Source organism: Pseudoalteromonas issachenkonii (genome assembly GCF_002310795.1).
GTDB lineage: Bacteria > Pseudomonadota > Gammaproteobacteria > Enterobacterales > Alteromonadaceae > Pseudoalteromonas > Pseudoalteromonas tetraodonis.
On the sequence record NZ_CP011030.1, the window covers coordinates 2,076,168 to 2,133,838 of the forward strand.

The following is a 57,671-nucleotide window of genomic DNA, read 5'->3' on the forward strand; positions in this document are numbered from 1 at the left end:
TAATGCGGTTGAGTGTGAACCTTACATCACGGCTGACGATACCTTAATGCGTGAGCACGCCGCTGAAATAGTCAAAGGTATTGAGCTAATGCAGCAGTTACTCAATCCGACGCTGTGTATTATTGGCATTGAAGACAATAAGCCCGAGGCTATCACAGCCATGACAGAAGCGGCGAAGCATAACGAGCATATCTTAATACAAACCGTGCCTACTGTTTACCCTTCTGGCGGTGAAAAACAGCTAATAAAACTGCTCACTAACCGTGAAGTACCAAACGGCGGTATCCCTGCTGATATCGGCATTTTAGTACATAACACCGGCACTTTATTTGCGATTCAGCAAGCTGTATACGAAGGTAAACCTTTAATTGAACGTGTCGTTACCGTTACCGGCAATACTATACATAATCCAGGCAATGTATGGGCGTTATTAGGTACTGAAATTAAGCACTTACTTGATTGCCAAGGTTTTTCACCGGTGCCACAACAACGCGTGGTCATGGGCGGCCCTATGATGGGCTTTACCTTACCCACAGTTCGTATTGGCGTTGTTAAAACAACAAACTGCATACTTGCCCCAGATCATAAAGAATTAGCAGAGCCTGGCCCAGAAAAAGCCTGTATTCGCTGCAGTGCCTGTGCCGATGCCTGCCCTGCCTCGTTATTGCCACAACAATTACAATGGTTTGCTAAATCAAAAGAATACGACAAACTCCAAGAGCATAACTTATTTGACTGTATTGAATGTGGTGCCTGTGCCTATGTATGCCCTAGTGAAATACCACTTGTTCAGTATTACCGCGTTGCAAAAGTTGAAATTAAAGAGCAAATTGCCGAGAAGATAAAATCAGATCGCGCTAAAGAGCGCTTTGATGCACGTAAAGCGCGTTTAGAGCAAGAACAAGCTGAGCGAAAAAATCGCCATAAACGTAAACCTGCCCCTAAATCGACCGAAGAGCAGCAAAAAGTAGCCGATGCCCTTGCCCGCGTTAAAGATAAAACCAGCGATGGTGACAATAAATCAGCTGTAGCAGCGGCAATTGCGCGTGCTAAAGCGAAAAAGCAAGGTGGCGAACTCGAGCCAGATAACAGTGAAGTTGCAAAAGAGCGCGCAGCACGTAAAGAGCAAGCTCGCCTTTATAAAGAGCAAAAAGCACAAAACAATGGTGATGACGAGCCTGTAGATGATAAAAAATCAGCCGTTGCTGCCGCTATTGCCCGTGCTAAAGCCAAAAAAGCAGCACAAGCCAATGAACAAGCGCAAAGTGATGACACAGTAAGTGAATCGCCAGTCGCTGCCGATGATAAAAAAGCCGCGGTAGCTGCTGCTATTGCCCGTGCTAAAGCTAAAAAAGCAGCACAAGCCAATGCACAAACAGCAAGCGATGACACAGAAAGTGAATCGCCAGTCGCTGCCAATGATAAAAAAGCCGCGGTAGCTGCAGCCATTGCCCGTGCTAAAGCCAAAAAAGCAGCACAAGCCAATGAGCAAGCGCAAAGTGATGACACAGTAAGTGAATCACCAGTCGCTGCCGATGATAAAAAAGCCGCCGTGGCTGCTGCTATCGCTCGTGCTAAAGCCAAAAAGGCTGCACAAGCCAATGAGCAAGCGCCAAGTGATGACACAGTAATTGAATCGCCAGCCGCTGCCGATGATAAAAAAGCTGCGGTAGCTGCTGCTATTGCCCGTGCTAAAGCTAAGAAAGCAGCACAAGCTAATGCATTAGCACAACAGAATGAAAACGCTGAGCCACAAGGCAACGATGAATCTTCAGAAAATTCACAGCAAACAGCTCAAGCGAAGAAAAAAGCCGCCGTAGCCGCCGCCATTGCCCGTGCTAAAGCTAAAAAGCAACAAAAAGAAGGAAACGATCAGTCATGAAACTAACCATGGCCAGTTCACCCCACAATCATAGTCACAAGTCTGTGACACGGTTAATGCTAACTGTGATTGCGGCCTGTATTCCTGGTGTTATTGCACAAGTTGTATTTTTTGGCACCGGTGTCCTTATTCAATTATTATTAGCGTTAGTGTGTGTAAGCGCATTTGAAGCAGCCATTATGCTAATGCGTAAGCGCCCTATTTGGCCTTCATTAAGCGATGGCAGCGCATGGCTAACCGGCGTGCTATTAGCGATTAGTGTTCCGCCTTTAGCGCCGTGGTGGGTTATTGTTATAGGGTGTTTGTTTGCCATTGTTATTGTTAAGCAACTTTATGGTGGTTTAGGCTTTAATTTATTTAACCCTGCAATGGCAGCTTATGTACTTTTATTAGTGTCGTTCCCTGTGCAAATGACGGCCTGGTTACCCGTTACAGAGTTACTCAATAAGGGCATTACTTTTAGCCAGCAGCTTAGTCTAATATTTAGTGACTTTACAACGTTAGGATACAGCTTAGATCAGCTCAGAGTGGGTATTGATGGCAGCACGATGGCCACCCCTCTTGATACGTTAAAAACAGATATTGCTCATAGCCTTACCGTCACTGAAAGTATGCAAAAACCGGTATTTAATGAATGGGTTGGCCTAGGTTGGGGTTGGGTTAATTTAGCCTTCTTACTCGGTGGCCTTTATTTATTAAAAACAAAAGTGATTAACTGGCATATACCAATGAGTTTTATTGCCAGTTTAAGCCTATGCGCTGCAATTGGTTATATTGCCTCGCCAGGCACTGAGCCGGGTCTGGTATTTCACTTATTTAGTGGTGCGACTATGCTCGGAGCCTTTTTTATTGCAACCGATCCTGTATCAGCTGCGACCACTAATCGAGGCCGCCTTATTTATGGTGCCGCGATTGGTTTAATTGTGTATTTAATTCGTACATTTGGTGGCTTTCCGGATGCCGTTGCATTTGCCGTATTACTGATCAATATTGCAGTTCCGCTTATTGATTACTACACGCAACCAAGAACCTATGGCCATGGAGCAGTAAAATGATTATTTCTTCAATGGTAAAAAATGGCGCAATATTATGCGGCTTCGCACTCCTTACAACAGGGTTAGTGGCCACCATAAACTCGTTAACGGCCGATAAGATTGCAGAGCAAGAGCAACTGCAATTAACTAATCAGTTACAAGAAGTATTACCGCACAGCAAGTACACTAATGAACTTTCTCAAGATTGTGTGATTATATCAGACCCTTTACTTGGGCCATACGACAACCAAGTAATTTACCGTGCACGTAAAGATGACGAGCCCGTTGCATTAGTCATTCGTCATGTCACTCCTAGCGGCTACAGTGGCGATATAAACTTGCTTAGCGCGGTATATCGCGATGGCAGCGTTGCTGGTGTAAGGGTTACTAAGCATGAAGAAACCCCAGGTTTGGGCGATAAAGTCGAAATTAAAAAATCAGACTGGATCACCTCATTTAATTCAAAAACAGTACAAAGCGAAAGTGACGCGCGTTGGGCCGTTAAAAAAGATGGCGGTCAGTTTGATCAGTTTACTGGCGCAACCATTACGCCTCGCGCTGTAGTTGGCTCAGTTAAAAACGCCGTAGTGTATGCACAAAATAACTTTGATGATCTTTTTGCAGCAGCGAATGCTTGCCCTGAGGTAACACCATGAGTGAATTAAAAACCCTTTACAAAGAAGGCTTATGGGGAAATAACCCCGCCTTAGTACAGTTATTAGGTTTATGCCCTTTACTTGCTGTTACCTCCACAATCACTAATGCGCTAGGTTTAGGCTTAGCAACCTTGTTAGTGTTAGTGGGCTCTAATATTACCGTATCATTTGTGCGCAACTGGGTGCCTAAAGATATCAGAATACCGGTTTTTGTAATGATCATTGCCGGTTTTGTGACGATTGTGCAGCTGTTAATGAACGCCTACACTTTTGGCCTTTATCAATCTCTGGGGATTTTCATTCCGTTGATTGTGACTAACTGCACCATTATTGGTCGTGCTGAAGCATTTGCCTCTAAAAATCCAGTGTATTTATCTGCCTTTGATGGCTTGATGATGGGCTTAGGATTTATGTTGGTGCTGATTGTACTTGGCGCTATGCGAGAGCTGATTGGCCAAGGCACCTTATTCGATGGCGCCGATTTATTACTCGGTCCTTGGGCTTCAGCTTTACGCATCGAAGTATTTAGCTTTGATAGCCAGTTTTTACTGGCCATTTTACCACCAGGCGCATTCTTAGGGCTTGGGCTGCTGATCGCCGCAAAAAACGTCATTGATGCACAAATAAAATCAAAACAAGTAACGCCGCCAGAAGCTGAAAAAGGCCCACGTGCACGTGTTACTAGCTTAACCTAAGGGGAAAACACATTAACTTAATAAAAGCTAATGCGTTTTAAGTGAGATGAATAAAGAAAAACGTTACCAAATACTTACTCGCTTGCGCGATGACAACCCACATCCTGAAACGGAGCTTGAATATTCAAGCCCGTTTGAGTTGCTAGTTGCCGTAACACTCTCAGCACAAGCCACCGATGTAGGGGTAAATAAAGCCACCCGTAAACTCTTTCCGGTTGCTAATACACCGCAAGCTATTTTAGATATTGGCCACGACACACTGCGTGATTACATTAAAACCATCGGTTTGTTTAATTCCAAAGCCGCTAATGTTTACAAAATGTGCCAAATACTGGTTGATCAGCATAACGGTGAAGTGCCTGAGAATCGTGAAGCGCTCGAAGCCCTGCCTGGCGTTGGCCGTAAAACAGCCAATGTGGTACTGAACACCGCTTTTGGCTGGCCGACAATTGCAGTTGATACGCATATATTCCGTGTATCAAACCGTACTAAGCTTGCCATGGGTAAAGACGTGGTAGCCGTTGAACAAAAGCTTGAAAAAGTGATCCCCAAAGAATTTAAAGTAGACGTACATCACTGGCTCATTTTACATGGACGTTATGTTTGTACAGCCCGCAAACCAAAATGCGGCAGTTGTATAATTGAAGACTTGTGTGAGTTTAAAGATAAGACTGAGTAATGTTTAGACTGCTTTGATACGATAACGGACATTAGCATCAATAGTTTTCAGAGATATTTTTAGTATCCATTAAACGTAGAGCTATCATCATCTTGACAGTCAACTAAGCCGCCACATTGATCATATAAACTTTAATTAAAAACACCAGTAGAAACTAAGACTTCACTTTAGAATTCATTACTCTAAGATATATAACCCTAATCATGATGAAATAAGGCAATACGTTTTCTATTATTATGAAAAATCTATTATCCATCCGCTCCTATAACACAAAGCCAGTTCGTCACTCACATCAATTTAATCAGTTGGTTCTACCTTTACGTGGTGTCATAAATATATGTGTTGGTGATTTCAATGGAAAAGTTGCACCAAGTGAATGTGTTGTAGTTAAAGCCAACGAAGAGCACCTGTTCACTGCAAACACTGAAGCTAGGTTTGTAGTCGTAGATATGAAAAATCTTCCGCTAAATATTTCATCTTCACAATGTATTGTTTTTGCAATTAACTCATCTCTTAGAAGTTACTTAACTTTTATCGAAAACCAACTAGAAAACAAAGTTAATGCTCAATTAGAACAGGCGATGTTCGAAATGTTCAGCTTACTGCTGGCAGAGCAAACTTTATTACCAAAGGTAGATAGTCGCATTGGTACAGCAATATCCTTCATAGAGCAAAATATTGCAGAGCAGCTTCAAATTAAATGTTTAGCTGAATCTGCTTTCCTGAGTGAAACACAGTTTAAGAAACTATTTAAAATACAAACAGGTATGACCGTGATGAAGTACGTAACAAAACTTCGAATGGAAAAAGCCCAAGCATTACTTACGCATACAGATTATCCGTTACCAATTATTGGTGAAAAAGTAGGTTATAAAGAACCCTCGGCCTTTAGCCGAAAGTTTTCACAATACTTTGGTCTATCACCAACAAAATTCAAAAAGTAAACTTAGTCGGAATTGTTAACTATTGCGTCTTAATTGTTAAAAACACCCTACATAATTAGCATACTATTTCTATATTGAAGTTATTATAAATAAGTCTCATTGTGGAAAATCATCACGGAAGTTTTAAAGGTGTAATGGCGATTATTGTTGCTAGTTTCTTGTGGGGGACAACTGGTACTGCTGCAAGCTACTCCCCAGATGTAAGCTCTTTGGCTATTGGTGCATTCTCTATGGGGATAGGAGGAGTGTTACTTGTAATCACAGCTCGAAAAAAGCTACTTATAGATTATAAGCTGATGCTCGAACAGCCTAAAATATTTCTCTTAGGTGTCACTTCTGTCGCTATTTACCCATTAGCATTCTATACCTCAATGCGCTTATCAGGTGTTGCCATTGGTACTGTAGTATCTATAGCCACTGCACCTTTTTTTGCTGGAATCCTTGAACGTCTTATTAGCAAAAAGGACATTTCATTGCAATGGATGTTGAGCTTTGTCATTGGTGCTATAGGTATTGCTCTGTTAACTTTAGGTAAAGACCAGAGTAATAATAATGCTTACAGTATCAATCAACAGGGTTTGGGGATTATTTTAGGTTGTATTGCTGGTTTAACTTATGCAGGTTATTCATGGGCGGCAAGGTGTTTAATTGAAAGTGGCGTTCACTCAACATCGTCCATGTCTGGGCTATTCGGTTGTGCTGCACTATTGTTACTTCCTTCATTATGGTTTACGGGTGATAACTTATTTTCAAGTTCATCTAATGCTTTCGTATCTTTATATATGGCAATAATTCCAATGTTTTTAGGATATTTATTATTTGGTTTTGGCTTGAATTATATAGATGCAAGTAAAGCGACATTAATCACCTTAATTGAACCATTAGTTGCAACTGTTTTAGCTATAGTCATTATTGGGGAAAAATTTAAAGTAATAGGTTGGGCAGGCGTAGCTTTAGTATCACTATGCCTATTGATGCAAACAATCAAACCTCAAAAAAACTAAGGTTAGCCGTCAAAACAATGTAGATATATAGCCCTAAATATGCTCCTGAATTTGCTAAGGCTTAATGTCAGCATATGGCTAAAAGCAGTCCATAGGTTTTCCTTTTGCTATCTACCTTAATTATCTTTTGGCTGGCCGACAATTGCTGTAGATACGCGTATATTCCGTGTATCAAACCGTACTAAATTTGCTATGGGTAAGAACGTGGTTGAAGTAGAAAAGAAGCTCGAAAAAGTAGTGCCTAAAGAGTTTAAAGTAGATGTACATCACTGGCTCATTTTACATGGACGTTATACCTGTGTGGCGCGTAAGCCAAAGTGTGGCAGCTGTATAATTGAAGATTTATGTGAGTTTAAAGATAAGACTGAATAGCTCCCACCTGTTAAGATACGAAAGCGGACCTTAGCTTTGGCTTACCCATTGTCATGTTGCGACATCGCTGGCTTAAGTTGTGTCGATTTCCACCCAAAAAAGAACAGATAGGTAGCAAACTGATCTTTTAAATAAATTAACCACAAGATGTGCTTAGTAACTGTCTTCAGTAAATTAATGTTACATCTATATTCTTGAGGGGGTTATGAAGCAACCCCACTCTTGAACGATAAAAAAGCTAAATGTGCTGCCTTACCTGAACTGTAATTATCTAGATGACTCATCTTGTAACCTGCGTACAATAAACCTTCAAAAAAATAAAAACCCCAATCAACACAGAAGTGCTTACTTAATAACCCCTCATCTTTCGCAAGTTTTATCAATTCTCGTATCTCGTTATCTTGCTGTTGTATACGAACTTGAAGCTTTTCACTTTTCTGAAACATCTTCTCGAATTTTTGCAAAAAAGCGAATTCCTCGTATAACGGCAAAGTATTTTCGAATACAAGCCTAATAGCATCCAATGAGTCTTTAGCTTTATTTTCAACGGACATATTTACTTCATCAAAGCGGTCTAAACAATATAACGCAATCTCTTCTTGAAGCGCTTCCTTATGCTTAAATTGGCGGTACACCGTTGCTCTACCAACTTCAGCCCTTTTAGCCACGTCAACTAGCGTTGAGTCCTCATTTTGAATAAACAGTTTTAACCCCGATTGAATAATTTTTTTTCTCGAATTATTTGTTCTTGCATCCATTTTATGAGACAGCCTTGTATCATCTATTAAGTTCCATTATGATACAGCAATGTCTCAAAAGTTAAAAATGAATTCTGTGGAGCAAGAGAGTGAATAGACTAATCGGTATTGACTTTGCAAGAGCGTTAGCGCTCTTTGGTATGGTTATTGTCAACTTTAAGTTAGCCATGAACGCCGATATTGGCACACCACAATTAATAGAGTTTGCGGCTCTATTCGAAGGTCGGGCTTCGGCTTTGTTTGTTATATTAGCGGGTATAGGTATTGCGTTTTTAACTAAAAAATGTGTTACCAGTGAATCACTTGAACACATCAAGCAAGTAAGAACCTCTTTGATAAAAAGGTCTGTTTTACTACTTTTGATTGGCTTGGCTTTTACACCTATTTGGGAAGCCGACATCTTGAAATTCTATGCATTCTATTTTTTGATAGCTGCATTATTATTTACTCTTAGCAGCAAGAAACTGCTCAGTGCATCTATCGGTTTTGTTTTTGCATTTCCATTAATGTGGCTATTCTTTGATTACGAAAAAGGATGGGATTGGCTTGAGCTTAGTTATTCTGGTTTTTGGACAACTGAAGGAGTGATTAGACACCTTTTCTTTAATGGTTATCACCCAGTTTTACCATGGTGTGGTTTCTTGTTATTTGGCATATGGTTGGGTAAACAAGATTTATCCAATGCTAATGTAAGGAAGTCTTTGTTTACATGGTCTTTAAGTATTTTACTTATTGTAGAAGCAAGCTTCTATATGCTGAGAATGTGGGCAGGAGATGACCCGTCTATTGGCATGTCAAAAGATGAAATTGAGTTTTTGTTAACCACGTCAATAATACCGCCGTTGCCACAATATATGTTTTCAGCTGCAAGCTCTGCCGTTCTTGTTTTGCTGGTTTCTCTAAAACTAGCAAGTGTATTTCCTACCAACCGGTTAATTGAGTGGCTAAGCAAAACTGGGCAGTTAACGTTAACTCTGTATGTAGCACATGTCATTATTGGCATGGGAATTCTTGAGGCAACTGGCTTACTCGTTAATCAAACCATAGACTTGTCAATATTTGCGGCATTGGTCTTTTGCATAATTAGCATAATTTTCAGTGTGTTTTGGCTCAAGTATTTTAAACACGGGCCTTTAGAATGGATTTTTAAAAAATGCACTTAGTAGGCCAAAACATTGTTTTAAAAAACTAAAACTATTGAGACTGTTAGCTGTTTAATTAGGGTAAATAATGCTATGTCGATAGTAACAATCAGGAAGTTAATAAAAGCATCCTATAGGTATTACCTTTTGCATCTACTTTTATTATCTTTCGGCTGGCCGACTCAAACCTTGATAAGTTTGCTATGGGTAAGAACGTTGTTGAAGTAGAAAAGAAGCTCGAAAAAGTAGTGCCTAAAGAGTTTAAAGATAAAGCAGAATAGATCCGTAAATAAAAAACGTTCATTTAGCACGATTGTTAATACTAAACCTCAATTATCAGGCTTATAAGAATAAGCTCAATGATTAATTCGTATTCCAGTGTTGCTTTTTTGTTTATTCAAAGTAGGTGTCTAACTTTGGCACCTTTCATTTTTCATACCTTGTAAATCAATTCAAATAAAATCTGTTTATTCGTGATTTGCCGTAATTATTGGAACATTTTCAAAGTATTAATTTCACAAGCGTCAATCCTTTAGTTATGCTGTTGAGCATTATGAAATTTTATTACGAGAATTCCTATGCTACCAATACTTCGTATCTTGTTAATTGAGCAAGATCCAGTCACCTTACAAGAGCTTTCAACGAATCTGTCGAAGACCATTGTCAATTTTGAGCGAGATGATATTCATATCGATATTATTGAGCGTCTTGAGCTAAAACAAGCGTTGGACATTGTAGAGGAAGATGGTGATATTCAGGCTGTAGTGCTTAGCTGGGATTTGCAAAATAAGGTTGGCGAACGCACTTATAGTCGCTTTATCGAGCAGTTAAAAGGGATCCGCCTTGAGCTGCCTGTTTATGTTATTGGCGATGATACGAAGGGGCTTGAAATCGTTAATGAGTCGGAGGAGATTGAGTCTTTCTTTTTTAAAGATGAGGTAATTTCTGATCCTGAAGCAATTTTAGGCTATATGATCAACGATTTCGATGACCGCTCAGAGACCCCATTTTGGACTGCGTACCGCCGCTATGTTGGCGAAGCAAACGATTCTTGGCATACACCGGGTCATAGTGGGGGTTCTAGCTTTAGAAACTCACCTTACATCAAAGATTTTTATCAGTTTTACGGCCGCAATGTATTTGTTGGCGACCTGTCGGTTTCGGTAGACTCGCTAGGTTCATTGTCAGACAGCACTAATACCATTGGTCGCGCTCAAGAATCAGCGGCGGCGACGTTTGAAGTTAAGCACACCTACTTTGTTACAAATGGTTCATCTACCTCAAATAAAATCATTTTGCAGACACTCCTGCGCAAGGGAGATAAAGTAATTGTCGACCGTAATTGCCATAAATCAGTACACTATGGCATCTTGCAATCAGCTAGCTACCCCATTTATTTGGCGAGTATCTTAAATCCAAAATATGGCATTTTCGCGCCACCATCGTTGGCCGACATCAAGTTAGCAATTGAAAACAATACTGATGCTAAATTACTAGTGCTTACCGGTTGTACTTACGATGGCCTGCTTAGCGACCTGAAACAAGTCGTGGATTATGCTCATCAATATGGTATTAAGGTATTTATAGATGAAGCCTGGTTTGCATACTCTTTGTTTCATCCTAGCTTTCGTCATTATTCTGCGATACATGCAGGGGCTGACTACATTACGCATTCGGCGCATAAAGTAGTATCGGCGTTTTCTCAAGCGTCTTATATTCATATTAACGATCCCGATTTTGATGCCGATTTCTTTCGAGAGATTTATAGTATCTACGCTAGTACATCGCCTAAATATCAGCTTATTGCATCGCTTGACGTATGCCAAAAGCAATTAGAGATGGAAGGCTATAAGCTGCTCAATGCGCTGCTAAATCATGTTGAGGAGTTTAAACAACAGATGGCCTCGCTTAAGCAAATTAAAGTATTAGCTAAGCAAGACTTTATGGAAATATTCCCGCATTTTAGTGGTGATAATATGGGTCACGATCCATTAAAGATCCTTATTGATATTAGTGAGCTACCTTACTCATTAAAAGATATTCATAAATATCTACTGGATGAAATTGGGCTAGAGATAGAAAAATACACACACAGCACCATTTTGGTTTTACTGACGCTTGGCGGCACACGCTCAAAAATAATTCGTTTGTACAATGCATTAAAAAAGCTAGATAGCGGTAAAGTAAAACTATCGAAATCGACGCGTAGAGCTCGCTTACCTGAAAATTTACCAGCCATAGACTTGGCGTGTATTCCAAGCGATGCTTTTTATGGCGACCGCGAATCTGTGCCTATTAGCAAAAGTAACAACCGCATTTGTGCAGGTTTAGTTACTCCATACCCACCGGGCATTCCGCTTTTAGTCCCAGGTCAGCATATCACTGATGATCATGTTGAATATTTGCAAGAGTTGGCAAGCCAAGGACTGACGATACAAGGCAATTTCGATGGTGAAATTTATGTTCTTAAGGGTAAGGTTAAGAAGTAACGGTATAGGTTTAATACTATCTCGATAATAATACCAATCTGCTTATATACGGGGTCTATTTAACGTTAAGAAAATTACGCTAGAACTAGGCAAAAATTTTTGTATCTAGTTGTTCTAAATAAAAAATTTTTAACGACGTTATAGTGCAATTTAATTCGTTAAATTGATCAAAGATTTATGCAGGTTGGTATAATTACTGGTGGTAGTGTCGCAAGACATTGCCGCTGTAACGGTATTGATAAGTAAAATACAAAGTGGAATAAATCATTTTTGTAAATGTTAACTAATTATAGTTAAAAAAAAGCAAGCCAGGTGGCTTGCTTTTAGCGTCTTTAAATACACACACTTATAGACTCGATTTAACTATAACCTTTAAAATCTATAGCTTGCGCCAAATGTAATACGGCGGTCTGTAATACCTTGGAAACAAAGTAAAGCACCTTCGTTTACACAAGACTGGCTAACTTCTGACTCAGTTAAGTTAACGGCTTCAATACCGATATTTAGCTGATCGTTCACATCATAACTTATGCTGGCATTAAGCTGCCCTCTGTCTTCTTGTACAACAGGGAAACCCCATGGGAAGCTTGAAGTGCTACCAAAGTCAGTTGAACGGTACCCTTCGCGCCACGTGTAACGCGCTCGAGCAGATAGACCGTATTTCTCATAGTAAAATGTGATGTTATATGCGTTTTCTGACAGATCAATGAGTGATTGCTTAGCACTGATGTCTGCATCCGGGTTACCGGTTGTTAATGCAAAAACAGCATTTGCACGACTCGTTGCGGTGTCAAATGATTCACCACCAGAAAATTCTTGATAGGTGTAGTTAGCAACAACACCAAAACCTGATGCCCAGCCTAGCTCTTTTTCAAAATTTGATAAGTCGTATTGAGCTGCAAGCTCGATGCCTTGCTGTGTTGTTTCGCCAGAATCATTAATAGTAGTTTGTGTTGGTACACATAACCCTACACCAGCATCTGGGCCAAATACGTTTATGTCAGCAATTGGGTTAAATATGCCGCCGCCTTCACATTCTGGACCATTTGTATCGCGAAAGCCTGTGTTTGGGTCTTCAAATGGGTCAACTTGCTGTGTAACGTGCAAATCGCTACGTGTTTTATGAAAGTACCCCACACTTAATAAAGCAGCGGGTGCAAAATACCAATCAGTGGATATATCGAAAGAGGTTACTTCTTCTGGTTCTAAGCCTGAGTTACCTATTGAAACTGCACTATTAGGGCTGGTGCCAAACGTAACGGATGTAGATAGGTCATCAAAATCTGGGCGTCTGATATCTTTTGACCAACCTAGACGAACAATCACATCTTCACTTACATTCGCGGCTAAATTAAATCGTGGTAAAAAGAAATCGTAATCACCTTTTGACGTTACTTGAGTCACCAGTTCGTTGCCACTTCCATCTTGAGTAACAGAGTTACCTAGCGATGTAACTTCAGTCTCTAAATAACGTAAGCCAAAGTTACCGCGAAACATGCCATACTCAAAATTAGCTTGTGCATATAAGGCATGTGTTTCTTCTTCAATATCAAAAAACGCATTTACTTGAGACGTTGGTGAACTTATTGGACCACGATCAGAACCTGTTATTGCATTATTAGCTTCAATCGCTTGGTTAAGTGCTGCTAATACAGCTTGTGGATCAGAGGATGCAAGCTCTGGGTTTATAAGTAAGAAATCACGAATATAAAGTGCTCGCCCATCACCATCATTAAAGTTATCTGGGCCCGCTGTTAATAATTGTGCAAATAAATCACCCGTTGGGCTATCAGCCATATTTCTTAAACCAACGTTAGAGCGAACTTGATCCGACATACTGCTCGTTTTACTGTAGCGGTAACCAAAATCGACTGACGTTATTACATCATCTAAGTAATATGTAAAATCTGTACGAAACGCATCTTCTGTATTTTCTGACTCATCTTGCCCTTGGTTTACGTCACGTAGAACAACATTTGCAGGGTCGAGTAATTGAGCCATTGTTGGTGCGTTTGCCTCCCCCGTTGCAATACCAAATGTAAGTGCATCACCTGTAAGATCATACTCAAAAGGAGTACCGTTTTCATTTGACGAATTAGTAGCGACATTTGGATTTATAAAATTAAGCGTTGTATTAAAGCTTGGTGTAGTTGAATCAGAACGAGAGGTTGAGGCTTCAACACTTGCAAATAATCTATCGCCTTGCCATTCGCCCCCTATTCTAAATATTTTGCTTTTTGTTATGCGTGAATTAGTATCACTAGAAAAACGTAAATTAGGATCGCCACCACCGTCTTCAACCGGAATAACGCCTCTTACGGCCGCTTGTATGCTGCCTAGGTTTTGTCCGTCAAGTGAACCAAAATTAACTGTTTCAAATTCACTCGGTATTGATACATTTCTAAGATCACTTAGGCCAGATGCTTGTACTCTTGAGCTTTCTTGGCGGCGCTCTTGATCGTTAACAACTGCATCAAAAAAGAATTTCATATTATCGTTTGGTGCATATTCAAATGTACCTGCGAAGTTTTTTGTCTCGTATTCGTAATTATCGTAATCTTGAATTAAAAATTGTACTGGTAGAAAATCAAACGATTGTGCACTTGCAGCACCACTATCAGCGGCTACCGAATTATCTCTATCAGCACGAGGACGAAATGCGGTTACGTCTTGCTCACTGTAACTACCACTAAATACAACACCAAACTTACCGCCAGAATCAAGCTCCCAGTTATCACCCCAAGCACCCGATACCCTAGGAGTAACACCATCTGTTGATAAGCTACTATCTTCACCTTGTACTCTAATTGAGCCTAGAGTTTCATTTAACTGTAACGGGCGAATTGTTTTAAGGTTTATTGTTGCGCCCACAGAGCCTTCGATTGTTTTTGCTTCAGGTGACTTAATTACTTCTACACCGGAGATGATTGCAGCTGATACATCTTCAAAACTAATGCCACTTCGCCCAGACCCAGAGCCAACTGTTGATACGCCGTTCACTTCTGTACGATTAGCATTGGTACCACGAATTTGAACGCCCGTACCTACCCCTGCTTCACGGGTAATTTGAATCCCCGTTACATTTTCAAGTACTTCTGCGAGGTTTTGATCTGGTAGCTTACCAATATCGACAGCCTCAATAATCTCAACAAGGCTATCTGCTGAACGCTTTTGTGCAAGCGCATTTGTAAGCGATTGTCGAATGCCTGAAACCTCAATAACCTCAAGATCGTCTGCAGCTTTTTTTGGAGCTTCTTGCGCCTGTGTAGACAAAGACATACCAAGTGCTGTTGCCGATATAACTGCCAGTGTAATTTTAGATAACTTGTGACTCATAGTTTTTTTCCTGTGTGTGTGAAATGCTATGTTTAACCAGCTACTTTATTGTTTTTATTAAAAGCCCTTAATTATTACAAACCCTTAACTTTATATTTACACCCAACCATAAAAAGGTCAACCTTTTGGTAATAAATTTAGATCAAATATTATGCAATATGTTATTACCAAAATAGAAAACTTAACTAACCTATAATTTAAAATCATAAAGTAGATTTTAAGTTCTTGTTATTTATTGATTTTAAATTTAATTAGAAATTGAGCTGTTAATTACAAGGGTTAAAAGAGTTAGTGTTTTAAAAATGAAATAATTTAGGAAGGAGAAACCGATGATGTTGGGCGTGCTGAATAAATGGCATTATTGGTTAACCAATTTAGTTTTGAGTCAAGAAGCGTTTATTAGAAAGCGAGCTGTGTTGAGTACTATTTATTAGCGCTATTGAAAATATAAAATTGAAGAATTTAGGGATCAAAAAAAGGCGGTAAAACCGCCTTTGTAATGTGATTTAATGTTTAACTATTATTACAGCTTGTAGCTTAAACCTAAGAATAAACGTGGGCCGTAGTCATTCACTTCACCTAAGTTTCCTTCAACAAAGAAATCTTGTGATTTAGGTGCGCTGAACAAGTTAATTGCTTCTGCTTTAACTCTAAAGTGCTCATCAATTTTGTATGATGCGCGCATTTCCCATACGCCTACAGAATCAACATAACGAAGTCGAGTACCATTTGTAGTATATGGTTGGAAATACTCACTACGATATTTGTAAATAACGGCAGTATCAAACCCACCAATTTGGTAGTACAGCTGGCTGCTAAATACATGCTTTGAGAAGCCAGGTACTGAAGCCGACTCAACAATACCGTCAGTTAATTGTGTAGTATTACCGTCTACATCAGTAACAAACGTATCGCCGTATAAGCTATCTTGGAACTCAAAGTCAGTGTCTGCATAGTTGTAACCAAATTTCATACCGATGCCATTATCCCAGCGGTAAGAAAATGAAGCTTCAAGACCTAATATTTCACTGTCCTCGTCTGATGTAACAGAGTTAGTAATTGGTAATGAAACTGTTTCACCGGCAACAGTAAAATCTTCAATTACGGTTTGTTGTTGAAAACCGCCATTGAACTGTTTGTAGTATAAGCTTAACGCTAAGATTGAATCTTCGTTAGGGTACCATTCAAACGCAGCGTCGTAGTTCCAAGACATAAGTGGTTGAGTGTCTGGATTACCAGAACCATTTACACCCACTAATAAATCGCTGATTGATGTTGCTGTACCTTCTGTATCTTCTTGGAATGTACGGCTATAACCTAAATTAGATGGATTTGCGCGTGACATACCACGGTATATACCTGCTCGGAATAAAATATCTTCGCTGTAATCAATAACTAGGTTAAAGCTTGGTAAATACTTAGTGTAATCGCCACCACTTTTTATTTTATCCAGTGAACCGTTATCAGACTCAACTAGAGACAGTACACCGGTATCACTTGTTACAACATCAAAGCTATTTCTAAAACCAATCGAAGTTACATCTGTGTCTACAATACGAAGACCAAAGTTACCGCGAATGAATTTGCCAAACATTTCAGTATCGTAGTTAGCCATTAAGTACACTGATGTTGTTTTTTCTGTTACATCAATTGTACCTGCATTTTCATATTCCACTTCTGGGTAAGCAAACACACCATCAGCGTTAGAACCAGCTACAGCTTGTGAGAAACATACGTTGTCGTATGTAGCCCATGATGAACCTGTACCGCTAGCTACAACGTTACCGTCGCTATCAATATTTGTTACGATATCACCATCAGATACACTCGATAAAAAGCCTGATTCAGGGAAATCGATTTGACAACCTTGTAATACGTCAAGCGCTTCAGTACCAGAGTCTAGTGTAAATTCGTTTCTTGAACCGTTACCTTGGCTACCACCATACTGTAGGAAGGTCATTTCAGATGTTCTAATACCACCTTGAATACTTGTAAAAACGTTGCCATCTAGCGCATAGTCAAAATCTAGTCGCGCTGAGATAACTTCGTTTTCACGAACATTTTCACGGTCAAGTCGTGTTCTTAGGCTATCTGTAAAGTTTGAAATATCTGTTACGTCAAAATCTGTCAGTGTGAAATGAGGAATTTCATCGCCCATATCCCAAGAAAAGAAATTGCGACCTGATGTTCTACCACGGTTAGATATTTGAAGTTCTTCACGTTCAGTTTTTGAATACGCTAAATCTAAGTCAACAGTTAATCTATCGGTAACTGTATGTTCTATATTTATGCCGTAACCTTGGTAGTTTTCTTCACGAGAAAATTGCTCACCCGCTGATTCAATACGCTCTTCACCTTCCCAATGTAAAATACCGCCTACATCGTTAGTTACAAGTGTTGGACCGGTTACACCTGGTGTTGCACGTTTTTGTAAAAAGATTAAATCGTGGCGTGCTTCTTGTTGTGTTCTATCTGAAATCTGTGCATCAAAGTTAACATCCCAATCAGCTGACGGTTGGTATTGCAGTGCAAAAAATACTGCATCACGTTCATCAGATGTCTCGTTTTGGCGAAAGCTTCGGCTACTGCCAGTCCAAGCATAAGGAGTCCCATCACTTACTGCTTTACCTGTTTCTGGATCAATTTCTGTATCGTAACCTTGGTTACTACTGCCATTAACTTGGTCTTCACAGTCGCCTGCGCTGCTGCGATAAAAACCTTCATTGGTATTAGTCGGATCGTTTAAACACGCCCACAATGAAGAACCTGATGGGCTAGAACTTCTGTATTCAGCCTCTGGTTGACTAATTTCTTGGCGCTGCACACCAAAAGACACACCAACGGCTTGGCCGTTATCAAATTCAAACTGATCAACATAACTAAACGTGCCACGGTAACCCGCGTCACTTTGCAGCGAGTTATCTACATTACCTTCGTCTGGGTTGTAATTTAATTTAACCTCAGCTGATACACGTTGTTTGCCAAAATCAAGTGGAGTTATAGTTTCAAGTGCAATAACACCTGCAACACCACCTTCAATCATTGACGCATCTTGCGTTTTATATATCGCTACTTTTTTTACAAGTTCAGAAGGGAACTGCGAAAAGTTAACTGAGCGGTCACCACTACCATTAGTCGCTTCACGACCATTAATGTGTGTTGCACTTAAAAATGGACCAAGACCACGGATAGTGATTTCTGTAGCACCACCGTTTTCACGGTGAGATGCAGCACCTGTAATTGATTCTAGTGCTTCACCGATAGACAGTGCTGGTAAATCACCAATATCTTCAGATGACAGGCCATCAACTACCGTTGTTGCTTCACGTTTAATTGCTATTTGATCTTGTATCGTTCTACGTGTACCTGTAACACTAATTATTTCAACGTCTTCTTCAACTTCTGTCGCTTTTCCCTGATCTTCCTGTGCGCTTGCTGTAAATACGCAAGAACTTGCCATACCTGCGATGACCGCTGTTCTTACCCATTTTGCAACTGGGCGCATTGCAAACTGCCCTGTTGTAGAATTATTGTTATCTCGTGACTTCAACGACATTTGAATTCTCCGCTGGTTGTTGTTGTGTGATTTTAGTGTGTTAGCTTGTTATGCTGATGTATATTTTATGTGACCTTTGACATTAATATACTTAAACCCAGCACGATGATCAACCAATTTGACGTTTTAATATTACCATAAGGTATACCAATTTTAACTTAACGGCATTACCAGTAGGTCAGGCAGGTTTTTTACTAGAATATATATAGATCTAAACTAGTCGATAAATGGGTAATGTAGGTTGAGAAAAGTGTGGTGATTATTAATAAATAATAAAAAAGCCCCAAATTTGGGGCTTTTAAAAGTTAACTGATTAATTGGTTACTTAATCGTTTTGTATTTTCCATGTAGATCCAACACCTACTTCAGATGATTGAATATAATGAAGACCTTTAGCACCTGCCTCTGCCTGAAGGCCTGCAGGGTCAGTTTCTAATAACGTACTTGCTGCTGTAACGTACTCAAGCACTTCTTTACCGTTAGTTGCTGGGTCTTGGTCAATTGCACCATCAGTATCGAATGCGCCATTACCATTTAGTTTTCTGATTTCAACCCAGTCACCGCTTGCATCGCCTGATACTCGACTATCCATATAACCAAAGTTGTTACTTAGCACCGAACTATCATGATTAATTAAGTCACAGTCATATTCAAAAGCATGGTCACTATCAAGTGTATTTGGGTAAAATAGGCCTTGAGTTGTAGCACTGCTGCTTATTGTATCTGCGTCTGTTTGATCACCTAAACCGTTTGCAATTAAATTTCCATTAAAGTTTATAACAAACGCATTTTTGGTCAGCCCATAGAGTACCGGCGCATTCGCTGCGGTTAACTCATCACAATCACTTGTTGGTGCTTTAGGGCCTATTTCCGTACTAAATACAATAGGTTGCTGTGAATTCAAAACCGTATTGTTTGTTACATTTAGTGTAAAGTCGCCAGCCGCATCAAGTACAGCTTGGTTACCCGAGTTTGGCACACCGCCGTCAGCTTGCGAAAATGGATTTGCCGTAAATACAATACCGCCCGCTTCTTTATTGCCAGAACGAATACCTGCAATGTAGTTGTTACTCACAGTGTGACCAAGTGGTGTGATTAATATACCCGCTGGGCGATCATCAGAGCTTGCAATATCGGTAGTTCGAATAATAATGTTATCTGTAACACTGTTGAAGCCACCATCTTCTAGTGAAATACCACCATTAGGATTCACGATTGTATTGCCTTTGATGGTTGCACCAGAAGTTTGTACACGCATTAAACGACGACCTGTTACAAAGTTTTCTACGCGGTTATACTGAATAGTAAAGTTTGCGTTATCAGCTGCACCGCTACCCGTTGTGCTACCTGCATTGATTAAATATAAACTTGATTGACCAAAGTTTGGATTATCACTGTCACTAAATAAATTATATTGAATAACGTGATCAGAGCTTGATGATGATATTTTTATCACAGACCCTTTTTCTGCTACATTTCGATTAGAGAATGTATTTCGCTCAACCAACGCACCTTGACCTTTTATCATCAGCCAATGGTATTCAGAGTTATTGAGTGTCGCTTCTTCTCCATCCATCGTGTTTTGCGAAAAAGTAAAGTTATCCCCTTCTGAGTAAATAACAGCACCTTCTTCGGTTTGAATCGCCCCGAGTTCATCGGAGACCAGTTTGTTTAAGTCAGGCCACTTTACCTGACTCGTTTAAATTATCATAGTAGTCTGTTTCATATTGAGCTGGTGAAATATACCCAATTGAAGATAATAAGCGTTGATTATTAAACCAATTGACCCACTCTAACGTTGCGTATTCAACAGCATCAACATTCTTCCACGGGCCATTTCTGCGAATAATCTCTGTTTTAAATAATCCATTTATTGTTTCAGCCAATGCATTGTCATAAGAGTCACCCACACTGCCTACAGACGCTTGAATTCCAGCTTCAGCAAGTCGCTCAGTGTATCGTATAGACAAATATTGGCTGCCTCTGTCGCTGTGGTGAATTAACCCTTCGGGGTTGCCACGATGCCAAATAGCTTGCTCTAACGCATCAAGAATAAGCTCTGTGTGCATTGTCGTTGATACACGCCAACCTACAATGTATCGTGAAAAAACATCTATCACGAAAGCGACATAAACAAACCCACTCCATGTGGCAACATAGGTGATGTCAGCTACCCAAAGTTGATTTGGCTGCTCAGCAGTAAATTGACGATTAACTAAATCAAGTGGCTTATCTTGTTGCTCGTCAGGTATCGTTGTCTTATGTGCTTTACCCCGACGAACACCTTGAATTCCCATAACTCGCATCAATCGTTCGACTGTACAGCGGGCGACTTGATGGTCGTCAAGCTGTAGCTGCTTCCATATTTTTCTTGCACCATAAACTGACATATTATCCTCCCACACTTCGCGAATGAGTATTATCAGCTCAGCATCACGCTTTTTGCGGTTAGACAGTCGCTCAGGCTCTCTTTGTATCTGTTTATGAGAATAATACGTTGATGGTGCAATCGGCAATTCCTTGCAAATTGACTCGACACCGTAATGCTCTCTGCAAGCATCAATAAAATCCACTATTACTTCTGTTTGCGGTCGAGCTCCGCTTGGGCGAAAAAAGCGGCAGCTTGCCTCAGGATATCATTCGTTCGCTTGAGCTCTTTATTCTCGCGCTCTAAGACGGCAAGGCGTTCTTCAGTTGATTGCGTATTAGAAGAGGGTTTAGACGGTTGAGCTTGAGATTTCTTGACCCATGCTCTAAGTGTTTCTGGGGTACATCCCAGTTTATCTGAAATCGATACTAGCGCAGCCCAAAGAGAAGGGTATTCATGCTGTTGTGTGGTAACAAGCCTAATTGCACGTTCACGAAATTCTGATGTATAGCGATTTGATTTTTTCATAGTTCCAGTTTCTCAAGTTATTGAGTCTCTGGCAAACACGGGGCGATTCAGTTTCACAAAATGCACCCGCTTTAGTATCTATATTCTTAAAGGTAAGCCCTGTTAACCCAGCGCCATCTACTCCAGCAGCTACATGCACACATACTTCACCACTAAGTACAGGAGTTTGACCTTCTACAGCGCGAAGCGTTACTGCACTGGTTAATAAAATTGCGTCCATATCAGCATAAACACCCGTGTTTAAGCCAATAACATCACCGTCAGCTAAACCGCCACTTATAGCACCAAGAAGTGCTTCAGGGTTACTAACTAATTGTGTGTAAACCAGTGTATCAAGTGAGTTTGTAACCTCACTCGCAAAGCCATCATTATCTGTATACGTGGCTTTTACTGACATTATTGAGCCAGCGTAATCAGAAGGCGTAAATGTTTTACTATTGCTCCCAGCTATTTCAACGCCATCAGCAGACCAAGTATAAGTAACGTTAGCCTCTTCAACGCCGTTGTTATCAGTTACCTCAGCGGTTAACTCGCCATTTGTTAAATAAGGCACTACACCCATAATGGCTACGCTACCGGCTTCGTCAACCGCAACAGCAGAAACAGCAATTGTTTCCTCTGATGTATTATCCTCGATAAACCCATTATCATCTGTATAAGCAACCTGAACACTTACCTTTTGACCTAAAAGTGATGCATCAACTGTAAAGGTGCTCTCTATTGCGCCATCTATCTCTTGTGCGTCAGCAAGCCATTGATAAGTGATATCTCCTGTCGCCCCATCGGTATCATTAACTTCAGCTGTTAATGTTTGTCCGCTTGTAACAGTTCCACTAAGAGCAATAGAGCCCAAGTTGTTGTCATTGTTGTTTGAGTTTGTGTCACAACCAACGATTGCTGCTGCAATAGCGCATAGCGCAAAATGTTTGAATTTCATGGTGGCTCTATTCTCCAAATTTATAGTTTTAATATTTGGCTATCTATTGTGTGTGTTACCAAATAAATCATGTGTTTATTACCAAATTCATTTAAATTGCAAATAAATTGTTAACCAACTTGGTAATATAACCACAATAAAATAAGTTTTTCCACTATCGCCACCTAATTAAATAACAATAAACAAACACCAAGTTAACCTTGGGCTTTTGTTATTGGTTAAAAATTGAATTCAATTGTGAAAAATAACGTTGAAGATACATAGCGTTATAGTAAAAACTTAGTTTTATATAGGGTTTAGTAAGTAATATTATTTAATATATGTGAAGTATTCTTATTTGAAGACAATAAGAAAAGAAGTGAGTTTGTCTAAAGAGGATGATTTACAAAGAGAATTAAAATTAAGGGTAAAAAAAGGGGCAATTTTCTTACCCCTTTTTTTTGAGTACTGTTTTATAACATGGCGTTATTATAAAACTCTACAGGCTCATTTGAGCCCATAGCAACAGGCACACGCTGGTGCAAGCTAGTGGGCGCAATATCTAAAATTCGCGCTCCTCTAGAGGTTGCTTTACCACCTGCGTTTTCAACTAAAAGTGCTAACGGGTTTGCTTCATAAAGCAGTCTTATTTTTCCGTTATCGTTACCACTGCGTTTATCTTGTGGATACAAAAATAACCCGCCTCGGCATAAAATACGATGAACGTCACCTACCATCGCTGCATTCCAACGCATTGAGCTTTTTTCAAAGCTTTCACAGGTGTATAGCAATTTATCAAAATACACTTGTGTTGGTTCGTCCCAGTAACGGTAGTTAGCCATATTTACGGCAAATTCGCGACTTTGTTCTGGCACACTTAACTGCTTGTTTGTCAGTAAGTAACCGCCATGTGTTGAGTCTAACGTATAACAACGCGTAGGACCGCCAGTACTCATTACAAGTAATGATGAAGGGCCGTATAACACATAGCCTGCACACACTTGATTTACACCGGGCTGACTAAATTGCTCGTCGCTATCAAAAGGAACATCATCACGGGCTAAGTAAATAGTAAATATAGTGCCTATTTGCCCATTAACATCAATATTAGAAGAGCCATCTAACGGGTCAAAAGCAACAATAAACTTACCTTCAGGGTGGCCGCCTACCGCATGATCTTCTTCCTCTGATGCAACAGAACGTACGCTGCTATCATCAAGTAGGATGTCTTTAAGTAGTTGGTTTGCGATTACATCCAACTTTTTTTGAACTTCGCCCTGAACGTTTTCATTCAAAGTTGAGCCTAAAACACCGGCTAATTCACCTTGGCTTACTCGAAAAGCAATTTCTTTACTGGTCGCTAAAATTGTGCGAATAAGTAAAATAAGATCGGTATCTACACCGTCTTCTTTCAATACTGTATTTAATCTTTTCATGCGCTATACCTGTTTACACAATTTAGATCGTCAAAGCATTGCTCTAGCCTTGCAACCATACTTTGCTCTGAATGACGCAACCATACACGAGGGTCATAGTATTTCTTGTTTGGCTTATCATCCCCGTCAGGGTTACCAATTTGCCCTTGTAGGTATGCTTGCTTGTCTTTGTAGTAATCTAAAATACCTGTCCAACACGCCCACTGCGTATCGGTATCAATATTCATCTTCACTACACCATACGTTAAAGACTCTGCAATTTTACTGTACTCAGAACCACTACCACCATGAAAAACAAAGTTAATTGAGTTACTTGGTAGATTAAATTTTTCTGATACGTAAGCTTGTGAATCTTTTAAAATAGTTGGCGTAAGAACAACGTTACCCGGTTTATATACTCCATGAACATTGCCAAAAGAGGCTGCAATTATAAAGTTAGGGCTAATACGACTTAAGCGTTCGTAAGCAAATGCAACATCTTCAGGTTGAGTATATAAAGCAGAACTATCTAAGTGTGAGTTATCAACACCGTCTTCTTCGCCACCCGTGCAACCAAGCTCAATTTCAAGCGTCATACCTATTTTTGCCATACGCGTTAAGTAACGTTCACAAATTTCGATATTTTCTTCTAAAGGCTCTTCTGACAGATCAATCATATGTGAGCTAAACAATGGTTTGCCAGTCAGTTCAAAGTGTCTTTCACCTTCATCAAGCAAACCATCAATCCAAGGTAGTAGCTTTTTAGCTGCGTGATCAGTGTGAAGCATCACTGCTACTTCATAATGTGCTGCCACTGAATGTACATATCTTGCAGCACTTACCGCCCCAAGCACAGCTGATTGTTGCTCTGGTAAAGATAAGCTTTTACCACAAAAAAATTGTGCTCCACCATTAGAAAGCTGAATAATAACGGGCGAGTTTTTCTTTTTAGCAGCTTCTAGCGTCGCATTAATAGATGTTGTGCTAACAACATTTACCGCTGGCAACGCATATTGATTAGTACGTGCATGCTCGTACACAGCACTTACTTCGTCGCCAACGATTACGCCTGGTAGTATTGTTGGGGCTAAATAATTCATTTATGAAATCCTTTCTATTTTAAAGCCTGGATACAAGAATCAGTAATTGCTTGCCAATTTTCTTGTTCAACCCATTCTTTCTTCGCTATCCAAGTACCGCCAACGGCGAATACATTATTTAAAGAAAGATAGTCCATTTTGTTACTTTCGCTAACGCCACCTGTAGGACAAAAGCTGACTGCTCTAAATACTGACGACACAGCTGACACAAAAGGAGCGCCACCGGCAAGCGATGCTGGGAATAATTTTTGCTCTTCAAAGCCATATTCAAGCGCCATTAAAATATCACCGGTGTTTGATACACCAGGAAGTACCGGCACATTACATTTAGCAAGTGCTTCAAGTAACGTAGGAGACACCGCTGGGGTTACAATAAAATCAGAACCCGCTTCAAGTGCTTGCTCCAAAATATCAGTATTGATGACTGTTCCCGCACCTACTTTTAGCTCAGGCACCTGTGCTTTAATAGCTTTTAATGCCTCTATTGATGCCTCTGTTCTTAGCACTACTTCAACTAAAGTAAGCCCAGCATTGGCCATAGCTTTCGCTATTTGAACACCTTGCTCTGGAGTATCTGCTTGAATTATAGGTAGCAGTGTTTGTCCTGCCATAAGTTCAGAAAAGCGAGTCATAACGTTGTTCCTTTATAAAAAGTAATGCGGCCGAGGTATGGCGGCCTTTAATGTTTAATTATTTTGTTATACCAATTGCATTAAATTAATGAGCTATTATAGCGACAAGAAAATAGCTCAATAACAAGGCTAAAATTATGATACATAGTTGCTCTATATAAATAATTTTTAACGTAGTTAGTGAATTATTTAATACGCTAAGGTGATCATGTTTTTAATAAAATTGGTATCAGATCCCAGCTTCAGCCATTGCTAGCTGAAATATATCTTTTGGAGCAATAGCACCTGGTTGCTGTATAACAGTCCCTGCCGCTTTTGCAGCAAGTTGTACAGCACTTGAAATTGATTTGTCAGATAAACGTGCACCTAAGTAAACACCGTTAAAGGCATCGCCTGCGGATGTCGTATCTACAACATTTGTTACCGGTATTATGGTGTGGCTTTGAAGCGTATAGCCCTCTTTTGTCACTACCGATTCAGGGCCATTTTTAACAACAATTTCTTCAATTTGGTAAGGCTTTAAATATTCAACTACTGCTTCTACGCTATGAACGTCATAAAGTGTTGTTAAATCTTCAACGCCTGGTAGGGTAATATCTGCAAACGTAAAGGCTAAATGATACTGCTCTTTTGTTTCCTCTACACTATTCCACAAACGTGCTCTGTAATTAGGATCAAAAACGATTTTAACCCCAGCATCTTTAAGCTGCTTTACAACTTTCCAAAAGTCTTCACGTGCACTTTCTTCAATTATTGCTAATGAAATCCCTGAAAAGAAAAACATATCACCTTGGCTAAGCTGCTCGAGTGCATCAGCATCTAAAAAATCAACAACCTTTTTAGCTGCAGAATCATTGCGCCAATAAATAAAGCTACGCTCACCATGCTCATCAGTTTCTATGTAGTACATACCAGGTACTTTGGTGTCGTGAGCAAATACAAGTTGCGTATTTATTTGTTCACTTTCAAAGCGTTCTAGCATTTTTTTACTTAAATTATCTTGACCTAAAGCCGTAACAACCGAAGTAGTAACCTGCGGGAAGCAACGTTTTAAATACACTGCAGAATTATAAACATCGCCTGCAAATGATTGGTGCAGTGTTGCCGCGCTCATAGCTCTAAGCTCGACCATGCATTCACCGATAAAGTAAATATTTTTCATCTTGGAAGTTACCCTATGTAGTTAACTGCTATGCACTTATACAAAATATGTTGGCATAGCAGTTATTATCTAGATTATTGAGGCTTTTTAAGAGGTTCTATTTTTGGAATTAAAATCCAAACAGCTGCCATTGCTATGATGGCTAAAGAAGCACCAATTACAAATGCTGGTGTGTAGTTACCATCAGCAGTAAGAAAAGGTACTAGCGATGTAAGACCTACAGCACCAAGCTTTGCCGCCATACCAGAAAAACCTGATAATGTACCCACTGCTTTTTTACCTAACAAATCACTTGGTAGTGTTTGCACGTTACCAATTGCAGTTTGAAAACCAAATAAGATAACAGCCATAATTAGTACCGCTGTTGTTGGTCCGCCTGGATTTGCCATTGCAAGTAGCGCTGGTAACATAATTAAACAACCCAGCGTAATAGTAAGCTTACGTGTTTTATCTGTATTCCAACCTGCTTTGAGTCGGTTTTGAGCCAATAAGCCACCAAACCAAGCACCAAACATAGCGCCAACATAAGGTACCCAACCGTATATACCAATAGATTTAACATCCATACCGTATACTTCATTTAGGTAAATAGGGATCCAAAAAACAAATAACCACCAAATTGGGTCAATTGCGGCAGAGGCAATGATTACACCCCAGCTTTGCTTACGAGAAAGTAACTCAGCAGTTGTAGGGTTATATTCCTCTTCGTCTTCACCAGTTACATCACCGTTGTCATCAACACGTCTTTGACCCGTTAAGATATATTCACGTTCTTCGGCAGTCAGCCAAGGATGTGAGCTAGGCGGTGCTTTAACTAAAATTAACCATGGAACTAACCAAAGGAAACCTAATGCACCAACAAAAACAAACACCATTTGCCAGCTAAAGTAGATAGTTAAATAAGCAATTAAAGGAATAGCAATAATGCCACCAATTGCGGCGCCAGAGTTAAAAATACCCTGTGCTAAAGCACGTTCTTTAGTAGGGAACCATTCTGCGTTACCTTTAGCTGCACCAGGCCAGTTACCGGCTTCTGCTACACCTAAGATTGCGCGAAAAATACTAAGACTAAGTACACCTTGTGCAAATGCATGCGCAACGGTTGCAATAGACCAAACACCTATTGATAGTACAAAACCGAAGCGTGTGCCCACCCAGTCAAATATTTTACCAAAGATTGCCTGACCAAATGCATAAGCAAATACAAACACAATAGAAATATTAGCGTATATTTGTTTGCGTTCTAGCGCTGATTCATCAGGAAATAAATCTTCAACAATGTCCGGCCAAAGCACACTAAGTGCTTGGCGGTCAATATAGTTAATAATGGTAGCTAGCGCAATTAGCGCTATAACCCACCAACGTAAGCCTTTAAGTTGCATAATTAATCCTCAAGAAAGTCTTCACGCGCTGGGCTAAAAGTATCAATCAGGATTCCGCCTGTTGGGCAGGTAGCTCCATGATCAGCAAATGGTGGGATTAAGCAGCTATCACCCGGTTTTAAGATTTTAGTTACGCCATCAATGTTAAAGTGAAACTCACCTTCAACAACATACGTTACTTGAGAATGTCTGTGAGCATGGTTATAACCAATAGCCCCTTTCTCAAACCAAATTTTAACAGCCATTAGCTCTTCGTTATAACCTAGCATTTGACGTTTTAGACCATTTCCTAAGTCTTCTATTTCGGTCTCGTTACCAAATGAAAAGTTTGCGCTTTGCTTTTGCATCCTATTTACTCCTGATTATTGTTCATCATATAAACGCCTAATCGGCCATTTAAAGTGAACTCTTTATTTTGATAATTGAATGTGTTTTTAGCTGATGTTTGTGCTTTATTAATTGCCACTAAATATGAGTTGCCTTTAATATCAAGTTCAACAAGTGTTAAATCGCCCTGCTGACTATATTCAAGCTTTGTAACTCGACTAACAGCTTCTAGGGTATATTCTTTACTTGGGTTGTACTCACCATGTGGCTCTAATACAGATATAAACTTATGTTGCTTTTGCCCCTCAACACGACGAATAAAACCATTTTCGTTGCGTAAATTAAAGTGAGGGTCATTTGCGCCTATTTGAGTAAACAAGAAAGACTCATCACCTTTAACCAAGCTCGTTTGCGTATAAAAACGACCATTTTCGTTTAGCCACGTTACTTTAGCTAAACCACTTTGAGGTTGCGCTTGAGCTTTAAGCCATAAATGTTGGTAGCCATTTTTAGTACCTAGCGCAGACAGCTGTGCTGCATTTGCTTTTAACTCAAAGCTGGTATCGATAAGCTGACCTTTATAATGCAAAGGCAGGTCAAGCTGATGCGCTTTATTTGCAACAACATCAAATATATCAAGTGCAACTGTGCTTTGTAGTTCAGGTAAGTTAATAAGTGCAAGCGTACGCTCAAGATCAACGCCTTTATAAGCTGTGCTTATTTCGCCGCTTGAAACCGTGCCGTATTCATTTGTTTCGAAAAAGTTAAGTGCAGGGTAATTACTATTTCCTACTTCAACATTTGCATTAAAATGCGTTGTTTCGTCAACCACTACCGTATTGTGCGCAACAGTGTGTTTAGCGTAAGTTTCGTTTTCAGGTAAATAACGACCGCCGTATTTAGCTTCTACATTTAAAAAACGTGCTGCACCATAATCAGATACAATTTCATTTCCGTGGTCGTAAAACTGCCATGTTAATTTATCAAAATGACCGTGGCCCAAACCTTGTGCAGCAGGTTTAAACAGTAGCGCTTGATCGCCACCTACCTGCGTTCTCATTACAACTAGAGCACCTTGTTTACCGTCATTACCATCACCGAAGGCAACGGATTTAAACGAATAAGGTTTTGCCATGTTGTTATCAAGTGCTTGAGCTACTTTTAGCCCATCACCAGAGAGAATTATTTGGTCTTGTTGCTTAGCAATATCTAAATAACCTGCATCGTTGGTTAAGCCATACGCTGCCGTTACCCCATTTACTAACTCAATGGTATCGATGCCTTTACTTTTTATTGCATCGTTAATTGGGAAGAACAAACCGTTGTAGCTAAGTTGAATCGTCGTATCAATCGCTTTTAATAATATGCCATCGCGATATTCAAAGATTTTTCGTTGTGGTTCGTTGTTTTCAATCGCTTTAGCAAACGTTACAAATGGTAATAGTGCAAAGCGTTGATAGTAAGGACCTTCGTTATAGTAACCTTGTGGTGAAAACAGCATCTCTAGCTGCTTAATAAAGCCACCCTTACCCGACTTTTCTAAATCGTATAATGATTTTTCTACCCACTCAGGTTCGCCTAATACATACCCTGCCATGCCAACACCCGCTGTTGCCCATGTTCCATGGTTATGTACTTTATTAAATGTAGACGGTTGGCCTACAGATGTGAACAACGAAACAGGACGGAGTAAGTCATTCTCGATTGTTTTAATATTATCGGCATTTAACGAGTCATGAATTAGATCATAAGCTTGTATTGTGTACACAAGCCACATTGCTTCATTTAGGCTTTGCCAAAAAAACTTACCTGGATTTTGCGAGTCCATTTTACTTTTTGGATGCAGACCAAGCGTTGGGTATAATTTTGCATACTCAAGCAACATATCACGTACATAGTTAGCGTATTTATCATCTTGGCTTAATTGATAAATAATGCCCGCGTTGTACATAAGTTGATAATTTTTCTTATGGCGCTCATGTGTATAACCACCACCGCCATCTTTTGGAACTGGTACAGTGATAGGCTGTGCAATTTGTTCATCTACTTGCGCTTTTAGCGATTCAAACGCAGTAGCAAACTTTGTGCTACCGTTGCTACTAATTGCTTGGCGCATTTGCTTAACATCATCAGTAGTAATCACTAAGTTTGGGTGCGCTGCATGCGCCCCCAATGATGTAAGTAATGTAATTGCAGCTACAGCAGCTATTTTAAAACGTGTTTGGCATTTTAATAAGTACATAGTATTTACCCTGCCTTATTTAAAATGTTGTTATTTTTTAATACTGCCGTGTGTGGGCCTTTAACTCTTAACTCTTTAACGCTTGGTGCTTTAGTTGCATCAAATGTATTGCCTGAGATTTCAGTTTTAGGCTCGCCTACTGTGTGCTCTACAATAATAGGAGCAGATTTAACAAATTTATTATCTTTGATATTAGTAACTTGAACACCGTGAACATAAATGCTCGCTTGCTCTTTGTTACGCTTACCAAGGCCAACGTTATTAAGCGTGTTATTTGTCATTTCAAAATGAGGGCCAAATGTACTTTCATCAGTGCCACCACGGTAAAGCTTAACTATGCCGCCTTTTACATCATTAAATGTATTATCATTTACAATAACGTATTCCGCGTTATAAACACCTAAGTCTTCAATTTCAGTATTTAGGCGTAAAATGTCACCTGTTACTGTATTAAAGGTATTACCTGTAACAATAATTTCGTCAGCCATTGCACCTTTACCAGTGATAAAGAAATGGAATGAATGATTAATATCTAAAGCATTTAACTCTGAGTTGGTCATTACAAAGCGGTAATTATCAACCATACCCCATTTTTGCGTACGAACAATGCTGTTACCTATTGCATCTGGCGCGTTTTCACCTGAAATTGATAAACCATCTAGTTTTAAGCTGCCGCCATCATGTATTTCAAACAAGGTAGAGCGTTGAAAAGTAAGTTTAGACTTTGCGTTCTGCTTCGCTTTAATTGTCAACGTTTTATCAATTTTAACCAGTTTAGACACATCATACTGGCCAGGCGCTAGTTCTAGAACATCGCCCGACTCTGCATTATCAATAGCATCTAGTAATGCACTTACATCAGCTTTAACAGAATGTGTCTTACCAGAATCAAAATCAACTAAAGCAGGTACTTTTGCATACCAACTAACACCGGTATCTTCTTTTTTAAGTACTTTTAAATCGCGCTTTGCACCTACATTTAAACTTTTAGAGGTTGGGTAAAGTAGACCATTACTTGCTTTTTCAAGCGTGATTTTTTCTTTTTTTACACCGTACGTTAGCTCAGAAAGCACTTTTGTATCTGCAATGTTGTTACTTAATACTAACCCACTTACATCGTCGAATGTTGTAAATGGCTGTTCACCATCTTGGTTTATGATTAAGTTGTTTTTCATTACGCTATTTTTTGGGGCTGCGCTACGCTCAGCATCGCTACCTGCAGCAAGTTGAATATGACGCACATTTATAAATGTGTTGTTTTCAATCGTCGCATTTTCTACTTGGTGATAACGATTAATAGATGAATTTGGTACGCCGTTCATTACAGTAAAACCACTGCCAAAACGATAGCCTGTTAGGCCTTGTAGGTAGTTATTTCTTACAATTTGATCTTTATTGATAACGCGGATACCACCTGTGTGATCAACGCCATTACCAATAAAGATATTTTCTTCTATAAGATTGCCGTTACCATGGCGCAGCGTTAATGTACCGCGCGCTTCATAAAATACGTTATTACGAAGGATGTTTTTACCTGATTTAACCGAAACAATTTCTACTTCACCATTGGTACGTTCAAAGTAATTATTTTCAACCAATGTATGCGAATCAGTTAGTGAGTAATGGCTTGTGCCAATACGCAGGGTTTCACCACCGTTAGAACCAAAAGTAGGACGGTAGCCAAAATAGTTGTTATCTATACGATGATAATTTTCCTGGCTTGCTTTAGTGTTTAAACGAACAGCAACTGTCACACCTTTATTTCGTTTGCCAACTAAATGACTATGATCAAAGCGGTTATGTTGTCCATATAAGGCAACCCAATAATCAGACTCTCGTTTGTCTGGATTACTGTAATTATCGATTACTGTTTGAGTAACTCGTGAATTGTAGGCTAATTCATTTTTATTTTTACGAAATTCTATTACAGCTGAGCTCGGTGTGTAGCCGTCTTTAAATACTAAACCAGAAGCTTCAAGGTATTTACCTGCAAGTCTTAGGTTAGATTGACCTGATAGAATTACTTTTCCGTTAGTTTCAGCGGTTAATATAATAGGAGAGTTTTTTGTACCTTGGCCTTCAAGTAAAATTTCGAAGTCAGACCAAGTACCATTTTTAAGTACTACTTTGTCGCCAGCAACTAGATTAGCTGCGATATCATTAAAAGCTTGTTTATTTTCTATAAAATAATCTTTGGCCGCTACTTGTGTGGATATGCAACCGATGAGAACTAGACTAAGCTTTATTGTATTAATCAAACGCATAGTTAACTCTTTTTCGTTGTGACTGAAAGTAGTGCTTCATCAGAATTAAAAAAAGCTGACATTGCACAAAGACTTTAGTCAATTGGTGTCATGTGTGTTAAAGCGCTTTAAGTTAAAGCTCAAAGCGCTCAATAAGGTCGAGAAGTATTACTTTTCTAACTTTTTGAAGTAATCAAAAATTTCAGGAACGTTACCTTGACCCATACCAGCGTCAAACGCTGCTTGTAGGTTAGCTGATGAACCTTCAGCGATTTTTGATTCAGTACCTAGGTCTTCTACCATTTGTAGGAAGTAGCCTAAATCTTTGTTTGCATTAGCAATCGAGAAACCAAGGTCGCTAACATTATCAACTGCATAGTTTTTACAAAATTGCATAAACGGTGAGTTAGATGGGCCAGTCGACATAATGTCAAAAAGTTGTTGACGGTCTACACCAGCAAGCTCTGCCACTGCAAATGCTTGTGACATAGCACATACTGTCGTCATGCCCATGAAGTTATTGATAAGCTTAGTTGTATGACCTGCACCTAGCTCGCCAAGATGGAAAACGTTTTCACCTTGATCTTCCAGTACTGGTTTAACTTTATTGAATGTATCAATATCGCCTGCAGCCATAATGTTTAAAAGACCGTCTTTAGCATGTGCTGGTGTACGACCTAGTGGCGCGTCGATCATGCCTGCGCCTTTAGCTGCTAAATCAGCACCAATTTTTTTAGTAGATGATGGGATAGAAGTACCAAAATCAACTAATACTGCACCTTCTTTAATACCCGCTAGGATACCGTCTTCTGCGTAAACAATTTTTTCTACAACGGCAGACGTTGTAAGACAAAACATAACAATATCTGAACCTTCAGCTAGCTCTTTTGCAGTGCTTGCTGTTTTTGCGCCTCTAGCAACACATGCTGCAACCGCATCTTTGCTAAGGTCCATAACAATTAGCTCATAGCCTTTGTTTTGTAAATTTTCGGCCATGTTGCCGCCCATTAAGCCTAAGCCGATGAAACCGATGACTGGTTTTGACATGAATAACTCCTAAATATGTGGCGCATACTTTTATAAGAACAAGTAAAATTTACTCTATAAATACGCTGTGTCTTTTGTTTCAATTTGTAGAGTAACTTTAAGCTTGAGTTATTTATAAATTAACCTGTGCAAAACGTAACTCTGATTAATTACCAATACATTGTACTCACTCAAACCAAGCAACTTACCAATTGGTATGCAAAAACTGTATTACCATACGACTTTTTTATCAACCAATAAGTTAACCAAGCAAACGCCACATTTTTAAAAATTACACAAAGATCAATTTAATATCCTATTAAAACAAATGGTTATATATCAACAGCACAATTAAGCAAAGGTTAACTTTTGTTGAACAATCAGTAACTTTTTTTATACTAATAGGTTGACCAATAATTGAGTACTGGTTATTTAAACATCCAAAATTTAATAAAATGATTCATTAATTTGTAATTTATAAAGGTCGAACTCAAACTGTTTTAAGCCCACTCTCATATTAAGGTTGTGATTTATATGTAATGCCTACATATATGGCTAATACATATAACCCCCCTAAAACGCGCTTGATAATAGCGCTTAGTTAAAAATACTCTTAACTTTGAATAAATAACTAAAGGAACTAAAAATGCGTTTATTACATACTATGCTTCGTGTAGCGGATTTGGATAAATCAATTGCTTTTTATACTGAAATATTAGGTATGAAAGAATTACGCAGAGCTGATAACAGTGAATACAGATACACTCTTGCCTTTGTTGGATATGGCGACGAAGCAGATAACACAGTATTAGAGCTAACTTATAACTGGGACGAGGATAGCTACGACCTAGGTAATGGATATGGTCATATTGCTATTGAGTTTGATGATATTTACAAAGCATGTGCAGATATTAAAGCTGCTGGTGGCAATGTAAGCCGTGAACCAGGGCCTGTAAAAGGCGGTACTACTGAAATTGCTTTTGTAAAAGACCCAGATGGCTATGCAATTGAGTTAATTCAGAAAAAAGAAGACATGAGTAAATTTTAAATTACTTAACAACTAATTCAAGTTATAACAATTTGCTTAATGCCAATCTGCTTATATATGGGGTCTATTTAACGTTAAAAAAATTACGCTAGAACTAGGCAAAATTTTTGTATCTAGTTGTTCTAAATAAAAAATTTTTATCGACGTAATAGTGCAATTTAATTCGTTAAATTGATCAAAGATTTATGCTGGTTGGTATAACTATGGAGAGGTTTAATTTTATATATAGTTCAAATGGTTATGCAGATTGGTATTAAATAAAAGGTGCTTTGCAGCACCTTTTTTTAACGCAACTGACTATCTTTACTACCACGCCTATTAAACGATTTAGCGCTGGCACCATTGTCTTCTATTTCAGCTTGGCATGCAACACAGTAGCGAACTCCTGGTAGCGCGAGCCTTCGTGCTTGTGGGATTTTTTCATCGCACTCGTCACATAGCTCAGCACTTGCACCAGATATTAAATTGCTTCTTGCATACTGTACGGCGTCGTTAACACTTGCATCAATTTGATCTTGAATTGCACCGTCTCGTGCCCATCCACTTGCCATAAATCCTCCTAATAAAGTTGGATGTTTAAATTTATGCTACCAAATTGAATCTTTATAAGTACTGAATAATAAAGCTAGGAATGGGGTGTTATTTGAAGGCTTCAACTATAAAACTATATTTTATATCTAAAGAAAGACGCTGTAGTTGCTCCCTGTAATCTACTTTCAAAAAGATCAACACTCTAAAATCAGGCAAAAAAAGCAGCTAAAAAAGCTGCTTTATAATTCCAATTATTTAAATATTAAAGGCTGTAATCAACAACCTTCATGCCTAATTTTTCAAGCTCAGGGCGAAGTGTTTTAGCATCACCCACTACTAAATAAATCATATCTTTAGTGTTTAAGTGTTTTTTAGCTAAGGCGTTAACTTCTTCTTTGCTAATATTGCTAACAATCTCATTTCTTTCTTTTACAAAGCTAGGTTTTAAATCGAACTCTAATATTTGTGCTAAAAAGCCAAGTTTTGCATTAGGCGTTTCGTATTTAAGCGCATCTTTTTGATTGATAGCTTTACGCATAAACATAAGCTCTTCATCCGTGACACCGTTTTGAGCATAGTTATTAAGCTCATTAGTAAACTCTGTAATAGACGCTGCAGTAGAGTCGGCTCTCACCGCTGCAGAAGCTGTAAAGCCGCCAGATGTTTTATCACCCCAAAAACGAGAGCGAGCACCGTAAGTGTAGCCTTTATCTTCTCGTAAATTTAGATTGATACGGCTGTTAAACGTGCCACCAAATGCAAAGTTCATTAAGTTAGCTTTAAAAAACTCACCAGTAATGTCTTCAACCATATCGCGTTTACCAATACGAATTTCTGATTGAGGGGCATCTGGTTTATCTACAAGATAAATGACATTAGTTTCGACTTTAGGTTCGCTGAAATCAACAGTAACTGGGCTCGATTTACCTTGCCAGTTTGCAAGTGTAGCTTTAACCTTTGGCTCAATTGTTGACTCTTTTAAATCAGAAACAATAATGACTTGCGCGCCTTGTGGTTTAAAGTTTGCGTTATAAAAAGCTTTAACGTCATCTAATGTAATAGCCTCAATACTATTAAGCGTTCCAGTACTTGGAAGTGCAGCTATATTGTCGCCATATAGTAATTTGCTGTATGTATTAGATGCTAAATACCCTGCATCCTTCATTGAATGTTGAATATTTTGAATGATTTGCTTTTTATTACGCTCAAAGTCATCGGCATTAAATGCTGGTTTAAATAATTTCTCTTCAACAAGCTTTAGCGTTGCATCTACATTTTTAGTTAAGCTAGAAACATACACATTTGTATGTGTTTTGTCTGAGTAGATACTTACCTGGCTACCCAGTTTTTCAAGCGCGTTACTCATTTGCTCTGTAGTGTAGTTTTGCGTTGACTCGCTCATTAACGATGCAGTCATTGACGATAAACCCACTTTACTAGCTTGCTCATTATACAAGCCACCCGGAACTTTAATGAAAATAGCGGTGGTTGGCGTTTCTGTACTTTGCGTACCTAATATTTTAATACCGTTTTCGGTCTTAGTTTGCCAAAGAGAAGGAACATCAACAGCAGGATTTGCGCCGGCTACAGGGTGAATACTTCGATCAAATGTATCAACAGCTCTTCGTGCTACTAAATCATCAGCTGAAGTTGTAGATGGACCTCCAAAATCATGCGCTTTAGGCGTAAAGTTATCTGGGGCAGCTATAAGTTGAGTTTGACCTTCTGGCACAACACTCATAATAACGGCAGATTTACCTTTGATATATTGATTAAAAACACGCATAACATCAGCTTTTGTAACTTTGTTATAACGTGCAATCTCATCTTTAGCTGAGTTTGGGTTACCTGTAAACGTTTCAGATGCGGCTAGTTGAGAGACTTTTCCTGATACGCTTTGCAGACCAAAAATTGCACCTGACTCTATTTTAGCTTTTACTTTATCTAAATCATCTTGTGTAACGCCACGCTCTTCAAATTCAACAAATGAATCACGAATGATTTTTTCCATATCAGCTAACGTTTTCCCTGCTGTAGGATTTGGTAAAGCATAAAGACTAATTGAACACGCTAACTCTTGGCATGGATGATTTGCACTTGCTTGAACAGCAAGTTGAGTTTTAACTAGGTTTTTGTATAGTAGTGAATTATTACCTCCACCTAATATTTCAGCAAGTATATCAAGAGGTGCTTCATCTTCAGAGCGAGCATAAGTCGTTGGGAAACTCATACTTAATAAAGGTAAGTGAACCTTATCTTCCATTGAAATATATCTATCAGCATCTAGTATTACAGCTGTTTTTTCAACTTTAGGTATTTCAGGACCTTTTGGGATTGGTGCAAAGTATTTAGTAACTAATGGCAGTATTTCATTAGCGTTGATGTCACCACCAATGGTAAGCGTTGCATTATTTGGTCCGTACCATTTTAAAAAGAATGCTTTTAAATCATTTACATTTACGCGATTTAAATCGTCCATAAAACCAATTACAGGCCATGAATATGGATGGCCGTCTGGATACATCGCTTGAGCAACACGTTCACCTAAACGACCATAAGGGCGATTATCAACACGTTGGCCGCGCTCATTTTTTACTGTTTCGCGTTGTACTTCAAATTTTTCTTGGGTTACAGCATCGAGTAAAAAGCCCATTCGGTCAGCTTCTAGCCACAACATCTTTTCTAATTGATTTACAGGTACTGTTTCAAAATAATTTGTTCTATCAGAGTTAGTAGTACCATTTAAAGTACCGCCTGCTTCAGATATTATTTTAAAATGTTCCTCATCAGCAACATTCTCTGATCCTTGAAACATCATATGCTCAAAAAAGTGAGCAAAGCCTGACTTACCCAACTCTTCGCGAGCAGAACCAACGTGGTATGTTACATCAACGTGTACTAAGGGATCTGAATGATCCTCATGCACAATTACAGTTAAACCGTTATCTAGTTTATATTTTTTATACGGTATGTTGATTTCACCTGCATTAGATTTCACTGATTCAATAAGTGTAACGCCAGGAATTGATGTTTCTGTAACAATATTTTTATCAACAGCTTGAGTTGAGCTATTACATGCAGCCAACCCTGATGCAAGTAAAACAGCAAGTGCAATTTTTGTGAGTTTCATTTTTTAGTCCATATTTAAATTAACTCAATGAGTTTAAAGACTAATTAAAAGTACAACAAGGAATAAGGAGCGATTATGGGTTTGGTTTTGTAACAAAGTGTAAATAGATTGATATAAAAATGAAGTATAAAATGAGGGTATTAATTTGTGGTTTTATTCTAATAACACTGCACTTTCCTATCTAAGTAGTAAATGACATATCTAAGAGATTGGTACTCTTGATAACGTCGTGCATAGAGAGTGCGGTGTCACACTACTTTACACAATACTTAAAATAAGTAAGTGGCGTCCCCAAGGGGATTCGAACCCCTGTTACCGCCGTGAAAGGGCGGTGTCCTAGGCCTCTAGACGATGGGGACACATAAATGTGTCACTAGGACAACTGAATTTTTAGACTCGTTTCAGGCGAGCTTTCTTAATAACACTACACTTCCCTATTAAAATAAGTAAGTGGCGTCCCCAAGAGATTAGTACTCTTGATAACGTCGTGCATAGAGAGTGCGGTGTCACACTGCTTTACACAATACTTAAAATAGTAAGTGGCGTCCCCAAGGGGATTCGAACCCCTGTTACCGCCGTGAAAGGGCGGTGTCCTAGGCCTCTAGACGATGGGGACACAGAATATGTGTCACTAGGACAACTGAATGGTTTGACTCGTTTCAGGCGAGCTGCTCAATAACACTTCACTTCCCTATTTAAAACAAGTAAGTGGCGTCCCCAAGGGGATTCGAACCCCTGTTACCGCCGTGAAAGGGCGGTGTCCTAGGCCTCTAGACGATGGGGACACAGAATATGTGTCACTAGGACAACTGAATGGTTTGACTCGTTTCAGGCGAGCTGCTCAATAACACTTCACTTCCCTATTTAAAACAAGTAAGTGGCGTCCCCAAGGGGATTCGAACCCCTGTTACCGCCGTGAAAGGGCGGTGTCCTAGGCCTCTAGACGATGGGGACACAGAATATGTGTCACTAGGACAACTGAATGGTTTGACTCGTTTCAGGCGAGCTGCTCAATAACACTTCACTTCCCTATTTAAAACAAGTAAGTGGCGTCCCCAAGGGGATTCGAACCCCTGTTACCGCCGTGAAAGGGCGGTGTCCTAGGCCTCTAGACGATGGGGACACAGAATATGTGTCACTAGGACAACTGAATGGTTTGACTCGTTTCAGGCGAGCTGCTCAATAACACTTCACTTCCCTATTTAAAACAAGTAAGTGGCGTCCCCAAGGGGATTCGAACCCCTGTTACCGCCGTGAAAGGGCGGTGTCCTAGGCCTCTAGACGATGGGGACACAGAATATGTGTCACTAGGACAACTGAATGGTTTGACTCGTTTCAGGCGAGCTGCTCAATAACACTGCACTTCCCTATTTAAAACAAGTAAGTGGCGTCCCCAAGGGGATTCGAACCCCTGTTACCGCCGTGAAAGGGCGGTGTCCTAGGCCTCTAGACGATGGGGACACAGAATATGTGTCACTAGGACAACTGAATGGTTTGACTCGTTTCAGGCGAGCTGCTCAATAACACTGCACTTCCCTATTTAAAACAAGTAAGTGGCGTCCCCAAGGGGATTCGAACCCCTGTTACCGCCGTGAAAGGGCGGTGTCCTAGGCCTCTAGACGATGGGGACACAGAATATGTGTCACTAGGACAATTGATTAGTTTTACTCACATCCTGAGCTTTAAGGTAATGGCGTATAGTACAAATAAAGACTCGAGCTTTATGTGTTACGCTATTTTCTCGGTAAAACCGCCTTTAACTAAAAAGTTAAGTGGCGTCCCCAAGGGGATTCGAACCCCTGTTACCGCCGTGAAAGGGCGGTGTCCTAGGCCTCTAGACGATGGGGACACAGAAAACTGTTACCCTAGGACAAACACTAAAAATTGGTGGAGCTATGCGGGATCGAACCGCAGACCTCTTCGCTGCCAGCGAAGCGCTCTCCCAGCTGAGCTATAGCCCCAACTTATTCAATACGCTCTGTGATAATCACGTCGTGTATCGCTTAGTGCGGGGCGCATTCTATGCACCCCCCAAAATAAAGTCAACAGTTTTTTATGCGACATTATTTAAATGGTTTAAATTTCAACAAACTGGCTATCATACGTGCTAAAAAACAGATTTTCATACTAATTTAGGTGTCATGTTGCGCTTTACGTTGTTGTACTCGCCACATGTATACGACTGAGTACCCTATTCAACCGATAATATGAGTTTGAATATGATTTAAAGGGTATACATTTATATGCAAATTAGCTTGGTGCTGTTTTACTACTAAAAAAGCGCTGTTCATTGGCATGTTAAACTTTAAATAACTTTTTATTATCCGCTAATTTGTATCACGCAATACAATTATTGAAAGTTAGCCTTTTATTACATAAATATTTTATTTTTATCCGACCACTAATGACATCTATTTAGTCTACGCCGCCGACTTTAAATAAACATTAAGCTTAACAATTGTTCGTTTAATATTAGTTTGTTGATAAAGTGAACACCGTTCGCACTGTATTGTTTATAAAAGCTTCATTCAGCACATTTTTATCATTCAAGTGTTGACACATTTGCAACTCTATCTATAATAGCGCCCCACAACAACGCAGCAATGTGGTGTTGTTTAGATGCGGGTGATTAGCTCAGTTGGGAGAGCATCGCCCTTACAAGGCGAGGGTCACTGGTTCAAGTCCAGTATCACCCACCACATTTTAATGTGTCGTATCTAAGATTCTATATGGGCGTTAGCTCAGTTAGAAAAAAGAGAGCTCACCGTTATTTACAAGTAACGGCAAGGTTCACTGGTTAAAGTCCAGTACTACTAAAATTTAATAGTAGCGTTTGAATTTATATGTGGGTGATTAGCTCAGTTGGGAGAGCATCGCCCTTACAAGGCGAGGGTCACTGGTTCAAGTCCAGTATCACCCACCACATATAAAACCTATTGTTATATTAATAGTGATATGTATTAAAATTGTAATATGGGTCGTTAGCTCAGTTACAAGAAATGAGAGCATCACCGCTATTTACAAGTAACGGCGAAGTTCACTGGTTAAAGTCCAGTACTATTTATTTTAATAGTAGCGTTTTAATTTATATGTGGGTGATTAGCTCAGTTGGGAGAGCATCGCCCTTACAAGGCGAGGGTCACTGGTTCAAGTCCAGTATCACCCACCACATATAAAATCTATTATTATGTTAATAGTGATTTGTATTAAAATTGTAATATGGGTCGTTAGCTCAGTTACAAGAAATGAGAGCATTACCGCTATTTACAAGTAACGGCGAAGTTCACTGGTTAAAGTCCAGTACTATTTATTTTAATAGTAGCGTTTTAATTTATATGTGGGTGATTAGCTCAGTTGGGAGAGCATCGCCCTTACAAGGCGAGGGTCACTGGTTCAAGTCCAGTATCACCCACCACATATAAAATCTATTATTATGTTAATAGTCATGTTTTAAAGTTGTAATATGGGTCGTTAGCTCAGTTGGGAGAGCATCGCCCTTACAAGGCGAGGGTCACTGGTTCAAGTCCAGTACGACCCACCATTCTTTGAATGGTGCATATTACAAGATATCTAAATGGGTGATTAGCTCAGTTAGAAAAAGAGAGCATCACCGCTATTTACAAGTTACGGCGAGGTTCACTGGTTAAAGTCCAGTACTATTTATTTTAATAGTAGCGTTTTAATTTATATGTGGGTGATTAGCTCAGTTGGGAGAGCATCGCCCTTACAAGGCGAGGGTCACTGGTTCAAGTCCAGTACGACCCACCATTCTTTGAATGGTGCATATTACAAGATATCTAAATGGGTGATTAGCTCAGTTAGAAAAAGAGAGCATCACCGCTATTTACAAGTTACGGCGAGGTTCACTGGTTAAAGTCCAGTACTATTTATTTTAATAGTAGCGTTTTAATTTATATGTGGGTGATTAGCTCAGTTGGGAGAGCATCGCCCTTACAAGGCGAGGGTCACTGGTTCAAGTCCAGTACGACCCACCATTCTTTGAATGGTGCATATTACAAGATATCTAAATGGGTGATTAGCTCAGTTAGAAAAAGAGAGCATCACCGCTATTTACAAGTTACGGCGAGGTTCACTGGTTAAAGTCCAGTACTATTTATTTTAATAGTAGCGTTTTAATTTATATGTGGGTGATTAGCTCAGTTGGGAGAGCATCGCCCTTACAAGGCGAGGGTCACTGGTTCAAGTCCAGTACGACCCACCATTTTTTGAATGGTGCATATTACAAAAATCTAAATTCTCCAGTATCACCTTCCATTTTAATATTCATTATCCTTCACTCCTTTAGTTCATGTTCAGTATTAATTGCCATTTAGAAATTCGTTATCAAGCAATTCTTCGGTTTCAAAAAAAATCAGTATTACCAATCACATGCCAAAAACCTATCTTCCGAGTTTTATTATCTCCAAAATCATTTTGTTTAAACTTATTTTATTACGCGTGCTATCCATTTACTTTAAATGGGTTTTTAGCTCTTTTAAGATAAAAATATAAACCTTTAGAATTAATTTGCTTAATAAGCTCTCATCTTCGAAGCGAATCTTTAAATTACCTTGTAAGCGTCTAAACTGTTGATTATAGTCTGTGTTAAATTCAATTACGCTTAAGCCAATGTCTAAAAATATTTTTAATGAAGCAAAAATACTGATTGTAGAGGAGCAGCCACTTGCTCAAAGCTACATGAAACAGTCGCTCGAAAAAATTGGCTTTGGACATATGCGTTTTGCAGATCATGCTCTAGCGGCAAAAGAACAATGCTTACATGAAGAATTTGACTTGGTAATTTGCTCTTTTAATCTAAGCAAACGCCAAGATGGCTACCAGCTTTATGAAGAATTACGCGCTAAAGCATTAATAAAACACTCTACTGGGTTTATTTTTACATCTGCGGAAACTAGCGGAGAGTTAGTTCACAGTGTGTTAGAACTTCAACCCGATGACTTTTTAGTAAAACCTTTCTCTGTACAAGAGCTAAGAGTGCGCATAGAGCGTATTCTCAAACGCAAAAGCGACTTAAAAGCTATATACACTTTAATTGATGACGATAACCAGTCTAAAGCATTAAAAAAAATTAATGCTCAGCTTGATAAAAGTAATAAATACAGCCCTATTCTGCTTAGATTAAAAGGTAATATTTTACTGGCGCTAAAACAAAACCAAGAAGCGAAAGACTTTTTTAAATCAGTTTTGAATATTCAAAAATTTGCATGGGCAAAAGTAGGATTAGTAGAAGCCTTAATTGCTAACAATGAGCATATTTTGGCTCAACGCATGCTCAAAACTATGCTTGAACGTAATGAAACACGACTAGTTGCATTAGACTTATTAGGCCGTTTAGAAATAAAACTAAACCAGTTTGAGTTAGCTCAAGAGTTTTTAAGTCAAGCGGCCCATATTGCTCCACGTAATATAGACCGTCAAAAGTCACTGAACAGCGTATCGCTCATTAATAGAGATTATGAAACCAGCTACTTAACTCAAAAGGATATTGCCACTTTTGCTAAGTACTCTATGCATGATAGCCCAGACATTTATTTAAATGCCGCTCGTGCTGGGATTGATTTTGCACTAACCACAGATCAAACTGACCAAATAAACAGAATCTCCCGTCAAACAAATAAATATATTAATGAGCTAAAAACACAATTCCCAACCAGTAATGCACAAACTCAAATCGATGTGCTCAATGCACGCCTTTATTATTTAAAAGATGAACATAAAAAAGCGAAACAGTTGATTGAACAACTTGATGACAGCGATACTCAAATACGTTCAGTCGATGGTGCCCTAGATAAAGCAAAAGCATTACATGAATTAGGTTTTCATCAGAAGGCGCAAGCGCTATTTAGCCAAATTATTGATCATTGCGAACGCCACCCAAGTAGGAGCGACGCGACGTACTTGCGTTATATACAGCAACAGCAAAGTGAAAGACGTGATATTAAAATGGGGCCGAAGGAACTTAACAATCATGCAGTTAAACAGTTTGAGCGTGGCCAGTTAAATGTTGCTTTAGAGGCATTCAGTCAAGCCTTTAGGGTCATGCCACACAACCCAAGTATTGCGCTTAACTTATTACAGTGTTTAGTGGATAAATCAAAAAAACAGGGGGGCTCTTTCAATAGTCTATTGGCTCAAAAGTGCTTTAAACTATTAAAAAAATCACCCTTAGCAGAAGAGCAATCAGAGCGGTTCGATAAACTACTTCAGATTGCTAAAGAAATGAAACTAGAGATTAGCTAGGGCCTGTTGACATTTGCGGATTAAAATTTGTTCAAGCAAGGGACGATTTAATCGCAGCGTGAGGCTTGTAACCTAGTGGGCTCGATAACTGCTCCTGCGTTATTCTACTGGCTTACATCCATGTAAGAATAAGTAAAAGCCGAGCAAAGCTTCCGCGTCCTGCTCACGCCCCTTACCTACATCCATGTAGGCAACAAAGAGTTAATCGTCCTTTGGCAGAACCCTTTGGGCAGCGCCTGTTTGGAATTGATGCTACGTTATCGCCCATTTATGGGGAATAACCACACCACATAGGCTCTGCCTTGCCTAAATACCAAACAGACTGCTGCAAATTTAACCTTGGAAGGCCAACAGGCCCTAGAGCTTTTTCATTGCCAGTGCGTTTACACAGTAGCGCAAGCCGGAAGGAAGTGGGCCATCAGGGAAAATATGCCCTAAGTGCGCATCACACACATTACAAACAACTTCAACTCGCTCCATGCCATGGCTGTTATCCATTACATACCCTATCGCATCAACCGTTGCAGGTTGTGTAAATGAAGGCCATCCTGTGCCACTATCAAACTTTTCATCCGCATCAAACAGTAGGTTGTCACAACACACACATACGTACTTTCCCGGTTCTAATAGTGTGCAACTAGTTGAACTATTTGGTCGCTCTGTGCCTTTTTTACGGGTCACGTAATATTGCTCTTCGTTTAACAGTTCACGCCATTGCTGTTCTGTTTTAACTACTTTTTGAACCGGTGTCGGATTGCCATGGTTGGCAAAATTAACAATATCGTTCCATTTCAACATAACAACCTCATTGCGTTATAAATTTGCTTCATACTGAGCCAAAAGCATTGGCTGACAGCCTATCATTACGTCCGTGGCTAATACCACGATCAACGCTATTTAAACACTATACGGTGCTTCTCTGTTGCTGTAAGTATACAGCTTATATAAGCGTGTAATTGAGCTTGACTACCAGGAATACTCACGCTTAATTGCCTGTCATTATTACTATGCACTATTAGCTCATCGTCTTTTATCTCTATTGACTCAATATTGCTGATGACTAACCAATGCGGGCCATTCTTTTTATCAAACAACCCGGTTAAACTAAAAACAAACAAATGCTGTGCATCACGCTGAATAAAGTTACGCAGCGGGTTACGCATTTTAAATAACGGCGTTAACCGGTAACAGCACGAACAAAATACCACTATCCACAATAGCAATATCCCTTTAAACCAAATATGTTCGCCTAATGATAAAAAATAGCCAACGCAGATAATAATCAGCCCTATAAAGGCCACTACTTGCGCTATTTTTTTATTAATAGTGTGCATAATCTCTTACTTTTTATCGGTTGCTTTTTCTGTCGGCTCAGGCCAATCACTAAAAAAAACACTTAAATAACGACTTTTTGCCAAATACCACAATACCCACAATACAATCACCATTTGTATGGCTAAAAACAGTGAAAAGCGATAATGACTATGGGCCGCCTGGATACTTAACCACGACAAGTCTATTAGCGCGCAAGCAATAAGCGGCCAACGCATGTATCGCCAAATACGCGCTAACCGTTTCGTAGCTTGATGCGAGTCTCTGGGTCTGCGTAAACAAAACAAAATAGTGGGTACAATTGCCACGGCACCAATTGCTATGGCAATAAAAAAATCATTTTTTGATTTAAAAAACAATGACATTAGATCAAGTTCAGGACGACGGCTCAGCGCGGCAATCACCCAAATAAAATAGGCCCGCAGTAACACTAAAATACTCAAATGAAACGCTATTGGCGTACGATAGCTACCATATTTATCCCAGTATTCAGGTCCATAACGGCTCACAACTGGTTTTTCCTATCGGCAATAGTGCCCAAAATAAAAAATGCAGCTAATAATGTGAGCCCTAACCACTTAGTACCAAAAAACAGTAAGGCTTTAGTTAGCAGTGGGCTTAACCACACCACTAATAAACCAAACCCAAACGCGGTGATCAACACAAAACATGCCACCCTTATAATAAAGTGACGCCTAGCTACCACGCCTTTGGTGAGCTTTAAAATATCATCCGCATAAAGCGACACTAAGCACACCATCAAAAGCAATGATAAATGCGGTAAATAGCCTTGTAGCCACTGGCCTAGGTCAATTAACAAGGTATTAAGTATATTTGTAAAACTAGCCATTATGAGTCTCTAACAAAGTAATTAAATCATCCTCTGTCAGTATTTCTATACCGAGTTCTTGCGCTTTAGTTAGTTTAGAGCCGGCTTTTTCGCCCGCCACTAGCGCATCCGTTTTGGCTGAAACACTGCCAGATACCTTGGCACCTAATTGTTGTAAGCGCGCTTTCGCATCATTGCGATTAAGCGTATTAAGCGTCCCAGTTAGCACATAAGTTAAACCCGCTAGCGGTTGTTCTTGCTCTGATGGCGCTGTTAACTGTGGCCAGTTAATGCCTTGGGCTATTAATTCGTTCACCACGGTTAAATTATGCTCTTCAGTAAAAAAGCCACGCACGTGCTTTGCCACTATTTCACCTACATCGCTTACTTCAATCAGCTGTTCAATGCTGGCATCGATTACGTTTTCAAGCGTTAAAAAATGATTAGCTAAGTTTTGCGCGGTTGCCTCACCGACTTCACGGATACCCAGTGAATATAAAAACTTTGCTAAGGTAGTCGTTTTTGCATCATCAAGTGCGGCAACTAAGTTTTTTGCTGATTTTGGCCCCATTCGTTCAAGTGATTCAAAATGTCCCTGCTTTAAAATAAATAAATCAGCCGGGGTTTTGATCAGCTCTCGGTCAACTAATTGATCAACAATTTTGTCGCCAAAGCCGTCAATATCTAATGCCTTACGCGATGCAAAATGCTTAATCGCTTGTTTACGTTGTGCTTGGCATACTAAGCCACCGGTACAACGTGCAACGGCTTCACCTTCAACCCGTTCAATATGCGAGTCACAAATGGGGCACATAGTTGGAAAGACAATTTCTTTTGCATCGCTTGGGCGTTGCTCAAGTACCACTTGAGTAATTTGCGGGATAACATCCCCTGCGCGGCGAATAATCACGGTGTCGCCCACTTTAACGCCTAAACGAGCTATTTCGTCGGCATTATGCAGCGTTGCATTTGATACCGTAACACCCCCAACAAATACTGGTTCTAGTCTTGCTACGGGTGTAATTGCCCCTGTACGCCCTACTTGAAATTCAACATCTAATAATTGCGTTATTTCTTCTTGCGCCGGAAATTTATAAGCGATTGCCCAACGCGGTGCACGAGCTACAAAGCCTAAGCGCTCTTGTAAGGCTTTTTTATTTACCTTTATTACCACGCCATCTATTTCGTACTTTAGCTCGCTACGACGCGTTAAAATATCATTGTAATAGGCAAGCGCAGCCTTTGGGCCTTCAACTAATTTGGTTTCTGGACACAGCGGTAATCCCCAATCGGTAAGCTTAGCAAGTTGCTGGTAGTGATCTTCAGGTAAGGTGCCATCGGCAACTAATCCGGTGCTGTAGGCATAAAACATCAATGGGCGTTTTGCGGTAATTTTTGAGTCGAGCTGGCGTAAACTTCCTGCCGCCGCATTACGTGGATTAACAAAGACTTTATCGCCACGTTTTTCTGCCTCTGCATTTAATTTTTCAAAGCCCGCGCTATCCATAAATACCTCACCGCGCACTTCAAGTTCACGAGGGTAATCATCACCGCGCAATTTTAATGGCACATTACGGATTGTTTTTACATTTTGAGTAATATTTTCGCCAGTAAAACCATCGCCACGGGTCGCCGCTTGAACCAGTACTCCATCGCGATAAATAATCGATACCGCTAAACCATCCAGTTTAGGCTCACAGCAAAATGTAAGCTCTTCAGTGCTCATTAAGCGCTCTTTAATACGACGATTAAAACCGCTAAATTCATCCTCACCAAAGGCGTTATCAAGCGATAACATAGGCACTTGGTGCGCTACTTGCTCAAACTTGGCAAGCGCCGCTCCTCCAACTTTTTGAGTGGGTGAATCGGCTGTTAAAAACTCAGGGTGCTGGGTTTCTAATTCACTTAGTGTCCGTAACAAGCGGTCATATTCGGCATCAGGTATGCTGGGTGTATCAAGCACATAATAACTATAATTGTGTTGCTCAAGCGTGGTACGAAGATGATTAATTTGCTCACTAATGCTGCTTGTCATGTAGACCTCAAAAAACATAAAAAAAGCCACTTTGACGAGTGAACGCCCAGTGGCTTACAAAATTTAACTTATGCGTATGTTACGCAGAAAATGCGCGAACCTGTTCAACATATTGACGAATACGCTCTACCGTCATTACATTTCGCTCTGCATCTAAAATATCGGCACCAAATTCATCCGCTATTTTTTTAGCGGCGCTGTGCAGCATGTTAAACGCGGCTAAACCGTCGCCATCGCATGGCAGAGTCATAAATAAGCTCACCCCAGCGGTGCTAAATTGTTCCATATTATCAATATCGAACGTGCCTGGGTTATACATATTCACCAGCCTAAATAACACCGGCCCTTGGCCTGCTGGGTCTAGGTGGCGATTAAAAAAGCCTTCTTCTGAATATTTAAAACCTAGCATGTTAACAGCAGGCAGTAATTTACTGCCTTGCATAGTGAGCCCTTCTGGCATTTGAATATGCACAATGACAAAGTCTGCAACGTCTTTAGGGGCATCTTGTTGTGTGTCTGCGGCCTCTTCTGTTACCACTTCAAGGTCATCCTCGATAGGTGTATTTACTGGGCTTTCGTCTATCTGTGGTTCATCAGCGCTGAAGTTTAACTCACTCATTTGTGGCTCTTCTCGTTGCGCTAACGTTGGCTCTTGTGGCTCAGTATGTACAGATGAAGGCTGCTGTTCTTGAACAGGCTCGACTCGCTCATTTGCAGGGAGTTCAGCATTCTCTTTTTTTCTTACTGACCACAAACCGTGTATTAATAAGCCACCAATGACAAATACACTGATCACAATTAAAACCCATCTTAATTCTTCGGCCATCCCCTCACCTTTTATTATTAATATGCCTAACAGCCATCATTTTACCTAAAATAACCAGCAAATGACTATAAAATTATGCATGTGCAAGTTGCACCGCTTGTTCAATATCCACAGCAACCATGCGCGACACGCCGGGCTCTGCCATGGTTACACCCGTTAATCTACCCGCCATTTCCATTGCAATTTTATTATGACTAATATAAATAAACTGCACAGATTGTGACATTTCTTCAACCAAACGGCAAAAACGAACCACATTGGCATCATCTAATGGAGCATCTACCTCGTCCAGCATACAGAATGGAGCTGGATTGAGCCTGAATATAGAAAACACCAATGATAATGCGCTCAGCGCTTTTTCTCCACCACTTAACAAATGAATTGTCGAATTTTTTTTACCTGGTGGCCTTGCCATTATACTAACACCACTTTCGAGTAAATCGTCACTGGTTAATTCTAAGTAAGCACTGCCGCCGCCAAACACTTTGGGGAAAAGCTGGCCAAGATCGTGATTTACCTGATCAAACGTAGACTTAAAGCGCGTTTTTGTTTCACGATCTATTTTATGAATAGCGCCTTCTAAAGCTGTTAATGCTTGGGTTAAATCGTCCAGCTGATTATTTAAATAATCACTTCTTTGCTTCGCTTGTTCAAATTCATCAATGGCTGCAAGGTTAACAGCTCCTAATTGCTCTAGCTGATTACTTACTCCAGCAAGTTGATTTTGCGCCGCATTTAATGACAACTCTGCAGGAAGCTCTGCTAATACCTGTTTTAAATTTTGATTAAGCTCACTAAGTGGCTCTAGTACCGCTTGCGCTTTTATTAGTAAGCTTTGCTCTTCAATACTCAGTTTTTGATGCTGCTCTTGCAATGCCACCAGCTCAGTCTGTGAACTTTTTAAACTCGCTTGTTTGTTTTGTAATTCTTGTTTTGCTTGAGCTAACTGCTGCTGGGTATCCACAAGGGTTTGTTCGCCTTGTTGGTGCTGTACTAATAATTGCTCAATACTCTCTGCAAGCTCTTGCTCAGGAATAAGTAACGCTTCAATCTGCTCTATTATCTCTTGCGCACCCTCTGCAGCAGTTGCAAGCGCCTGTACAGCATGGCTAAGTTTTGTTTGACTGAGCTGCCATTCACTTCGTGCTTTTTGCTCATTAAGGTTTGCCTGATGCGCTAGTGTTTTATATTGTTCAGCATTATTCAAAGCTTGTTTGTAACGCTCATCACTATTTATTCGTGTGCTATCGGCTTGGTTAAGCTCTTCAGCTAAGGCCTGTAACTGCTGTGCAAGCTGTTCATTTTTATCGAGCTCTTCGCTCAATAATTCGCTTAACTGCTGTTGTTGCTCTAGCAGAGGCAGACGCTGTTGTTGTAATTTTGTTAGCTGCTGCAGATGCTGATCAGCTTGCGCTTTAAGCATATCGCCACGCGTTGTTGCTACAGCAAGTTGTTGTGCTAATTGATGAATAGTGTCTTTGCGCTCATTTTGCTGAACAGTTAACAATGCAGCCTGCGTTTTATGTTCTTCAAGCGTGGAGTGTGCGTTCGTCAATGCCTGTTGTTGTTGCTCAAGTAAGGTTTCTTGCTGCTTGAGTTTTTTGTGCATTAATAATAAGGAATTTTCTGCATTTTTATCGCCACTTACATGCCAGTTTCGACCGTGTAATGCCCCTTGCTTATCTATAACCGCAATATAACTATTGTCGTTAAGTGCGCTTATATCGCCGGCTTCATCATAAGCAATATGATTTAATAACTCAGGATACACACCTGTGGTAATAAACGCGGCAATACTGTGCTTAGCTGCAGACTGCGATGCAATTTCCCACGTGCTATTTTCTGCTTTACCTTGTGATATATGAATGTGCTCAAGTGATGACAGCGCCTGCTCGACTAAAAACTCATATCCCGACTGAACAGTTAACTGCTTAAATAAGGTTAAACTTTCATCGCTGCTTTTTTCAAGCCCAAGAGTAGTTTGTAGCCCCGCTATACCGGCTTTTAATTCATTTACTTGCTGAGATAAATGCTGCCAATCTTGCTGTGCATCATCTAGCTGTTGCTGCTGAGTAGTTTGCGCAGTTTGGCCTTTACTGTGAGCCGTTTGCGCTTTCGCTAGCTGCTCAGTCAGGGCTTGTCTGTGCTGTTGTTGCTGAGTTAATAGCTGCTCTATCTCACTGTGTTTTAACTCATCTATTTGCTCATCAAGCTGCGTTAGTTGTTGCTTAACATAACTGCTTTTCTGTTCTGTGTGTTTTACTGCGTTGGTATGCGCTAACTGCTGATTATGCAATTGTTGATAATCTTCTTTTAGCGATTGCCAGTGTGATGTGTCGGCATTTTTAATCTCCAGCAGCCGATTAACCTCATCGCTAAGCTCTATAACCTGCTCGCTACACATTAAGTTATGCTCTACAGCCTGTTGTAAGCTGTCATCTAACTCTTGGCAGAAACTTTGTTGCTGCGTTTTGACTTCTTCACTTTGATTTTTTTGTTGCTCTAACTTGGCTAAATTTTGTTTCAGTGACAGCGTTTGTTGTTGAATGCTAATTTGCTGCTGTTCACTGCGAGTCAATTCTGTATGTGTATGGTGCTGCTGTTGCTGTGCATCATTAAGTTTATCTTGCTGAAATTGTACTTGAGCTTCAAGACTTGCCAGAACATCATCATGGCCTGAATGCGCCGTTTTAAAAAAGCTGATTTGTTCATCCAGTTTTTTTATTTGTGCGCTTTTATCAACTTGTTGCTGATGCAGCTTTTGCCATTTTAATACCGCTATTTGCCCCTTTAAAGTGCGTTCTTGGGTTTTAAATTCGCGATATTTTTTAGCATCAACCGACTGTACTGCAAGTTTATCAAGCTGGTTTTGTAACTCTTGGCGAACATCGAGGAGTCGCTCTAGGTTTTCTCGGGTGCTCTTTATGCGGGTTTGTGTTTCACGGCGGCGCTCTTTGTATTTCGATACGCCTGCCGCTTCTTCTAAAAAAACACGCAGCTCTTGCGGTTTGCTCTCAATTAAACGCGAGATCATGCCTTGTTCTATAATGGCGTAACTACGCGGCCCAAGCCCAGTGCCTAAAAATATATCGGTAATATCACGTTTGCGGCATTTGCTACCATTTAAAAAGTACAGCGATTGGCCATCGCGAGTTACCAAACGCTTAATAGCCACTTGGTTACGATCAGCAAAGGTATTGGGTAATTTACCTTGGGTATTATCAAATATGAGTTCAACAGAAGCTTGTGAGATGGGCTTGCGGTTAGTGGAGCCATTAAAAATAACATCTGTCATGGCATCGCCACGTAAATTTTTAGCTGAGCTTTCACCAAGCACCCATCGCACCGCATCAATCACGTTCGATTTGCCACAGCCATTAGGGCCGACAACACACGTCATTTGATCCGGAAATGGAATTTTAGTGGGCTCTACAAAGGATTTAAAGCCCGCTAATTTTATAGTGCTTAAGCGCATCTGTTTGTTTTACCAATTTTTATTATTTTTGTTAGTTGTTACAATTTAACCTATTTTTAGGCAAAAGGTTAAGCTTGGCGTTTAAAGTTATCTAAAATAATGCCCGTTGCCATTGCCACATTAAGTGATTCAGCGCCACCAAAGGCAGGGATGGTAATTTTATTTGTTACCAGCGCGGCACACTGCTGACGTATACCATGTGACTCGCTGCCCATTAATAACACCCCTTTCCCAGCAAACTGGCAATGATGGACATTCTCGCCCTCTAAAAATGCACCATAAATAGGCACATCCAAAGATGTTAAATAGCTAGGTAAATCAACTTGGCTTACCGATACACGAACAAATGACCCCATAGTGGCACTAATTGTTTTTGGGTTATACGGATCGGCACTGTCGGTGCTGGCAACAATGTGTTTTATGCCGTACCAATCAGCCACGCGAATGATGGTACCTAAATTACCCGGATCAGACACTCCATCTAAGGCCAATATTAAGCTGTTTTCATCGGGTAATGTGGTACTTGGCATATCAACAATGGCAATCGCCGCATTATTACTGACTAAAGTACTTACCTTTGTTAACTGCTCTTCATCTGCTGTAATAAAATGCGTTTGAGGGTATGCGCTTTGGTTATTATCAATAAAGTTTTGCGTTGCAAACACATCGGTTACTTTTAATGGGCTATTTAATAACTCCAGTACATTTTTTTCGCCTTGTACAAGGTATTGATTAAGTTGCTTGCGGTACTTCTTTTGGCCAAGCTGGCGAATTAGTTTAAGTTGGTTTTTTGAAATCATGTCAGCCCCGTTAAATTATCTGCACAGTATACCAGAGGAGACTTAAAGTGCAGCCCTATAAACAGCAAAAGCAATAAAATTAGCCTACTTACAATAAGCTAGCTAATCATAAAGATTGTTTTTATTCTCTAAAAAGGGTAAATTTACAAAAAATTACAAGGACTTTTTTTAAATGGAATCAATACACCCAACTTCATCTGAGTCAAACCAAACACCCTCCTCTATTTTTAGCGGTAAAGTACAATTTAGCGGCAAAAGCGGCGAATTTTTTGGCATATGGAGTGTCAATATACTGCTAAGTATTATTACTTTAGGAATTTATTCTGCATGGGCAAAAGTACGCACCTACCGTTATTTTTACGGTCATACGCGTATCGACGGTCATAGCTTTGACTACCTAGCCACTCCTATACAAATTCTAAAAGGCCGCATTTTAGCGGTAATCGTGTTTTTAATTTACACCATACTAAGCAGCCTCGCACCGGCGATAGGCCTTTTATTTGCTATTGGCTTTTTATTTTTATTGCCGTGGATCATCAACCAAGGTCTGCGTTTTAATATGCGTATGACCCGCCATCGTAATGTACGCTTTGCCTTTTCAGGTAATTACGGCGATGCATTTATTAACTTTGTTTTATTGCCTATTGCAAGTGTATTCACATTACACCTATTACTGCCGTATGTATTAAAGCGAATTGATCAATATATGCATGAAAACATCAGCTATGGAAATAAACCACTTACAGTAAATCTTCAGGGCGAACGCTATTACATCGCAGCACTTATTACCCTAGGAGTTGCAATAGGTGGCTTAGTTATTTTTGGCTTCTTTGCTGGTGCAAGTGCCTTAACTATCGATAACTTAAACACACAAAACTTTAGCCTTTCGACAATTGTAGTGCCGCTATTAATTGCTACGTTGTATGTTGCGTTTTTAACACTGGTAGGCGCTGTTTATCATTCGCTTATTCGAAATCATATTTTTAATAACAGTGAATTTACAGAAGTCGCTACCTTTGATTCGAACTTAAAAGCCATTGACTATGCCATCTTACTATTTACTAATGTATTGGCAATTATATTTACCTTAGGACTGGCCTACCCTTGGGCTAAAGTACGCAGAGCAAAGCTGTTAGCATCGGTTACTGAAGTCACTATTTATAGCGGCGCACTTTCGTTGATTGATGTTGCACAAAATGAGCAGTCATCATTTGCTGAAGAAGCGGCCAATGTGTTTGATATTGATATTTCACTCACCTAATGAGTAATTATCCTATTTTTGGCTGTTATTATTATCCTAATAGCAGCCAACATATTAAAAGCTATGCACACCTTTCCCATGAGCAAATAACACTTGTTGACTCTGAGAATACGACGTTACTTGCATCAACAATAGACAATTGCCAACTTGATAGCCCGTTACCTGGCATGGCGTCAGAGTTAAATTTTGCTGATGGTGGGCGATTTATTCCTCAAGATGTAGAATTTAGGTGGCCATTCGCGCTTAAAGAGCATGGACTCAGTGAACGCTTAGAAAAAAATAAGATTCTTATTGTTGCATCCGTGCTGCTAATTCCCCTATTACTTTGGTTAATTTTATACCGCTTAATACCATCAGTAGCCGTTTATAGCGTTAACTTAGCACCTGCCTCGGCAATTGAAACGATGGGAGAGCAAACGCTCAGTGTAATAGAAAAAGTCGCATTGGAACCTTCTCAACTTTCCACTAATAAGCAATCAGAAATACAGCAACAATGGCGTTTAATGCTTAACTCGCTCAATTTAGACAGTGCAAAGTTTAGGCTATCTTTTTATCAGTCTGATTATTTTTCAGCTAATGCGTTTGCTCTTCCAAATGGTCGGGTTGTAGTAACTGACGAACTTGTTGATCTATTAAAAAATGACCCTGATGCCCTGCGTGCTATTTTACTTCATGAAATTGGTCATGTTCAGCACCATCACAGCATTCGCCTTGCAGCACAAGCTGCAGCGAGCACCGTTGTATTTGCAGTTATTTTTGGTGACTTAGAAGGTATATTAGAAGTCGTGCTTGGCTCTGGCTCATCTTTTTTACAACAAGCGTTTTCGCGAGATATGGAACAAGAAGCCGATGTATATGCGATTAAAAACCTTTTAAAATTAGGCTATTCTAACCACGACTTTGCTGATGCAATTGAAGCACTGGAAAATAATTTACAAGCGCAAGAAGGGAGCTATGATGATACTTGGTTAAAGTATTTATCAACGCACCCAAGTTCTCAAGAGCGAATAGAATATGCGAGGCAATATAAACCACAATGACCCCTGAACTAAATTTGCTCTTATTGGTTATCATTATGATAACCCTAGGCTACGGGTTTATTTATCCGCGCTTTGCAGGTAGCAGCTTTAAAAAAGTATCGGTGCAAGATTTATTTGCAACAGGCATTACGCTATTAATTGCATCTCGCCTTTATTACAACTCGGGCGTGCAATTTAGCTGGTTAATATTTGAAGTTAATTGGTTTTGGTTTACTTTTTTAACTTACGTCATAATCGAAATTCCGGTGTTTTTTATTTATGCTAAAAAGCACAATATGCAGTTTTAATAGTCTTTTATTTTCATACAAAAAAAGCGCCAAATTGGCGCTTTTAAAACTGCATTAACACATATTAATATTTATGCTTAAATGCCCACAAATGCAGTAATTCACTGGCAATCGTTGCTGCAGCAATGGCGGTAAGCTCACTTTGGTCATAAGAAGGCGATACTTCAACCACATCCATTCCCACCATATTAACCCCTTTCAGTGCGCGTAAGATTTTAAGCACTTTATCAGAGGTTAAACCACCACACACGGGTGTGCCCGTACCTGGTGCAAAGGCGGGGTCTAAACAATCTATATCAAAGGTTAAGTAAACCGGTAAATCACCCACTCGCTCAATAATCTGAGCTGCAATATCATTCGCATGCAGATCATTGGCTTGCATGGCATCAATCACTGCAAACTCATGCCTGCTTTGATCAAAGTCAGTACGAATGCCTAGCTGAATACTGTGATTAACATCAATTAACCCTTCCATTGGCGCATGATAAAACATGGTGCCGTGATCAAAACGCGAGCCGTTGCTATAGGTATCGGTATGCGCATCGAAGTGAACTAATGCCATTTTGCCATGAATTTTTGCATGTGCGCGCAATAGTGGTAACGTTACGAAATGATCGCCACCCAAGCCTAATAATGTTTTACCTTGGCGAAGTATTTGCTCTGCCGCCATTTCTAATTGCGCGGTAAAATATTCCGGGTCACCTACCGGATAAGTAAAGTCGCCAGCATCCGCCACGGTTAAGCGCTCAAACAATGGAAATGTCCATGGATATTTTGTATCTTCCCATGCTAAATGTACCGATGCTCTGCGAATAGCATCAGGCCCTAAGCGGGCACCAGGGCGCCCTGAAGTGGCTAAATCAAACGGTAGACCCAATACCACTACATCGGCTTCAATCGCGTTAATGTTTTGTACCATAGGACGACG

39 protein-coding genes, 18 tRNA genes, 3 pseudogenes and 1 other annotated feature (2 of these 61 cut by a window edge) are annotated in these 57,671 nt (G+C 39.8%); of the genes and pseudogenes, 24 read left to right on the forward strand and 36 right to left on the reverse strand.

Annotated features, from left to right (window positions below):
• From rsxC to PISS_RS09595, 8 genes and pseudogenes are all read left to right on the forward strand, one after another.
• Nucleotides 1-1,882 carry the 3' portion of an electron transport complex subunit RsxC gene (gene rsxC, locus PISS_RS09560; protein WP_016900422.1) on the forward strand. 509 nt of this gene lie to the left of the window's left edge, so 1,882 of the gene's 2,391 nt are visible here — the last part of the coding sequence; its start codon lies beyond the left edge, outside the window; the stop codon is at nt 1,880-1,882.
• Nucleotides 1,879-2,937, forward strand: a complete 1,059-nt coding sequence (gene rsxD / locus PISS_RS09565; protein ID WP_016900423.1) for an electron transport complex subunit RsxD — start codon at nt 1,879-1,881, stop codon at nt 2,935-2,937. Before rsxC ends, rsxD begins: the two co-directional genes overlap by 4 nt.
• Nucleotides 2,934-3,572, forward strand: coding sequence for an electron transport complex subunit RsxG (rsxG, locus tag PISS_RS09570; RefSeq protein ID WP_013465285.1), 639 nt, complete (start codon nt 2,934-2,936; stop codon nt 3,570-3,572). The genes rsxD and rsxG overlap by 4 nt, the downstream gene beginning before the upstream one ends.
• Complete coding sequence (locus tag PISS_RS09575) at nt 3,569-4,267, forward strand: electron transport complex subunit E (RefSeq protein ID WP_058154904.1); 699 nt, start codon at nt 3,569-3,571, stop codon at nt 4,265-4,267. The genes rsxG and PISS_RS09575 overlap by 4 nt, the downstream gene beginning before the upstream one ends.
• Before the next feature lie 46 nt (nt 4,268-4,313).
• A complete protein-coding gene (nth, locus tag PISS_RS09580; RefSeq protein WP_013465287.1) occupies nt 4,314-4,946 on the forward strand; it encodes an endonuclease III in 633 nt (210 codons plus the stop codon).
• A gap of 236 nt (nt 4,947-5,182) precedes the next feature.
• Complete coding sequence (locus PISS_RS09585; RefSeq protein ID WP_058154906.1) at nt 5,183-5,890, forward strand: helix-turn-helix domain-containing protein; 708 nt, start codon at nt 5,183-5,185, stop codon at nt 5,888-5,890.
• Nucleotides 5,891-6,024: 134 nt separating this feature from the next.
• Complete coding sequence (locus tag PISS_RS09590) at nt 6,025-6,894, forward strand: DMT family transporter (RefSeq protein WP_013465289.1); 870 nt, start codon at nt 6,025-6,027, stop codon at nt 6,892-6,894.
• Nucleotides 6,895-7,017: 123 nt separating this feature from the next.
• Nucleotides 7,018-7,266 (forward strand): annotated as a pseudogene (locus PISS_RS09595) (endonuclease III); the annotation flags it as partial.
• Between the two features lie 203 nt (nt 7,267-7,469).
• Here the strand turns inward: PISS_RS09595 and PISS_RS09600 are convergent.
• Nucleotides 7,470-8,024, reverse strand: a complete 555-nt coding sequence (locus tag PISS_RS09600; protein WP_028834979.1) for a TetR/AcrR family transcriptional regulator — start codon at nt 8,022-8,024, stop codon at nt 7,470-7,472.
• 89 nt (nt 8,025-8,113) lie between these two features.
• Here PISS_RS09600 and PISS_RS09605 point away from each other — a divergent pair, with 89 nt between their 5' ends.
• The 3 genes and pseudogenes from PISS_RS09605 to PISS_RS09610 all read left to right on the forward strand — a co-directional run bounded on the left by PISS_RS09605 (nt 8,114) and on the right by PISS_RS09610 (nt 11,655).
• A complete protein-coding gene (locus tag PISS_RS09605) occupies nt 8,114-9,187 on the forward strand; it encodes a DUF418 domain-containing protein (protein ID WP_058154908.1) in 1,074 nt (357 codons plus the stop codon).
• A gap of 161 nt (nt 9,188-9,348) precedes the next feature.
• Nucleotides 9,349-9,432, forward strand: a pseudogene (locus tag PISS_RS19045) (endonuclease III); the annotation flags it as partial.
• 312 nt (nt 9,433-9,744) lie between these two features.
• Nucleotides 9,745-11,655 carry an aminotransferase class V-fold PLP-dependent enzyme gene (locus PISS_RS09610; protein ID WP_058154909.1) on the forward strand — a complete coding sequence of 637 codons (1,911 nt, stop codon included), beginning with the start codon at nt 9,745-9,747 and terminating at the stop codon, nt 11,653-11,655.
• 372 nt (nt 11,656-12,027) lie between these two features.
• On the opposite strand, the gene PISS_RS09615 is transcribed toward PISS_RS09610, so the two are convergent.
• From PISS_RS09615 to PISS_RS09680, 14 genes and pseudogenes are all read right to left on the reverse strand, one after another.
• Entirely contained in the window at nt 12,028-14,991 is a 2,964-nt protein-coding gene (locus PISS_RS09615; RefSeq protein ID WP_058154910.1) for a TonB-dependent receptor, read from the reverse strand.
• A gap of 523 nt (nt 14,992-15,514) precedes the next feature.
• Complete coding sequence (locus PISS_RS09620; RefSeq protein WP_058154912.1) at nt 15,515-18,547, reverse strand: TonB-dependent receptor; 3,033 nt, start codon at nt 18,545-18,547, stop codon at nt 15,515-15,517.
• 325 nt (nt 18,548-18,872) lie between these two features.
• A pseudogene (locus PISS_RS09625) lies at nt 18,873-20,186 on the reverse strand (polysaccharide lyase domain-containing protein); the annotation flags it as partial.
• A 37-nt stretch (nt 20,187-20,223) separates the two neighbouring features.
• Nucleotides 20,224-21,443, reverse strand: a protein-coding gene (locus tag PISS_RS09630) for an IS3 family transposase (protein WP_223230517.1) whose coding sequence is annotated in 2 segments (ribosomal slippage) — nt 20,224-21,155 and nt 21,155-21,443 — 1,221 coding nt in all. Because the reading frame shifts where the segments join, the coding sequence is not laid out codon by codon here.
• Nucleotides 21,049-21,165: a sequence feature (AL1L pseudoknot), on the reverse strand. (Overlaps the previous gene by 117 nt.)
• Complete coding sequence (locus PISS_RS09635; RefSeq protein ID WP_058154914.1) at nt 21,406-22,380, reverse strand: hypothetical protein; 975 nt, start codon at nt 22,378-22,380, stop codon at nt 21,406-21,408. Before PISS_RS09635 ends, PISS_RS09630 begins: the two co-directional genes overlap by 38 nt.
• A 452-nt stretch (nt 22,381-22,832) precedes the next feature.
• The gene (locus PISS_RS09640) at nt 22,833-23,795 is read right to left on the reverse strand and encodes a class 1 fructose-bisphosphatase (protein WP_058154916.1); all 963 of its coding nucleotides are present in this window, start codon (nt 23,793-23,795) and stop codon (nt 22,833-22,835) included.
• Nucleotides 23,792-24,874, reverse strand: a complete 1,083-nt coding sequence (gene fbaA, locus PISS_RS09645) for a class II fructose-bisphosphate aldolase (protein WP_039489411.1) — start codon at nt 24,872-24,874, stop codon at nt 23,792-23,794. Before fbaA ends, PISS_RS09640 begins: the two co-directional genes overlap by 4 nt.
• Before the next feature lie 14 nt (nt 24,875-24,888).
• Complete coding sequence (eda, locus tag PISS_RS09650) at nt 24,889-25,506, reverse strand: bifunctional 4-hydroxy-2-oxoglutarate aldolase/2-dehydro-3-deoxy-phosphogluconate aldolase (protein ID WP_058154918.1); 618 nt, start codon at nt 25,504-25,506, stop codon at nt 24,889-24,891.
• A 229-nt stretch (nt 25,507-25,735) separates the two neighbouring features.
• The gene (locus PISS_RS09655) at nt 25,736-26,668 is read right to left on the reverse strand and encodes a sugar kinase (RefSeq protein ID WP_058154920.1); all 933 of its coding nucleotides are present in this window, start codon (nt 26,666-26,668) and stop codon (nt 25,736-25,738) included.
• A 74-nt stretch (nt 26,669-26,742) separates the two neighbouring features.
• Entirely contained in the window at nt 26,743-28,050 is a 1,308-nt protein-coding gene (locus tag PISS_RS09660) for an MFS transporter (RefSeq protein WP_002962964.1), read from the reverse strand.
• Between the two features lie 2 nt (nt 28,051-28,052).
• Nucleotides 28,053-28,397: a cupin domain-containing protein gene (locus tag PISS_RS09665; RefSeq protein ID WP_002962963.1), complete on the reverse strand. Its 345-nt coding sequence runs from the start codon at nt 28,395-28,397 to the stop codon at nt 28,053-28,055.
• Between the two features lie 5 nt (nt 28,398-28,402).
• Nucleotides 28,403-30,619, reverse strand: a complete 2,217-nt coding sequence (locus tag PISS_RS09670; protein WP_058154921.1) for a heparinase II/III domain-containing protein — start codon at nt 30,617-30,619, stop codon at nt 28,403-28,405.
• Nucleotides 30,620-30,624: 5 nt separating this feature from the next.
• Nucleotides 30,625-32,883 (reverse strand): polysaccharide lyase 6 family protein, encoded by a 2,259-nt coding sequence (locus tag PISS_RS09675; protein WP_096040837.1) that lies wholly within the window; start codon nt 32,881-32,883, stop codon nt 30,625-30,627.
• Between the two features lie 147 nt (nt 32,884-33,030).
• Nucleotides 33,031-33,909 (reverse strand): NAD(P)-dependent oxidoreductase, encoded by an 879-nt coding sequence (locus PISS_RS09680; protein WP_002962960.1) that lies wholly within the window; start codon nt 33,907-33,909, stop codon nt 33,031-33,033.
• Nucleotides 33,910-34,534: 625 nt separating this feature from the next.
• Here PISS_RS09680 and gloA point away from each other — a divergent pair.
• Nucleotides 34,535-34,936, forward strand: coding sequence for a lactoylglutathione lyase (gloA, locus tag PISS_RS09685; protein ID WP_024594782.1), 402 nt, complete (start codon nt 34,535-34,537; stop codon nt 34,934-34,936).
• 284 nt (nt 34,937-35,220) lie between these two features.
• On the opposite strand, the gene PISS_RS09690 is transcribed toward gloA, so the two are convergent.
• The 12 genes from PISS_RS09690 to PISS_RS09745 form a co-directional block, all read right to left on the reverse strand.
• Nucleotides 35,221-35,487 carry a DksA/TraR family C4-type zinc finger protein gene (locus PISS_RS09690; protein WP_058154924.1) on the reverse strand — a complete coding sequence of 89 codons (267 nt, stop codon included), beginning with the start codon at nt 35,485-35,487 and terminating at the stop codon, nt 35,221-35,223.
• A gap of 242 nt (nt 35,488-35,729) precedes the next feature.
• On the reverse strand, nt 35,730-38,597 hold the full coding sequence (locus tag PISS_RS09695; protein ID WP_058154926.1) for a M16 family metallopeptidase: 2,868 nt from the start codon (nt 38,595-38,597) through the stop codon (nt 35,730-35,732).
• A gap of 283 nt (nt 38,598-38,880) precedes the next feature.
• Nucleotides 38,881-38,956: transfer RNA gene (locus PISS_RS09700), tRNA-Glu, on the reverse strand.
• A gap of 181 nt (nt 38,957-39,137) precedes the next feature.
• Nucleotides 39,138-39,213: transfer RNA gene (locus tag PISS_RS09705), tRNA-Glu, on the reverse strand.
• A gap of 93 nt (nt 39,214-39,306) precedes the next feature.
• Nucleotides 39,307-39,382: transfer RNA gene (locus tag PISS_RS09710), tRNA-Glu, on the reverse strand.
• Between the two features lie 93 nt (nt 39,383-39,475).
• Nucleotides 39,476-39,551, reverse strand: a tRNA-Glu gene (locus PISS_RS09715).
• 93 nt (nt 39,552-39,644) lie between these two features.
• Nucleotides 39,645-39,720: transfer RNA gene (locus tag PISS_RS09720), tRNA-Glu, on the reverse strand.
• A gap of 93 nt (nt 39,721-39,813) precedes the next feature.
• Nucleotides 39,814-39,889 (reverse strand) — tRNA-Glu (locus PISS_RS09725).
• A 93-nt stretch (nt 39,890-39,982) separates the two neighbouring features.
• Nucleotides 39,983-40,058 (reverse strand) — tRNA-Glu (locus PISS_RS09730).
• A gap of 93 nt (nt 40,059-40,151) precedes the next feature.
• A tRNA-Glu gene (locus tag PISS_RS09735) sits at nt 40,152-40,227 on the reverse strand.
• 143 nt (nt 40,228-40,370) lie between these two features.
• Nucleotides 40,371-40,446, reverse strand: a tRNA-Glu gene (locus PISS_RS09740).
• Nucleotides 40,447-40,482: 36 nt separating this feature from the next.
• Nucleotides 40,483-40,558 (reverse strand) — tRNA-Ala (locus PISS_RS09745).
• A gap of 662 nt (nt 40,559-41,220) precedes the next feature.
• Between PISS_RS09745 and PISS_RS09750 the strand changes: the two genes are divergently transcribed.
• The 9 genes from PISS_RS09750 to PISS_RS09795 all read left to right on the forward strand — a co-directional run bounded on the left by PISS_RS09750 (nt 41,221) and on the right by PISS_RS09795 (nt 44,858).
• Nucleotides 41,221-41,296 (forward strand) — tRNA-Val (locus PISS_RS09750).
• Nucleotides 41,297-41,444: 148 nt separating this feature from the next.
• Nucleotides 41,445-41,520, forward strand: a tRNA-Val gene (locus tag PISS_RS09755).
• A gap of 170 nt (nt 41,521-41,690) precedes the next feature.
• A tRNA-Val gene (locus PISS_RS09760) sits at nt 41,691-41,766 on the forward strand.
• A 170-nt stretch (nt 41,767-41,936) separates the two neighbouring features.
• A tRNA-Val gene (locus PISS_RS09765) sits at nt 41,937-42,012 on the forward strand.
• Nucleotides 42,013-42,062: 50 nt separating this feature from the next.
• Nucleotides 42,063-42,138 (forward strand) — tRNA-Val (locus PISS_RS09770).
• A 151-nt stretch (nt 42,139-42,289) separates the two neighbouring features.
• Nucleotides 42,290-42,365 (forward strand) — tRNA-Val (locus PISS_RS09775).
• Nucleotides 42,366-42,516: 151 nt separating this feature from the next.
• Nucleotides 42,517-42,592: transfer RNA gene (locus PISS_RS09780), tRNA-Val, on the forward strand.
• A 151-nt stretch (nt 42,593-42,743) separates the two neighbouring features.
• Nucleotides 42,744-42,819 (forward strand) — tRNA-Val (locus PISS_RS09785).
• A gap of 407 nt (nt 42,820-43,226) precedes the next feature.
• Nucleotides 43,227-44,858: a response regulator gene (locus PISS_RS09795; RefSeq protein WP_058155505.1), complete on the forward strand. Its 1,632-nt coding sequence runs from the start codon at nt 43,227-43,229 to the stop codon at nt 44,856-44,858.
• Between the two features lie 357 nt (nt 44,859-45,215).
• On the opposite strand, the gene msrB is transcribed toward PISS_RS09795, so the two are convergent.
• The 8 genes from msrB to PISS_RS09840 all read right to left on the reverse strand — a co-directional run bounded on the left by msrB (nt 45,216) and on the right by PISS_RS09840 (nt 54,155).
• A complete protein-coding gene (msrB, locus tag PISS_RS09805; protein WP_013465299.1) occupies nt 45,216-45,656 on the reverse strand; it encodes a peptide-methionine (R)-S-oxide reductase MsrB in 441 nt (146 codons plus the stop codon).
• Nucleotides 45,657-45,751: 95 nt separating this feature from the next.
• Nucleotides 45,752-46,192, reverse strand: a complete 441-nt coding sequence (locus PISS_RS09810) for a hypothetical protein (protein ID WP_013465300.1) — start codon at nt 46,190-46,192, stop codon at nt 45,752-45,754.
• 6 nt (nt 46,193-46,198) lie between these two features.
• Nucleotides 46,199-46,699: a DUF2919 domain-containing protein gene (locus tag PISS_RS09815; RefSeq protein WP_024602644.1), complete on the reverse strand. Its 501-nt coding sequence runs from the start codon at nt 46,697-46,699 to the stop codon at nt 46,199-46,201.
• Nucleotides 46,696-47,040, reverse strand: coding sequence for a DUF3392 family protein (locus PISS_RS09820; protein WP_013465302.1), 345 nt, complete (start codon nt 47,038-47,040; stop codon nt 46,696-46,698). Before PISS_RS09820 ends, PISS_RS09815 begins: the two co-directional genes overlap by 4 nt.
• Nucleotides 47,033-49,054 (reverse strand): NAD-dependent DNA ligase LigA, encoded by a 2,022-nt coding sequence (gene ligA / locus PISS_RS09825; RefSeq protein ID WP_058154927.1) that lies wholly within the window; start codon nt 49,052-49,054, stop codon nt 47,033-47,035. The genes PISS_RS09820 and ligA overlap by 8 nt, the downstream gene beginning before the upstream one ends.
• 79 nt (nt 49,055-49,133) lie before the next feature.
• Nucleotides 49,134-49,880, reverse strand: a complete 747-nt coding sequence (zipA, locus tag PISS_RS09830; RefSeq protein WP_024602645.1) for a cell division protein ZipA — start codon at nt 49,878-49,880, stop codon at nt 49,134-49,136.
• 73 nt (nt 49,881-49,953) lie between these two features.
• On the reverse strand, nt 49,954-53,355 hold the full coding sequence (locus PISS_RS09835; RefSeq protein WP_058154929.1) for a chromosome segregation SMC family protein: 3,402 nt from the start codon (nt 53,353-53,355) through the stop codon (nt 49,954-49,956).
• 68 nt (nt 53,356-53,423) lie between these two features.
• Complete coding sequence (locus PISS_RS09840; RefSeq protein ID WP_013465306.1) at nt 53,424-54,155, reverse strand: TrmH family RNA methyltransferase; 732 nt, start codon at nt 54,153-54,155, stop codon at nt 53,424-53,426.
• Nucleotides 54,156-54,327: 172 nt separating this feature from the next.
• Here PISS_RS09840 and PISS_RS09845 point away from each other — a divergent pair, with 172 nt between their 5' ends.
• The 3 genes from PISS_RS09845 to PISS_RS09855 are packed head-to-tail and all read left to right on the forward strand — an operon-like array spanning nt 54,328 to nt 56,743.
• Nucleotides 54,328-55,416: a YjgN family protein gene (locus tag PISS_RS09845; protein WP_058154931.1), complete on the forward strand. Its 1,089-nt coding sequence runs from the start codon at nt 54,328-54,330 to the stop codon at nt 55,414-55,416.
• The gene (locus tag PISS_RS09850) at nt 55,416-56,456 is read left to right on the forward strand and encodes a M48 family metallopeptidase (protein WP_058154932.1); all 1,041 of its coding nucleotides are present in this window, start codon (nt 55,416-55,418) and stop codon (nt 56,454-56,456) included. The genes PISS_RS09845 and PISS_RS09850 overlap by 1 nt, the downstream gene beginning before the upstream one ends.
• 35 nt (nt 56,457-56,491) lie before the next feature.
• Nucleotides 56,492-56,743 carry a hypothetical protein gene (locus PISS_RS09855; protein ID WP_232311318.1) on the forward strand — a complete coding sequence of 84 codons (252 nt, stop codon included), beginning with the start codon at nt 56,492-56,494 and terminating at the stop codon, nt 56,741-56,743.
• 64 nt (nt 56,744-56,807) lie between these two features.
• Here PISS_RS09855 and speB read toward each other — a convergent pair whose 3' ends face one another.
• Nucleotides 56,808-57,671 carry the 3' portion of an agmatinase gene (gene speB / locus PISS_RS09860; RefSeq protein ID WP_010388380.1) on the reverse strand. 60 nt of this gene lie beyond the right edge of the window, so the window shows 864 of its 924 coding nt (coding positions 61-924); its start codon lies off the right edge, out of view — the gene reads right to left on this strand; it ends in the stop codon at nt 56,808-56,810.

Bases quoted from the DNA above. Each gene is read 5' to 3' on its own strand.
- PISS_RS09820 (WP_013465302.1), bottom strand. From the start codon at position 47,040: ATGGCTAGTTTTACAAATATACTTAATACCTTGTTAATTGACCTAGGC.
- PISS_RS09810 (WP_013465300.1), bottom strand. From the start codon at position 46,192: ATGCACACTATTAATAAAAAAATAGCGCAAGTAGTGGCCTTTATAGGG.
- PISS_RS09795 (WP_058155505.1), top strand. From the start codon at position 43,227: ATGTCTAAAAATATTTTTAATGAAGCAAAAATACTGATTGTAGAGGAG.
- fbaA (WP_039489411.1), bottom strand. From the start codon at position 24,874: ATGAATTATTTAGCCCCAACAATACTACCAGGCGTAATCGTTGGCGAC.
- PISS_RS09690 (WP_058154924.1), bottom strand. From the start codon at position 35,487: ATGGCAAGTGGATGGGCACGAGACGGTGCAATTCAAGATCAAATTGAT.
- PISS_RS09590 (WP_013465289.1), top strand. From the start codon at position 6,025: ATGGCGATTATTGTTGCTAGTTTCTTGTGGGGGACAACTGGTACTGCT.
- zipA (WP_024602645.1), bottom strand. From the start codon at position 49,880: ATGGCCGAAGAATTAAGATGGGTTTTAATTGTGATCAGTGTATTTGTC.
- PISS_RS09695 (WP_058154926.1), bottom strand. From the start codon at position 38,597: ATGAAACTCACAAAAATTGCACTTGCTGTTTTACTTGCATCAGGGTTG.
- nth (WP_013465287.1), top strand. From the start codon at position 4,314: ATGAATAAAGAAAAACGTTACCAAATACTTACTCGCTTGCGCGATGAC.
- PISS_RS09640 (WP_058154916.1), bottom strand. From the start codon at position 23,795: ATGAAAAGATTAAATACAGTATTGAAAGAAGACGGTGTAGATACCGAT.
- eda (WP_058154918.1), bottom strand. From the start codon at position 25,506: ATGACTCGCTTTTCTGAACTTATGGCAGGACAAACACTGCTACCTATA.
- gloA (WP_024594782.1), top strand. From the start codon at position 34,535: ATGCGTTTATTACATACTATGCTTCGTGTAGCGGATTTGGATAAATCA.
- PISS_RS09670 (WP_058154921.1), bottom strand. From the start codon at position 30,619: ATGTACTTATTAAAATGCCAAACACGTTTTAAAATAGCTGCTGTAGCT.
- PISS_RS09850 (WP_058154932.1), top strand. From the start codon at position 55,416: ATGAGTAATTATCCTATTTTTGGCTGTTATTATTATCCTAATAGCAGC.
- PISS_RS09855 (WP_232311318.1), top strand. From the start codon at position 56,492: ATGATAACCCTAGGCTACGGGTTTATTTATCCGCGCTTTGCAGGTAGC.
- PISS_RS09615 (WP_058154910.1), bottom strand. From the start codon at position 14,991: ATGAGTCACAAGTTATCTAAAATTACACTGGCAGTTATATCGGCAACA.
- PISS_RS09600 (WP_028834979.1), bottom strand. From the start codon at position 8,024: ATGGATGCAAGAACAAATAATTCGAGAAAAAAAATTATTCAATCGGGG.
- msrB (WP_013465299.1), bottom strand. From the start codon at position 45,656: ATGTTGAAATGGAACGATATTGTTAATTTTGCCAACCATGGCAATCCG.
- ligA (WP_058154927.1), bottom strand. From the start codon at position 49,054: ATGACAAGCAGCATTAGTGAGCAAATTAATCATCTTCGTACCACGCTT.
- PISS_RS09585 (WP_058154906.1), top strand. From the start codon at position 5,183: ATGAAAAATCTATTATCCATCCGCTCCTATAACACAAAGCCAGTTCGT.
- PISS_RS09845 (WP_058154931.1), top strand. From the start codon at position 54,328: ATGGAATCAATACACCCAACTTCATCTGAGTCAAACCAAACACCCTCC.
- PISS_RS09655 (WP_058154920.1), bottom strand. From the start codon at position 26,668: ATGAAAAATATTTACTTTATCGGTGAATGCATGGTCGAGCTTAGAGCT.
- PISS_RS09620 (WP_058154912.1), bottom strand. From the start codon at position 18,547: ATGTCGTTGAAGTCACGAGATAACAATAATTCTACAACAGGGCAGTTT.
- PISS_RS09680 (WP_002962960.1), bottom strand. From the start codon at position 33,909: ATGTCAAAACCAGTCATCGGTTTCATCGGCTTAGGCTTAATGGGCGGC.
- PISS_RS09665 (WP_002962963.1), bottom strand. From the start codon at position 28,397: ATGCAAAAGCAAAGCGCAAACTTTTCATTTGGTAACGAGACCGAAATA.
- PISS_RS09635 (WP_058154914.1), bottom strand. From the start codon at position 22,380: ATGAAATTCAAACATTTTGCGCTATGCGCTATTGCAGCAGCAATCGTT.
- rsxD (WP_016900423.1), top strand. From the start codon at position 1,879: ATGAAACTAACCATGGCCAGTTCACCCCACAATCATAGTCACAAGTCT.
- PISS_RS09610 (WP_058154909.1), top strand. From the start codon at position 9,745: ATGCTACCAATACTTCGTATCTTGTTAATTGAGCAAGATCCAGTCACC.
- PISS_RS09835 (WP_058154929.1), bottom strand. From the start codon at position 53,355: ATGCGCTTAAGCACTATAAAATTAGCGGGCTTTAAATCCTTTGTAGAG.
- PISS_RS09675 (WP_096040837.1), bottom strand. From the start codon at position 32,883: ATGCGTTTGATTAATACAATAAAGCTTAGTCTAGTTCTCATCGGTTGC.
- rsxG (WP_013465285.1), top strand. From the start codon at position 2,934: ATGATTATTTCTTCAATGGTAAAAAATGGCGCAATATTATGCGGCTTC.
- PISS_RS09660 (WP_002962964.1), bottom strand. From the start codon at position 28,050: ATGCAACTTAAAGGCTTACGTTGGTGGGTTATAGCGCTAATTGCGCTA.
- PISS_RS09575 (WP_058154904.1), top strand. From the start codon at position 3,569: ATGAGTGAATTAAAAACCCTTTACAAAGAAGGCTTATGGGGAAATAAC.
- PISS_RS09840 (WP_013465306.1), bottom strand. From the start codon at position 54,155: ATGATTTCAAAAAACCAACTTAAACTAATTCGCCAGCTTGGCCAAAAG.